This window comes from Parabacteroides sp. PM6-13 (genome assembly GCF_029892605.1).
GTDB lineage: Bacteria > Bacteroidota > Bacteroidia > Bacteroidales > Tannerellaceae > QVMG01.
This window is the reverse complement of sequence record NZ_JARXWF010000001.1, coordinates 403,700-461,370: the sequence shown is the minus strand read 5'-3', so window position 1 is coordinate 461,370 and position 57,671 is coordinate 403,700. Positions and strand designations below refer to the sequence as shown.

General features: G+C 48.8%; 50 protein-coding genes (1 of these 50 cut by a window edge). 18 read left to right on the top strand and 32 right to left on the bottom strand.

The window, feature by feature from the left end; all coding sequences use genetic code 11:
- Nucleotides 1-6: 6 nt before the first annotated feature.
- Both M2134_RS01805 and M2134_RS01800 read right to left on the bottom strand, forming a co-directional pair.
- Nucleotides 7-390: a co-chaperone GroES family protein gene (locus tag M2134_RS01805; protein WP_280749690.1), complete on the bottom strand. Its 384-nt coding sequence runs from the start codon at nt 388-390 to the stop codon at nt 7-9.
- A 79-nt stretch (nt 391-469) separates the two neighbouring features.
- A complete protein-coding gene (locus M2134_RS01800; protein ID WP_280749689.1) occupies nt 470-1,690 on the bottom strand; it encodes a hypothetical protein in 1,221 nt (406 codons plus the stop codon).
- A gap of 149 nt (nt 1,691-1,839) precedes the next feature.
- Between M2134_RS01800 and M2134_RS01795 the strand changes: the two genes are divergently transcribed.
- The 8 genes from M2134_RS01795 to M2134_RS01760 all read left to right on the top strand — a co-directional run bounded on the left by M2134_RS01795 (nt 1,840) and on the right by M2134_RS01760 (nt 9,311).
- On the top strand, nt 1,840-3,201 hold the full coding sequence (locus M2134_RS01795; protein ID WP_280749688.1) for a TrpB-like pyridoxal phosphate-dependent enzyme: 1,362 nt from the start codon (nt 1,840-1,842) through the stop codon (nt 3,199-3,201).
- A gap of 171 nt (nt 3,202-3,372) precedes the next feature.
- Nucleotides 3,373-3,915 carry a DUF5063 domain-containing protein gene (locus tag M2134_RS01790; protein WP_280749687.1) on the top strand — a complete coding sequence of 181 codons (543 nt, stop codon included), beginning with the start codon at nt 3,373-3,375 and terminating at the stop codon, nt 3,913-3,915.
- Complete coding sequence (locus tag M2134_RS01785; RefSeq protein ID WP_280749686.1) at nt 3,912-4,496, top strand: 3'-5' exonuclease; 585 nt, start codon at nt 3,912-3,914, stop codon at nt 4,494-4,496. Before M2134_RS01790 ends, M2134_RS01785 begins: the two co-directional genes overlap by 4 nt.
- Nucleotides 4,493-5,677: a class I SAM-dependent rRNA methyltransferase gene (locus M2134_RS01780; RefSeq protein WP_280749685.1), complete on the top strand. Its 1,185-nt coding sequence runs from the start codon at nt 4,493-4,495 to the stop codon at nt 5,675-5,677. The genes M2134_RS01785 and M2134_RS01780 overlap by 4 nt, the downstream gene beginning before the upstream one ends.
- 198 nt (nt 5,678-5,875) lie before the next feature.
- Nucleotides 5,876-6,487 carry a DUF4254 domain-containing protein gene (locus M2134_RS01775; protein WP_280749731.1) on the top strand — a complete coding sequence of 204 codons (612 nt, stop codon included), beginning with the start codon at nt 5,876-5,878 and terminating at the stop codon, nt 6,485-6,487.
- Nucleotides 6,480-7,508, top strand: a complete 1,029-nt coding sequence (locus tag M2134_RS01770) for a glycosyltransferase family 9 protein (RefSeq protein ID WP_280749684.1) — start codon at nt 6,480-6,482, stop codon at nt 7,506-7,508. The genes M2134_RS01775 and M2134_RS01770 overlap by 8 nt, the downstream gene beginning before the upstream one ends.
- 14 nt (nt 7,509-7,522) lie before the next feature.
- Nucleotides 7,523-8,584, top strand: a complete 1,062-nt coding sequence (locus tag M2134_RS01765; protein WP_280749683.1) for a galactofuranosyltransferase — start codon at nt 7,523-7,525, stop codon at nt 8,582-8,584.
- Nucleotides 8,562-9,311, top strand: coding sequence for a lipopolysaccharide kinase InaA family protein (locus tag M2134_RS01760; RefSeq protein ID WP_280749682.1), 750 nt, complete (start codon nt 8,562-8,564; stop codon nt 9,309-9,311). Before M2134_RS01765 ends, M2134_RS01760 begins: the two co-directional genes overlap by 23 nt.
- Before the next feature lie 30 nt (nt 9,312-9,341).
- On the opposite strand, the gene M2134_RS01755 is transcribed toward M2134_RS01760, so the two are convergent.
- From M2134_RS01755 to truA, 5 genes are all read right to left on the bottom strand, one after another.
- Nucleotides 9,342-10,163, bottom strand: a complete 822-nt coding sequence (locus M2134_RS01755) for a DUF5672 family protein (protein ID WP_280749681.1) — start codon at nt 10,161-10,163, stop codon at nt 9,342-9,344.
- Nucleotides 10,112-10,759: a ribonuclease H family protein gene (locus M2134_RS01750; protein ID WP_280749680.1), complete on the bottom strand. Its 648-nt coding sequence runs from the start codon at nt 10,757-10,759 to the stop codon at nt 10,112-10,114. The genes M2134_RS01755 and M2134_RS01750 overlap by 52 nt, the downstream gene beginning before the upstream one ends.
- Nucleotides 10,760-10,822: 63 nt before the next feature.
- Nucleotides 10,823-11,458 (bottom strand): DUF3256 family protein, encoded by a 636-nt coding sequence (locus tag M2134_RS01745; RefSeq protein WP_280749679.1) that lies wholly within the window; start codon nt 11,456-11,458, stop codon nt 10,823-10,825.
- A gap of 42 nt (nt 11,459-11,500) precedes the next feature.
- Nucleotides 11,501-12,397, bottom strand: coding sequence for a DMT family transporter (locus M2134_RS01740; RefSeq protein WP_280749678.1), 897 nt, complete (start codon nt 12,395-12,397; stop codon nt 11,501-11,503).
- A gap of 99 nt (nt 12,398-12,496) precedes the next feature.
- Nucleotides 12,497-13,252 carry a tRNA pseudouridine(38-40) synthase TruA gene (truA, locus tag M2134_RS01735; protein ID WP_280749677.1) on the bottom strand — a complete coding sequence of 252 codons (756 nt, stop codon included), beginning with the start codon at nt 13,250-13,252 and terminating at the stop codon, nt 12,497-12,499.
- Nucleotides 13,253-13,405: 153 nt separating this feature from the next.
- Between truA and M2134_RS01730 the strand changes: the two genes are divergently transcribed.
- Nucleotides 13,406-13,765, top strand: a complete 360-nt coding sequence (locus tag M2134_RS01730) for a hypothetical protein (protein ID WP_280749676.1) — start codon at nt 13,406-13,408, stop codon at nt 13,763-13,765.
- Here the strand turns inward: M2134_RS01730 and M2134_RS01725 are convergent.
- Complete coding sequence (locus tag M2134_RS01725; protein WP_280749675.1) at nt 13,762-15,495, bottom strand: DNA polymerase III subunit gamma/tau; 1,734 nt, start codon at nt 15,493-15,495, stop codon at nt 13,762-13,764. The genes M2134_RS01730 and M2134_RS01725 overlap by 4 nt on opposite strands.
- A gap of 70 nt (nt 15,496-15,565) precedes the next feature.
- Between M2134_RS01725 and M2134_RS01720 the strand changes: the two genes are divergently transcribed.
- Both M2134_RS01720 and M2134_RS01715 read left to right on the top strand, forming a co-directional pair.
- Nucleotides 15,566-15,871, top strand: a complete 306-nt coding sequence (locus M2134_RS01720; RefSeq protein ID WP_280749674.1) for a septum formation initiator family protein — start codon at nt 15,566-15,568, stop codon at nt 15,869-15,871.
- Nucleotides 15,872-16,207 (top strand): hypothetical protein, encoded by a 336-nt coding sequence (locus M2134_RS01715; RefSeq protein WP_280749673.1) that lies wholly within the window; start codon nt 15,872-15,874, stop codon nt 16,205-16,207.
- 78 nt (nt 16,208-16,285) lie between these two features.
- Here the strand turns inward: M2134_RS01715 and M2134_RS01710 are convergent, their stop codons facing one another.
- Entirely contained in the window at nt 16,286-16,894 is a 609-nt protein-coding gene (locus M2134_RS01710) for an OmpH family outer membrane protein (protein WP_280749672.1), read from the bottom strand.
- Nucleotides 16,895-16,926: 32 nt separating this feature from the next.
- On the bottom strand, nt 16,927-17,142 hold the full coding sequence (locus M2134_RS01705) for a hypothetical protein (protein ID WP_280749671.1): 216 nt from the start codon (nt 17,140-17,142) through the stop codon (nt 16,927-16,929).
- 223 nt (nt 17,143-17,365) lie between these two features.
- On the opposite strand from M2134_RS01705, the gene M2134_RS01700 reads away from it, so the two are divergent.
- The 3 genes from M2134_RS01700 to M2134_RS01690 are packed head-to-tail and all read left to right on the top strand — an operon-like array spanning nt 17,366 to nt 21,441.
- Nucleotides 17,366-18,826 carry an aminoacyl-histidine dipeptidase gene (locus M2134_RS01700; RefSeq protein ID WP_280758114.1) on the top strand — a complete coding sequence of 487 codons (1,461 nt, stop codon included), beginning with the start codon at nt 17,366-17,368 and terminating at the stop codon, nt 18,824-18,826.
- A gap of 57 nt (nt 18,827-18,883) precedes the next feature.
- On the top strand, nt 18,884-20,383 hold the full coding sequence (locus tag M2134_RS01695) for a hypothetical protein (RefSeq protein ID WP_280758113.1): 1,500 nt from the start codon (nt 18,884-18,886) through the stop codon (nt 20,381-20,383).
- Between the two features lie 8 nt (nt 20,384-20,391).
- Nucleotides 20,392-21,441: an endonuclease/exonuclease/phosphatase family protein gene (locus tag M2134_RS01690; protein WP_280749668.1), complete on the top strand. Its 1,050-nt coding sequence runs from the start codon at nt 20,392-20,394 to the stop codon at nt 21,439-21,441.
- A gap of 8 nt (nt 21,442-21,449) precedes the next feature.
- On the opposite strand, the gene M2134_RS01685 is transcribed toward M2134_RS01690, so the two are convergent.
- The 17 genes from M2134_RS01685 to M2134_RS01605 all read right to left on the bottom strand — a co-directional run bounded on the left by M2134_RS01685 (nt 21,450) and on the right by M2134_RS01605 (nt 46,728).
- Complete coding sequence (locus tag M2134_RS01685; protein ID WP_280749667.1) at nt 21,450-22,988, bottom strand: YifB family Mg chelatase-like AAA ATPase; 1,539 nt, start codon at nt 22,986-22,988, stop codon at nt 21,450-21,452.
- A gap of 83 nt (nt 22,989-23,071) precedes the next feature.
- Entirely contained in the window at nt 23,072-24,193 is a 1,122-nt protein-coding gene (locus tag M2134_RS01680; RefSeq protein ID WP_280749666.1) for a TlpA disulfide reductase family protein, read from the bottom strand.
- A gap of 93 nt (nt 24,194-24,286) precedes the next feature.
- Nucleotides 24,287-25,609 (bottom strand): NCS2 family permease, encoded by a 1,323-nt coding sequence (locus M2134_RS01675; protein WP_280749665.1) that lies wholly within the window; start codon nt 25,607-25,609, stop codon nt 24,287-24,289.
- Nucleotides 25,610-25,624: 15 nt separating this feature from the next.
- A complete protein-coding gene (locus tag M2134_RS01670) occupies nt 25,625-26,335 on the bottom strand; it encodes a DUF5020 family protein (RefSeq protein ID WP_280749664.1) in 711 nt (236 codons plus the stop codon).
- Nucleotides 26,336-26,352: 17 nt separating this feature from the next.
- On the bottom strand, nt 26,353-26,952 hold the full coding sequence (locus M2134_RS01665) for a Fic family protein (protein ID WP_280749663.1): 600 nt from the start codon (nt 26,950-26,952) through the stop codon (nt 26,353-26,355).
- Nucleotides 26,945-27,166, bottom strand: a complete 222-nt coding sequence (locus M2134_RS01660) for an antitoxin VbhA family protein (protein WP_280749662.1) — start codon at nt 27,164-27,166, stop codon at nt 26,945-26,947. Before M2134_RS01660 ends, M2134_RS01665 begins: the two co-directional genes overlap by 8 nt.
- Before the next feature lie 103 nt (nt 27,167-27,269).
- Nucleotides 27,270-28,877 carry a phosphoenolpyruvate carboxykinase (ATP) gene (pckA, locus tag M2134_RS01655; RefSeq protein ID WP_280749661.1) on the bottom strand — a complete coding sequence of 536 codons (1,608 nt, stop codon included), beginning with the start codon at nt 28,875-28,877 and terminating at the stop codon, nt 27,270-27,272.
- 341 nt (nt 28,878-29,218) lie between these two features.
- Entirely contained in the window at nt 29,219-36,661 is a 7,443-nt protein-coding gene (sprA, locus tag M2134_RS01650) for a cell surface protein SprA (RefSeq protein ID WP_280758112.1), read from the bottom strand.
- A 36-nt stretch (nt 36,662-36,697) separates the two neighbouring features.
- Nucleotides 36,698-37,285: a Holliday junction branch migration protein RuvA gene (gene ruvA / locus M2134_RS01645; protein ID WP_280749659.1), complete on the bottom strand. Its 588-nt coding sequence runs from the start codon at nt 37,283-37,285 to the stop codon at nt 36,698-36,700.
- A 92-nt stretch (nt 37,286-37,377) separates the two neighbouring features.
- Nucleotides 37,378-38,832 carry a TrkH family potassium uptake protein gene (locus M2134_RS01640; protein ID WP_280758111.1) on the bottom strand — a complete coding sequence of 485 codons (1,455 nt, stop codon included), beginning with the start codon at nt 38,830-38,832 and terminating at the stop codon, nt 37,378-37,380.
- Between the two features lie 133 nt (nt 38,833-38,965).
- Nucleotides 38,966-40,303 (bottom strand): Trk system potassium transporter TrkA, encoded by a 1,338-nt coding sequence (gene trkA, locus M2134_RS01635; RefSeq protein WP_280749657.1) that lies wholly within the window; start codon nt 40,301-40,303, stop codon nt 38,966-38,968.
- Nucleotides 40,304-40,405: 102 nt separating this feature from the next.
- Nucleotides 40,406-42,304, bottom strand: a complete 1,899-nt coding sequence (dxs, locus tag M2134_RS01630; protein ID WP_280749730.1) for a 1-deoxy-D-xylulose-5-phosphate synthase — start codon at nt 42,302-42,304, stop codon at nt 40,406-40,408.
- Nucleotides 42,305-42,417: 113 nt separating this feature from the next.
- Entirely contained in the window at nt 42,418-43,230 is an 813-nt protein-coding gene (locus M2134_RS01625) for a biotin--[acetyl-CoA-carboxylase] ligase (protein ID WP_280749656.1), read from the bottom strand.
- Nucleotides 43,217-43,573 (bottom strand): MmcQ/YjbR family DNA-binding protein, encoded by a 357-nt coding sequence (locus M2134_RS01620; protein ID WP_280749655.1) that lies wholly within the window; start codon nt 43,571-43,573, stop codon nt 43,217-43,219. Before M2134_RS01620 ends, M2134_RS01625 begins: the two co-directional genes overlap by 14 nt.
- An 11-nt stretch (nt 43,574-43,584) precedes the next feature.
- Nucleotides 43,585-43,950: a YraN family protein gene (locus M2134_RS01615; protein WP_280749654.1), complete on the bottom strand. Its 366-nt coding sequence runs from the start codon at nt 43,948-43,950 to the stop codon at nt 43,585-43,587.
- A 23-nt stretch (nt 43,951-43,973) separates the two neighbouring features.
- A complete protein-coding gene (locus M2134_RS01610; RefSeq protein ID WP_280749653.1) occupies nt 43,974-45,356 on the bottom strand; it encodes a DUF1214 domain-containing protein in 1,383 nt (460 codons plus the stop codon).
- A gap of 7 nt (nt 45,357-45,363) precedes the next feature.
- Nucleotides 45,364-46,728 carry a DUF1214 domain-containing protein gene (locus M2134_RS01605; RefSeq protein WP_280749652.1) on the bottom strand — a complete coding sequence of 455 codons (1,365 nt, stop codon included), beginning with the start codon at nt 46,726-46,728 and terminating at the stop codon, nt 45,364-45,366.
- 123 nt (nt 46,729-46,851) lie between these two features.
- Here M2134_RS01605 and M2134_RS01600 point away from each other — a divergent pair, with 123 nt between their 5' ends.
- Together M2134_RS01600 and M2134_RS01595 are read left to right on the top strand one after the other, a co-directional pair.
- Nucleotides 46,852-47,079 (top strand): hypothetical protein, encoded by a 228-nt coding sequence (locus M2134_RS01600; protein ID WP_280749651.1) that lies wholly within the window; start codon nt 46,852-46,854, stop codon nt 47,077-47,079.
- Complete coding sequence (locus tag M2134_RS01595; RefSeq protein ID WP_280749650.1) at nt 47,076-47,516, top strand: nucleoside deaminase; 441 nt, start codon at nt 47,076-47,078, stop codon at nt 47,514-47,516. Before M2134_RS01600 ends, M2134_RS01595 begins: the two co-directional genes overlap by 4 nt.
- Here the strand turns inward: M2134_RS01595 and M2134_RS01590 are convergent, their stop codons facing one another.
- Nucleotides 47,517-48,491, bottom strand: coding sequence for a metallophosphoesterase (locus tag M2134_RS01590; RefSeq protein ID WP_280749649.1), 975 nt, complete (start codon nt 48,489-48,491; stop codon nt 47,517-47,519).
- Nucleotides 48,492-48,515: 24 nt separating this feature from the next.
- Nucleotides 48,516-51,017 carry a beta-galactosidase GalB gene (gene galB, locus M2134_RS01585; RefSeq protein WP_280749648.1) on the bottom strand — a complete coding sequence of 834 codons (2,502 nt, stop codon included), beginning with the start codon at nt 51,015-51,017 and terminating at the stop codon, nt 48,516-48,518.
- An 806-nt stretch (nt 51,018-51,823) separates the two neighbouring features.
- Between galB and M2134_RS01580 the strand changes: the two genes are divergently transcribed.
- On the top strand, nt 51,824-52,246 hold the full coding sequence (locus M2134_RS01580; RefSeq protein ID WP_280749647.1) for a DUF5053 domain-containing protein: 423 nt from the start codon (nt 51,824-51,826) through the stop codon (nt 52,244-52,246).
- Between the two features lie 866 nt (nt 52,247-53,112).
- Complete coding sequence (locus M2134_RS01575) at nt 53,113-54,501, top strand: Gfo/Idh/MocA family oxidoreductase (RefSeq protein ID WP_280749646.1); 1,389 nt, start codon at nt 53,113-53,115, stop codon at nt 54,499-54,501.
- Between the two features lie 90 nt (nt 54,502-54,591).
- On the opposite strand, the gene M2134_RS01570 is transcribed toward M2134_RS01575, so the two are convergent.
- The 3 genes from M2134_RS01570 to glmS all read right to left on the bottom strand — a co-directional run.
- Nucleotides 54,592-55,122, bottom strand: a complete 531-nt coding sequence (locus M2134_RS01570) for an FKBP-type peptidyl-prolyl cis-trans isomerase (RefSeq protein ID WP_280749645.1) — start codon at nt 55,120-55,122, stop codon at nt 54,592-54,594.
- A complete protein-coding gene (locus tag M2134_RS01565) occupies nt 55,119-56,663 on the bottom strand; it encodes a glycine--tRNA ligase (RefSeq protein ID WP_280749644.1) in 1,545 nt (514 codons plus the stop codon). The genes M2134_RS01570 and M2134_RS01565 overlap by 4 nt, the downstream gene beginning before the upstream one ends.
- Nucleotides 56,664-57,241: 578 nt before the next feature.
- Nucleotides 57,242-57,671, bottom strand: partial view of a glutamine--fructose-6-phosphate transaminase (isomerizing) gene (gene glmS, locus M2134_RS01560; RefSeq protein ID WP_280749643.1) — the 3' end only. Its footprint extends 1,415 nt past the window's final position; only the last 430 of its 1,845 coding nucleotides appear in the window; its start codon lies beyond the right edge, outside the window — the gene reads right to left on this strand; it ends in the stop codon at nt 57,242-57,244.

Sequence of the window (57,671 nt, the reverse complement as noted above, 5' to 3'; positions counted from 1 at the left end):
CGGCGTTTATTTGAACAACTCTTCATCCCGGATAAGCATCAAAATAGCGGAATGCGGAACGATCAGATACTTCTCCTCGTTGAAAATTATCTCATAAGCGGCATTCTGCAGATAGACAGCCAGATCACCTTCGTGCGCCTGCAGTGGCAGATAATGCACCTCCTCTTCTTTCTTTTTCCAGACCTCGTGCTCTTCTACCTGTGAGGGTAGGGGATATCCCGGACCTGTCTTGATGATGTAACCTGCCTGAATACGTTCTCCCTCCTGCACCGATGGTGGCAGATAAAGCCCCGACTTGGTGTGCGTTTGTGGGTTTTTAGGCTTAATCAGTACCTTATCTCCAATCATAAGGAACTTGTCAATGTCTTTTTGATCGATTGATAATTGCATTGTTTTGCGTTTTTTATTGTTTTGTGTTTTTATAGTAAAGACCTTAAGGACTTTGAAGTCTTTAAGGTCATTAAGGTCTTCAAAATGAATAAACCAAAAGCCCCAAGAGGCGGTGGTTCGTTACCGAATGGGTATCGCGCACCTTTCCGCTTTTCGCCTCTACGGTTCCGTAATAGGCAGTGGCCAGGCAATATTCCGCGCCTATTCTCCAAGGTCCTGCGTTGTAGGAGATGCTTGGATTGACCATAAACAACTGATCGATATCCAATCCTTTGCCATAGAGGGGCGAAGCGTCAACCAACGACTCGGTGGTTCCCAGATTCTTGGCATATCCGCCAAAGAGACCTGCTTTCCATTTGGTACCATAGGTGAAGTTCACCCAAGAGGTGGAGTGGCGGAAGGGGGTGTACTCCTGCTCTCCGGTCTTGGCGTCAATGGCATGCACGCCGTAGCCTCCCAACATAACGGAGTGGTCAGTCATAGAGCCTACCATCGTTTTTGCGGCAAACGCGACAGGGCCATTCGTATACTTCAGGTGAGCCACTGCCGTGAGGCCTGTAACACGTTCGCTTACCTTATAGATAGACTCCCCATAGGTCGAAGCGGTGCGAGGCGTCAGCGAGATCAGGTGTCCGCCAATCCCGGCCAACCAGTTCCTGGAGGCATAGTCGGCGCCCAGATAAAGCTCCGGCAGACAGCTTTTTTTGATATAATCCTGACTGCTTCCCGCAGGGCCGGCAGAAGTATATTGCAACTGCCAGATGGTGGCAGCCGTCAGTTTTACCTTGTTCATCTTCTGTTGGAAACGAAGCATCGGGCTGCGGTTGAACGGATTAAACGGTGCCCCCGACGATAGATTCAATACATCCGGCATAAGCCCCGAGAGCGGATGCCATGTCTGTCCAACCAATAGCTGGCTCTTTTCCCAATCGAGCGCCACATAGGCCTGACGAATGCGCAGCATGGTCACGCTGGAGGAAAAGCCTCCGAAATCGGTTTCGATTTTAGCCGACGACTTCGCCTTGCCCAACATAGGCCCTGTCATATCGAGCCCTAAGCGGGTCGTGAAGCTGTAGAAGCTACCATTGGGTGTTGCATTCAGATCTTCTCCGTTGGCATCCTCCGCGATATCGAGCGGATATACATAAAAACAGCCATCCACAGGCGCCAGATTCGCCCGACTGTTATAGAAGACATCGCCCCGGACGAATCCGTAAAAACGATAGCTAAAACCCTCTTTTTGTGCCCAGCAAGGAGCCACAATCAACAGGCATAACAAAGAGACAAAAAAACGTTTCATAATAGGGTCATTTATTGTTTTATAAATCAGCGCGTGAAGGTACATATTTTTATGCACTGTATGGCGATTTGAAATATTATTTGTTCCTTTGCTGTCAACTTGTAAGACATTCGGGTGAAATTCGATAAAATAATAAGATATTACGCATTATGAATAGAAAAAAGTTTTTGTTAGAAGAGAAGGATATACCAACTGCCTGGTATAATATTATTCCCGATATGGAGAATAAGCCTCTCCTTCCACTGAGTCCTCAAACCAAACAACCTTTAAAGCCGGAAGATCTCTATCCTATTTTTGCAGAGGAGCTCTCCAAACAGGAATTGAACTATACCGATAGCTGGATTGAGATACCTGAAGAGGTGCGTGATCTATATAAGAATTATCGCCCTACGCCACTGGTGCGTGCCTACGCGTTGGAGAAGGCGCTCGATACACCCGCGCATATCTATTTTAAGAATGAGAGCGTAAGCCCGATCGGGTCGCATAAATTGAACTCTGCCATCGCCCAAGCTTATTACTGTAAAAAGCAGGGAGTCACCAATATCACCACTGAAACAGGTGCCGGACAATGGGGGGCAGCACTCTCTTATGCCGCTAAGGCCTTTGGGCTCGAGCTGGCTGTTTATATGGTGAAGATCAGTTATCACCAAAAGCCCTATCGTCGTTCCATTATGCAGACGTTCGGCGCACAGGTGATTGCTTCGCCCAGTATGAGTACCAAGGCAGGACGTAAGATTATTACCGAGAATCCCAATTATCAGGGAAGCTTGGGAACCGCCATTTCAGAAGCGGTCGAACTGGCTCTGCAGACCCCGAATTGTAAATATACCTTGGGCAGTGTGTTGAATCACGTAATGCTGCATCAGACGGTGATCGGCCTGGAAGCCGAGAAGCAGATGGAGATGGCCGGGGAATACCCCGATGTGGTGATCGGTTGCTTTGGCGGCGGATCGAACTTCTCCGGTATCGCGTTTCCTTTCCTGCGTCATAAGCTGACCGAAGGAAAAGACATCCGTATCGTGGCAGCCGAACCGGCCTCTTGCCCGAAGCTGACGCGCGGTGTGTTCCAATATGACTTTGGTGATGAAGCAGGCTATACCCCGCTCCTGCCGATGTTTACACTGGGACATAACTTCTCGCCTGCCAATATTCATGCCGGAGGACTACGCTACCACGGCGCCGGATCTATCGTGAGCCAAATCATGAAAGACGGACTGATGGAAGCGGTCGATATCAAACAGCTTGATACGTTTGAAGCGGCCAAACTGTTTGCTGCCACAGAAGGTATTATTCCCGCGCCGGAGTCCTCGCACGCGATTGCCGCGACAATCAAGGAGGCGTTGCAAGCCAAAGAAGAGGGCAAGCCACGGACCATCCTTTTCAACCTGTCCGGACATGGCTTGATCGATATGGCGGCCTACGACCAGTTTATCGCCGGCGACCTTACCAATTACGAACTGACCGATGAGGAGTTAAATAAAAGCATCTCCCGCTTGGAGCCGATTATTTAATCGCCCTCTCTCAACCGGATACGATCTGAAAATCCCTCCCAAGATTCTTTGGGAGGGATTTTTTTATGCCTCTCCCTTTTATTGTTTCTTTACTTAGAAGCTGCTTTCTTTCTAAAAAGTTTAGTACTTTTGCGATCGAAACTCGAGAGAATCAGCTAAAGTTAATGTGCAGTGAAGGAAAATAACCCTATTTACGACCGAAATACATTAGAATTTGTGACTGTTGCCCTGGAATACTGCACTTTTGTGGAGACAGCCGGGGAGATGGATCGTTTGGCGTTTGTAGACAAAACGGTTAAGCTATTGCCATTGCTCTACCTCAAAGCCTCTCTGTTGCCGGAGACGACATCGAACGAAGAGATCGATCTGGAACTGACTGTGACGGAAGATATGTATGACTCGGTACGTAGCCGGATAGCCGGTCTGTTGGGCGACAAAGACAGCTACCTGGAGACATTCCATCCGGATATGCAATATAGCGACACGCCCATCGTAGCTTTTATCTCTGAGAACCTCGCTGATGTCTATCAGGATGTGGGAAACTTTGTTTCTCTCTTTCGGCAAGGCATCGAAGAGGTGATGCAGGAGGCTATTGCCTGTTGCAGCGAGAATTTCCGCTCGTATTGGGGACAGCAGACACTGAACGCGCTCAAAGCATTGCACGCTGTACGTTACGACGCGGATGAAAACTTGGAATCGATTGAAGAAGTATGATAGAACCGTATGCACATACCATATCGAAAGATGAAATAGCCGCCCTGGAGATTGAGGAATTTACCGGACGCATTATCTTGATCACCAATGAGAAAGATTGTGATAAGGCCGTGGATTACCTGCAACATTTCGATATGGTCGGGTTCGATACGGAGACGCGTCCCAGCTTTCGCAAGGGACAGCGTTATATGATTTCCCTGATGCAGATATCGACTGAAGATGCCTGCTTCCTGTTTCGTCTGAATACGATCGGTATTCCTAAATCATTAGAGAATTTCCTGAAAAGCGAAGATATCCTGAAGATTGGCTTGTCGCTGCGCGATGACTTCGGAGCGATCCGTAAGCGTACGGCAGTAACCCCGATGCGTTTTCTGGATCTGCAAAACTATGTAGGCCAGTTCGGTATCGAAGAGGCCAGCCTGCAAAAAATATATGCCATCTTATTCGGTAAAAAGATTTCCAAAGGTCAACGGTTGACCAACTGGGACGCGGAGATCCTGACCGAACCACAACAGAAATACGCAGCCCTCGATGCCTGGGCCTGTCTGAAGATCTACAAAAAACTAAATTCCGTACGATGAGTTATAAGAAAGTCTACCTTAAACCCAAAAAGGAGGAGTCGTTATTGCGTTTTCATCCCTGGGTATTTTCCGGAGCTATTCAATCGATCGAAGGCAACCCGGAGGAGGGAGAACTGGTAGAGGTGTATGGTGCCCATAAGCAGTTTCTGGCTGTCGGACACTATCAGATCGGCAGCATCGCGGTACGTATACTCTCTTTTGAGCCGGCCGTGATCGACGACGCGTTCTGGCAACACCGTATTGAGGTGGCTTATACCCTGCGACAGGCGTTGGGCTTGTCGGGTGCGGAAAACAACAATACCTTTCGCCTAATCCACGGCGAGGGCGATAATCTGCCGGGACTTATTGTCGATGTCTATGCTTCAACAGCCGTTGTGCAGGCTCATTCTGTGGGCATGCATTACGCACGCGAGCAGGTGGCAAAGGCCATTCAGGCAGTGATGGGCGATCAGATCCGGAATATTTATTATAAGTCGGAGGCGACCCTGCCTTACAAAGCTAACCTGGGGTCTGAAGACGGCTACTTGATTGGCGGGCACGCCGACGAAACAGCGATGGAGAACGGCCTTTCTTTCCATGTCGACTGGCTGAAAGGACAAAAGACCGGATTCTTTATCGACCAGCGCGAGAACCGTTCGTTGTTGGAGCAATATTCGAAGGGACGTGACGTGTTGAATATGTTCTGCTACACGGGAGGATTTTCTTTCTATGCCATGCGTGGAGAGGCCAACCGGGTACACTCCGTCGACAGTTCGGCCAAGGCGATTGCCATGACCAATAAGAACGTGGAACTGAACTTCCCGGGCGATCCGCGCCATCAGGCTTTTGCGGAAGATGCCTTCAAATTCCTGGATAAGATAGACAATCAATACGATCTGATTATACTCGACCCCCCGGCATTCGCCAAGCATAAGAACGTATTGCGCAATGCCCTGCAGGGCTACCGCAAGCTCAACGCCATTGCTTTCGAGAAGATCAAACCGGGCGGTATCCTGTTTACTTTCTCCTGCTCACAAGTGGTGACGAAAGAAAATTTCCGCCTCGCCGTATTCAGCGCCGCCGCCCAATCGGGTCGCAACGTGCGCATCCTCCATCAACTCACCCAACCCGCCGACCATCCGGTGAACATCTACCATCCCGAAGGCGAGTACCTCAAGGGCTTGGTGTTGTATGTAGAGTAAGAGATTAACACCCCTGTTTTTTTATTCTCACCCGCATGAGAATTTTTTCTCACGCGGGTGAGAATTTTTTCTCAGCTTCAAAAAAGCCGTGAGAATAAATTCTCAAGATGTAAAAAAAGGTGAGACATTTTTCCGAAAAGGGTGTGATCCGGTTTCTTATCATTATATTTGCATACATCTTAAAAAAATAAAGCTATGATGAAATGGAGTGAAAAGTGCCTTCGTCTGTTCGAGCAAGCTACAGACACGTATCACTTGACAGACAATGTAGATACAATAGTAACCAATCCTTATCCGGAGCAATCCCTTGAGTTTTTTCTTTATCAGAAGCATTGGATCGATGCCGTGCAATGGCATCTGGAAGATATTATCCGCAATCCCTCCATTCATCCGGATGAAGCCTTAAAGATCAAACGCAGAATAGATAAATCCAATCAGGATCGTACGGATCTGGTGGAATGGATCGATAGTTTCCTGATGGAAACCTATAAGGAGGTAACCCCTCTGCCCGGTGCTACCCTGAATACGGAAACACCAGCCTGGGCTGTCGACCGCCTCTCTATCCTCGTATTGAAAATATATCATATGCAACAGGAGGCGATTCGGCCGGATGCTTCGGAAGAGCATAAGGCGCTTTGCCAACGGAAACTGAACGTCTTGTTGGAACAACGGGAAGATCTATCGACTGCGCTCGATCAGCTGATCGACGATATTGAAAACGGGCGAAAACAGATGAAGATGTACAAACAGATGAAAATGTATAACGACCCATCTCTGAATCCGGTATTATACGGAAAAAAGAATGGCTAAGATACTGATCATACGGCTCTCTTCTATTGGGGATGTGGCCATGACCATTCCTGTAGTCTATTCGGTGGCTAAGGCCTATCCGGATGACACCTTTACGATTCTGACGCAAACATTTCTCCTACCCGTCTTCATCAATAAGCCGGCCAATGTGCAGGTACTGGGCATCAACACCAAAGCATCGGAAAAGAGCATCCCGGGACTGATTCGCTTCACCTCGGCATTGGTTAAATATAACTACGACAAGGTGATCGACCTGCACAATGTGTTCCGCTCGCAGGTGATACGCGCCTTTTTTAGAGTACGAGGGGTGCCGGTGGTTGTTTACAACCGCAATAGCAGAAGCCGCCGAAAACTGACGCGTCACAAATACAAGGAAATGGTTCCCCTGCGACCGGTCCTGGAAGACTATGCGGAAGCGTTTCAAAAAGCAGGCTTTTCCTTCCGTGATACATTTACTTCCTTATACGAAGGAAAAGAGATCGATCATAACCGGATAAGGGATTTTGCTGGAGAGAAGAAAGGCTATTGGATCGGCATTGCCCCTTTTGCCAAGCACCGGGGGAAGATCTATCCGATTGAATCGATGGAGAAGGTGGTGCAGTCCTTGTCTGAACGAGAAGATATCACTCTTTTTCTGTTTGGAGGAAGGGGCTATGAAGAGGCCGTTTTGGGCGAATGGGCCTATCAATACCCACGGGTGAAAAGTGTGGTAGGGAAATATTCGCTGGATAGCGAGTTGGCCTTGATCAGCCAGTTAGACCTGTTGCTCTGTATGGATTCGGCCAATATGCACTTCGCCTCGTTGGTGGGAACGAAGGTCGTCTCTATCTGGGGAGCAACGCATCCCTATGCCGGATTCTATGGCTACAGGCAGAATCCCGATTATGCGATTCAGGTCGACCTGCCTTGTCGTCCCTGTTCCGTTTACGGACAGAAGAATTGCCACCGCGGAGACTGGGCCTGCATGACGCAGCTATTGCCGGAAATGATCGTTGAAAAGGTATATAAAGCATTGAAGTAAGATAAAGATAAAAGATGAGAAGGTGTTACCTGTCTAAAAACTATAAAGAAATTCATAGTGCCGGGAATAAGGCGAAGACAGATATAGAGAAGATCATGCAGACGCATGGTTTCGTGAATGTCGGTTTGCCCGCATCCTATTCTTCGAACGAAGTATGGGGATTTGTCTACACGTTTTGCAGTGTGATGAAATCCTTCTTCTCGCTTCGCCGGGGGGATGTGTTGGTATTGCAATATCCGCTCAAGAAATACTATTCGCTCGTCTGTCGTTTTGCCCAATGGAGGGGGGCGAAAACCGTTACCCTGATTCATGACCTGGGATGCTTCCGACGAAAAAAACTGACCATCGAGCAAGAGAAACGGCGGCTTTCCCGCACAAACGGGATTATTGCCCTGAATGAAACCGAGAAGAACTGGCTGATAACACACGGCTATACCCAACCGATCGAGGTGACGGGATTATGGGATTATCTCTCGGATGCCCAGCCGATGGAGAAGCCTTTGCCCGATCGATTTGACAAAGTAATGCATGCCGGTTCGTTAACCCCCAAGAGACATAGCTTCCTGTATGCCTACGACAAGGCCGTGGAGGAGGTTCCCGTGCAGTTTGTGCTCTACGGCAATGACTTTGAAGCGGAGATGGTGAGGCCTTCCGACCGGTATATAAAGAAAGGATTCGTTCGTCCAGACGAGTTGATCGCGACGGCGGAGGGTGACTTTTCCCTGATTTGGTACGGACATTCCTACCAAGAGGTCGACGGGGTGTACGGTGAATATATGCAGATCACGACGCCACATAAGCCTTCTCTCTATATCCGTTGCCACGTACCCATGATTGTCTGGAAAAAGCTGGCCATTTATCCGTTGATCGAAAAGGAACATATTGGCATAGGCATCGACAGCCTGGAGGAACTGGAGTCAGTAATCCGCTCCGTAACCCGGGAGGACTACCAGCTAATGAAAGAGAATATCCAACGAATAAGCCAATTGGTTGCCGAAGGGCACTTCTTCTTGACTGCTTACGCGGCTATCGAACATAAATTGTTAAGCGAAGATGAGAACAGAAATAGTCATTAATCCCAAGTATCAGTATCTTAGTCCGTTTGTCCATTCCGTGCGTGAACGCTTTGAAAAGGAAGGAGAAACGATTTATAAGGCGCGCAATGAAATCAAGGTATTTGATGTGGATGGCGAACTGATTAACGTCAAGCGTTTCCAGGTTCCTCACCTGATTAACCGGATTGCCTATACCTGTATTCGCCCCTCGAAGGCAAAGCGTTCCTATCAATATGGTTTTGTCTTACACGAGAAGGGGGTGTACACCCCGGAACCCATCGCTACGATCACCATCTATCGGCGGGGCGTCCTTTATTACAGCTATTTTATCAGCAAGCAACTGGCCAGCTACCAAGCCATGTATGATATTTTGCAAAGACCGGCCATGGAGATTCAGCCCTTTATAAAGGATCTGGCTCAATTTGCCGTCTATCTGCATGAACAGGGTATCTTCCACAAAGACTTTTCTCCGGGAAACATTCTGTATGAAAAGTCGGGCGACGGCTACCGCTTTTGCCTGGTCGATATCAACCGGATGGAGTTTGGCTCTCCGATCTCTGTTCAGAAAGGGTGTGGTAATTTCGCCCGCCTATGGGGCAAAGAGGATGTTTTTATTTTATTGGCAAAGGAATACGCCAAAGGGCGCGGAGCCGATGAAGAGACCTGCGTGCAGTGGGTATTAAAGCAACGCAAGCTCTTCTGGAAACAATTCGCATTGAAGCATGAGATACCGTTTGAATTTGAATAACCCTCTATCGGTTTACCATCCGGACGCCAATTAGAAGCCGATAATCGGTTGCCAGAATTTCTTCATTTTGCGCTTATACCAGCCATGGCAACCGAAAGGCAGTTGTCTTTTCGTTAATTTGTAGCTATACCGGGGGTATTTATCAAAAGAAAAGCGTAATGCTTCCGATACATTCGGGTAGGTGAATTCCGGTACCTGGGTCGCCCAAAACACATCTTCATTGTAAAGATGCATCCGATGCGATAAGAAATCCTCCATAACGTCACGATAGCGAACGGTGGCATCGTAATGGCTTTTCACCTTACGCAAAGAAAAGCCGCCATTGCCCACCTTGTTATGCAAGCTGTATTTGGAGGGCACACCTGTTCGTTTTTCTTTTTTACATTGATAATCAACCCACCAAGAGAAGGGCGGTTGTTGGTAGATCTTTTTCTTCAACCAGGGAGCACCCACATAATCATACCCTTTCTGGCACCATTGCAATAATTCGTCCCGGAACACATACGCGTCTAATTGATAGATCAACAGGTAGTCCATATCCAGAAAATGCCCGTAAAATTCGGAGGACATCATCAAGCGATTGTATCCCGCGATGCCGGCAAAATAATGATCCGGGAAAGAGATGATTTCTACCTGCGGGTATTCATCGGTGATCGCTTTCAGATCGAGGGAAGCGGGCTTGATCACAGCCAGGGAATGATTCCCTAATATGTAATAGGCCTGACTGAATGATGCCCGATCATAATCGGACAACGTAGGTTTGTAGACAGGAATAAGTATTTTGACCCGGGGAATAGAGTCTATTTCCTCCCGAAGTCTGCCGGGATCTCTCCCCATTCCGCTGTGTTCCATTTAAGTATTTGAGTTTTATACGTGTGGGTCTTAAGCCAGTTCTCGGCACGTTCAATCAATTCGAACAGTGGCACATTCTCCGGAACTCGCTCGAGTAGAGTTTTTGCTTTTTTATTTTTCACCCATTTCATAGCATTCACGCTATCGGTATAAATGGGTAAATCACTGTTTTTTTGCTGCAAAAGAGCCAAACCATGCACCAACGCCAGAAATTCACCCACATTGTTTGTCCCTTTTTTCATTGGACCGATGTGGAAAAGCTCCTGCTTTGTTGCCGTATAGACACCACGGTATTCCATATTTCCCGGATTACCGCTACAGGCGGCATCGACCGAAAGGCTGTTCCATACGATCTCCTTATTGTCCAAGTCGGGTTCCGAACCCTGGCGGATCTTCTTGACCGCACGGGGTGATGCCTTTTGGTTCAGGTAGTCGAAATAGCCGTTTTGATAAGCCTCCTCCGCCTCTTCACGGGTGGGGAATGACTTATATTTCGCTCCGGCGAATCCTTCTATCTGCAATTTCGTGGTAGTCCAGTTATCATAGATCCCTGGTGTCACTCCATTCCAAACGACATAGAACTTCGATTTTGACATTTTCCGGTACAAAAATAATGAAATTAAGTAATAATTATAGTAAGTAGAGTTGTTTGTCGAAACTTATTGCAGGTGGAACTTCTTCCAGGCATACACCTTCGGTTCTTCTTTGATGAAAGGCATGACCTTTTCTCTTTCCTCCTGACTTAGGTATAACGGAGTCGCGTAGGTCGCCGTCAGCGTCAGCGAGTCCGGATGCAACTGATAGTGAATAAGCTCTATATCTAATAGCGACAAGGCTTCGTTATAAGCAAACTGATCCGCTTCTGCGATCTCTTCCTTCAGAAACCAGGCAGCCGGCGTAGGGGTAAACAATTCGTTGGCATCCAACGGGCTCCAGTCGGGCGAGTAAAAGTCTACCCGGCTATCGGGAGCAGGTCCGTAAACCGTTGTAACCAAACAGATAATAGGGGTATTGTTTACCAAAGGGAAGAGTTTGATCTCCACCGTACTCCGCTCCGAAACCTGTAACAACATATAGTCGGAGGTCAGCGCTTTCAATACCGTAAACCCTCCCATCAGGTTTTGTACCCGCGCCTCTTTCTCTGTCTGATAGAGATTTACCAGGTCTTTCCGCCAGGCTGTTTCCAGCTGCGGGATATAGGAATCGGGCATATCCGTGAAGAGCGTTGCCATGTTCTGGGCATACACTCCCATGGAAGATAAAAAGAGTAAAAGGGAAACAATATATAATCGCATACTACTTATTATGAATTGTGATACAAAGGTAATAAATAACCTTTATCGGGTTCCTAAATAGATGAATATCATTCCTAATAAGACTAAAAAGAGATCGATGGCTTTGTTTTTGAGATTCTTCTCATGGAAGAAGAGGGCGCCGGCGATAAAGGTGACTAATACGTTGCTACGACGGATCATAGAGACGATAGAGATCATTGAATCGGGAAAACTCAACGCGTAGAAATAGATCCAGTCGGCTAACAACAGGAAGATCGAAACCAAAGGGATATGCCATGTCCAGCGGAAGGGGGTGGTTTTCTGTCGACGCGGATACCAGAGAAAAAGCATAATGAAGACCATCATCAGACATTGGTAGGCATTAAACCAGACCTGTACGGTCATCACATCCAAAGTCTTCATCAGGTGTTTATCGTACAAGCCGCTCATCGATCCGGTAATGACCGACATCACCGTGAAGAAGATCCATTTATTATGGGCAAAACGGATTCCCTCTTTCTTTCCGGCGGTGGAGAGCAGGTAGAAAGAGGCGATGGCCAACAATACCCCGACCCACTGATACATATTGAGCCGCTCCTGGAAGATCAGCATGGCGCATATCAGGGTCAAGACCGGCTGGGTCGCTTTGATCGGACCGGTAATGGTAAGCGGCAGATGCTTGATACCGAAGTAGCCGAATAGCCAGGACGAGAGCACGATCACCGCTTTCAGGAAGACCGCCAGATGTGTCTCCAGAGATACGCGCGGAAGGTAGAACATGGTTCCATCCAACCAGTTGGTCGTGTAGGAGACAACAATGAACGGAAGCAATATCAGGTTGCTAATAAGTATGTTCAGAAACAAGACCGGAATAACTGCGTTATCCGTCAGTGATGCCTTCTTGTTAACATCGTAACAACCCAACAGGAAAGCGGAAAGGAAAGCAAGGGCGAGCCACATAATTTAATTGATAATTGATAATTGATAATTGATTAAGCAACGTACGCTTAGCTGATAGCTGAAGGCGCAGAGCAATTGGGAATACCTATCCATTATCAATTATCCATTATCAATTAATTCCGATGGGTAGGTGATGTCTTCCAGGAAAAGGGCGTGTCCGGGAGCGGAGGTGCCGGCGGCTCCCCGGTCTTTGGCTTCGATCACCTGGCGGAAACCATCCAGGGTGAGTTTGCCTCGTCCCACTTCAAGCAGGGTGCCTACAATCGCACGTACCATATTGCGCAGGAAGCGGTCGGCAGTGATGGTGAAGACCCAAAAGCCCTCCTTTTGTTCCCAACCGGCATGGGTGATGCGACAATTATTTGTCTTTACATCGGTATGCAATTTGCTGAAACTGGTAAAGTCGGTATAGGTATAAAGCAATTCGCAGGCTTTGTTCATCGCCTCAAAATCGAGTGTGCCATAGATGCGGCAAAGCCAATCGAAGCGAAACGGATCCTTCTCGAAAGTGACATAATAACGGTAGGTGCGCGAGGTAGCATCGAAACGGGCATGTGCTTCGGGCGTAACAGGCACGATACGATACACCCCGATATCTTTGGGCAACAGGCGGTTGAGCTTATCGGCCAGCTGAACGAGGTCGTCAAACGACTCCTCCCAATCGAAGTGAGCCACCATCCGACGAGCATGTACGCCTGTATCGGTACGCCCGGCTCCTGTGACCGGAACCGGCTTGCGCAGGTAGGTAGCCAGCGCCTCCTCCAGCGATTCCTGTACGGTCACCCCGTTGGGTTGCTTTTGCCAACCGCAGTAATTTTTTCCGTTATAGCCCAGGTATATAAAGTAGCGATTCATCTTTTTTATAACGCATTTTATGCTGAAACGACTGCAAAGGTACGAAAACTATCAGAAGAATCTTCACCGTCTTTTAAACCAAACGAAGCGCCGTTCGTCCATGATATATCAATGTGGGAAAATCCTTATTGTTTAATTAAAAAAATGAATCACATGAAGAAGGTTTTATTTATTTGTTTGCTGATGGTGATGGGCACCGTAGGCATGGTAGCACAACAGGACATGCAGGCGCGCATGAAAGAAAGAGTAGAGAACCACGTGAAAGAGTTGAAGTTGGAGGGTGAGAAAGCTGAAAAATTCAAAGCAATCCAAAATGAATTCATGGGAAAAATGCGGACTGAAATGGAAGCCATGCGTGATGGTGGCAATTTCGATCGCGACGCGATGATGGAGAAGATGACGAAGATGAACGAAGAACGCGACGCAGCCATCAAGAAGATTCTTACCGCAGAGGAATTCAAAAAGTACCAGGAGATCCTGGCCAAAGAACCTCGCGGACCACGCCGCAATTAATCGATCCGCAAATCAAACTCGTCTCTTAGCTTGCCTAAAAGCGGGTTCGCATCTAATAAATGCTGGTATTTCTCCGTTGAGGTGTATGCCAGCTTTTTTTCGTTTGTCTCGCTGATACTAACACGCATCTGGATATGCGTATTCCGAAGCATCTGGCGGAGGTAAGAGAGGATGGGCAGTGCCGCGTTCAATAACTCATCCTGTTGCAGTTGATTATGCACCTTTACCTCAAACTGATGATTCGCCTCCAATACCGGCTTACAGTTAATCATGGCATTTTTCAGATATACCTTCTCCTGCAGCTGATTAGCATACTCCATCCAGTGTTTCAACAACTCCTCTTCGTTGAAAGGATTCGACTGCTCAACAACAGCGGCTTCCGTCTGTGAATGGTTTTCTTCGGATTTTTCTCCGCCCAATCCTTTGATCGAAGTGCTCTTGGGGCGAGATAGTTTTTCCGCAGGAGCCTGCGTAGGCGTTACCGACGGAACAGCAATAACCGGCGGCGCGTCTGTCGCCACCTGTGTAGTCACCGCTTTCGTTTCCGGAGAAGACGCCGGTTCGGACGCCGGTTTGGCAACAACCTCAATGGGTTTAATTAGTGTTTTTTTTTTATCCTCCGCATCCGGTGCGGCAGGAGTCATCAACTGGCAGAGTTGAATCAGCGTAAGTTCCAAGAGAAGCCGTTTGTTGCGGCTTGTCCGGTAGTTCAGATCGCATTGGTTCGCCAACTCGATTGCTTTGAAAAGGAACTGATCCGGGCATCGGCGAGCCATCTCGATATAACGCTGCCGGATCGAGGCTCCCACCTCAAACAACACCAGGGTGGCCTCATCTTTACACACTAACAGATCGCGGAAATGGTTCGCCATCCCGCTGATGATGTTTTGTCCTTCAAAGCCCTTTCCTAATATCTCATTCAGAAGCAGGATAGCGCTACGCACATCACCCGTCAGGATAGAATCGGTCAGGCGGAAATAATACTCATAATCCAATACGTTCAGGTTGTCGATCACTGCCTGGTAAGTGATATTGCCATTGGTGAAGCTCAACACCTGGTCGAAGATCGACAGGGCATCACGCAGTCCACCATCGGCTTTTTGCGCTATCACATTCAAGGCTTCCGGCTCAGCTGTCGCCCCCTCGCTCGTGGTCACATACTGCAGATGCTCCACGATATCAGCTATCGTGATACGGGAAAAGTCATACACCTGGCAGCGGGAAAGGATCGTAGGCAACACCTTATGCTTTTCGGTAGTCGCCAAGATAAACAACGCATGATGGGGCGGTTCTTCCAAGGTCTTCAGGAAAGCATTGAAAGCGGCCGAGCTCAACATATGCACCTCATCGATGATAAACACTTTGTAGCGCCCGATCGCCGGCGGGATACGCACCTGTTCGATCAACGAGCGGATGTCGTCCACCGAGTTGTTGGAGGCTGCGTCGAGCTCATGAATATTATAAGAGCGCTGTTCGTTAAACGCCAGACAGGATTCGCAGGCATTGCAGGATTCCCCCTCGGCCGTAGGAGTCAAACAGTTGATTGTCTTAGCAAAGATACGGGCGCAAGAGGTCTTTCCGACCCCACGCGGTCCACAAAACAGGTAGGCATGAGCCAGTTTATTATTCTGAATGGCATTCTTCAGCGTAACCGTGAGTGTTTTCTGCCCTACTACGCTTTGAAAGGTCGAGGGGCGGTATTTCCTTGCCGAAACAATATAGTTATCCATATAATAGCGCTTTTATAGAATAGGCAAAGATAATGAAAAATATTTATTGCTATCTTTGTCGGAAAACAACATGAGCCGCCTCAAAGATTTTTATCAGAAGTATCTCTCGTGGATCAATGCCTACTGGCTGGTCGCGATCGTATTCCTGGCGTTGACCCTAACGGCCGGGGACAGTAGCCTCTATATGCGCTATCAGTACGACGAAAAGATACGCAGCCTGGAGAAAGAGATAAAGGGATACCAAGAAGAGATAAAAGAAAACCGGGAAAAGCTCAACGCATTGCAAACCGACAGGGAGGGGCTGGAGCGTTTCGCCCGTGAAGAATACTTCATGAAAAAGCCCAACGAAGACGTTTTTATCATCAAAGAAAAATAAATGAAATCACCTATCCGCAACATACTTTATATGCTATCGGCTCTTTTGCTTTTAGCCGGAGCCACACTGCACTTCACCCAATGGGCATTTGCCCCCTATCTGTTTGCGTTCGGTGCCGCCGGGCTGACGGTCTATCACCTGACCATGTCTCCCAAAGGCATGGATTTCCGCCACAAGCGCTTGCACAACTTCAATATGATTGCCGGATTACTGATGATCGTAGCCTCAGGCATGATGTTTTCCCAACGCAAAGAATGGGTCATACTCCTGCTTATTGCCGCTATATTACAGGGATATGTAGCCTTTGTTTGGAAAGAAGAGAAGAAAGAGGAATAAACAACAACAATAGATATCGTTATACAAAAAAGGCAATCACCCGAAGATGATTGCCTTTTTTGTATGTTGTTATCTTACTTATTTCCCCGGAGAATAGTTCTTATTCATCTGCTCAATCACTTCCGCTGTGATATCATACACATCGTCAGCCAACAGGATGTTGTCACCACCGGTATTGCTTAAGATCACTTTATAGCGCTTGTCCATATTGAATATCTTCAACTGAGCCACCAAGGTGTCACGCAATGTCTCGCTCATACGCAGACGTTCGCTTTCCAGTTCCATCGCTGTACGCTGTTCTTGCTCCTGAAGATCCTGGTTCTTCTTTTGAATACGCTGGTATTCCTGCTCGGCACGGTCACGGGTCAGAAACGCGTTATTATCCACCTTACGTTGGAATTCAGCAGCTTCCTTTTCCAATTCACGCATCTTGGAAGTCAGATTCAAGCGAGCGTTTTCATGACTCTTCATCTGCAACTCCGTCAGATCCTTCGCGTAGTTGTAGTTGAGCAGCAATGAATCGACATTGATGTAAGCGATAGGCAGATCACCTGTAAGGGATTCACCAGATTCACCGGAGCGAGCTCCCGATTCTGCAACACCATTACCCCCTGCGAAGTGCAGGATAAACAAAATAATCACGGCTACCGCCAACACTCCGTTAATAATATAGTTAACGTTCTTCATAGAGTTCAATTTATATTACTTTAATCATTCTATTATTTCATTCTTTTCATACGTTCTTCGAGGTTACGCGGGTTCATCGCCTGACGATGTTGTGTCTTAGCGCAAGAAATCCCCTTCTCCCCTAATGCTTTGTTACCTTCCACGTGTGTATTAGGGAACTCGCCCCCCTTTTTCACTATCACTTTGACAGCTAATAGTGCCACACAAATAACAATTATTAAAACCGTAAACAATAAGGTTGTAAGCATTTTCCGTATATTTGCATAGGTAAGATGCGATAGCATAGTTCCACTAAGTTTAGCTCTGCACTCGGCACCCACTCTATTTGTGGACGCAAATATAAGAGTTTAACTGATTGGAAAGTATCTTTTTGACAATTTATTGTAGTTTTTTTCGTTGTCAAGGCCTTATCGTCGAGCATTATTAACAATAGTATGCACGCTTTTGTGCAGATTAACACATTTATATAACATGAAAATTACAGACTTAAAGCCCGAAATCGTTTGGAAGTTTTTCCACGAAGTAACACAAGTACCGCGTCCTTCAAAGAAAGAAGAGAAAATCATCAAATACCTGGAAGGGTTTGCCGAACAGTACAATGTACTGATCAAAAAAGATGAGGCCGGCAATATCCTGATGTTCAAACCCGCCACGCCCGGCTACGAGAAGCTGCCGACCGTGATCCTCCAATCGCATATGGATATGGTTTGTGAAAAGAACAGCGATAAAGAATTCGATTTCGATAACGACCCGATCGAGACAGTTGTCGACGGTGACTGGTTGCGTGCCAACGGAACCACCCTCGGTGCCGACAACGGCATTGGTATGGCGGCCGAACTGGCTATCCTGGCTTCCGACGATATCGAGCATGGCCCGATCGAATGCCTCTTTACGGTAGACGAAGAAACCGGCCTTACCGGAGCCAAAGCCCTGGAAAAAGGCTTTATGAATGGCGAGATCCTGTTGAACTTAGACAGCGAAGACGAAGGCGAACTCTTTATCGGTTGCGCCGGTGGCAAAGACACACAGGCTTCCTTCACCTACGAACCGGTGGCAGCTCCCGAGGAGATGCTGTATTTCAAAATAACCGTCAGCGGATTGAACGGCGGACACTCCGGCGGCGACATCCACAAAGGGCTGGGCAATGCCAACAAACTATTGGTACGCTACCTCTACCTGTTGATGGACGAAGATATGCCTTTCGCACTGGCTACGATCGACGGAGGTAACCTGCGCAATGCCATCGCCCGCGAAGCAAACGCGGTCATAGGCCTCCAGCCTTCCGACAAAGAAAAGGCGCGTGTGTTGTTGAATACCTTTGCGGCTGATGTAGAAAACGAATTGAAACATGCCGATCCCAACGTGAAACTGACCATGGAGTCTGCCGACCGGCCGGCAACCGCGATCGATGCCGTGACCACCCTGAAGGTGATTCTCTCCATGCATGCCTGCCCGCATGGCGTTATCGCGATGAGCCATGATATCGAAGGATTGGTTGAAACATCTACTAACCTCGCCTCTGTGAAAATGAAAGAGGGAAACACCATCGTGATTGGCACCAGCCAACGCAGCTCGATCAACTCCAGCAAGCTCGCCATCGCCAACACTGTGAAGGCTTGTTTTGAAATGGCAGGAGCCGATGTGACCCAGGGCGACGGCTATCCGGGATGGACACCCAACCCGAACTCACAAATCCTGAAAGTAGCAGAGGCCTCTTACGAACGCCTGTTCGGCAAAAAGGCCAAGATCATGGCTATCCATGCCGGTCTGGAGTGCGGGCTTTTCTTAGAGAAATATCCTTACCTCGATATGATCTCTTTCGGCCCGACGCTGCAGGATGTACATTCTCCGGCGGAGAAAATCCTGATACCGACGGTTGAACTCTGGTGGCAACACCTGCTCGAAACATTAAAGAGCATTCCCGCAAAATAAATCATTGCCATATACGTTATTAAAGAAGCCCCTCCTCAAAAAGGGGCTTCTTTTAGTATGCAGAAACTTCCTATCTATAGTCTTTTGGCATTGCTCCTGATGATGGTGGCCCTGCCTGCCTGCGAAGAGTTCGACGAGAACTATTCCACCAACCCCAACCTGAAGCTCCGCTTTTCCGTAGACACGCTTGCCTTCGATACCCTCTTCACCGAAACGGGATCGACTACCCGGCAATTCATGATCTACAATCGCAACAAAGAGGCGCTTAACATCGAACAAATCCGCCTCGCCGGAGCCGAAAGAAGTGGTTTTCGCATCAATGTGGATGGCCGTAAGGGCAGTGAGTTCGAACATATAGATATCCCGGCCGGCGACAGCCTGTATGTATTCGTGGAGGTAACCATCCGCCCGCACGACCAGGATCAACCGTTTGTCATGCAAGACTCCGTCCTTTTCAGCTACAACGGCAACAACGAATTCGTATTGCTCCATGCCTACGGACAGGATGTCTACCTCTATAAAAATGGCGGCGAGATCACAACCGATACCACCTTCACCGCCACCCGCCCCTTCCTGATCTACGGCGATCTGGTCGTTGCGCCCGGCGCGACGCTCCGCATCGAAGAGGGAGCGACCTTCTATATGCACGACAAAGCTAATATTATCGTACACGGTAGTCTGTTAGCAGAAGGATCCGAGGAGCTGCCAATCACCATCCGCGGCGACCGAACGGACTATATCATTCCCAGTCTGCCTTATGACCATTCGCCTGCGCAATGGGGTGGCATCCGGTTTATGCCGGAGAGCTACGGCAACAAGCTCGATTATGTCTACATCCGCAACGGCAACAGCGGTCTCGATTGCCTGCCTGCTACGCCCGACGAGCGGAAAATCAGCATCACCAACTCCCGTATTTCCAATATGGGGGGCAATCTGTTGAAGGCGGTCAACTGTGACATTGAAGTGATCAACACCGAACTCAGCAATGCCCGCGACACACTCGTGGCCATCCGGGGCGGAAAGGCCGACTTTATCCATTGCACCTTGGCCAACTATATGTCGGTGGCCGGGCGGCGCGATACCACCTTCACCCTATACCTGTCGAACAACCTGTCGAAAGAGCAAACCGCTCCGCTGACGGTCCGCTTCGACAACTCCTTGATCGATGGCAACCGCAATGCCGGAAAGAGCCACACCGAAATGGGGGGTGAAATCTTTTTCGATAGAAACGAAAACGAAACATTCGCGTATCATTTCAACCATTGCTTGATCAAGACAGCGATCGAAGAGGATCCCAACTATACCAACGTATTGACCATTCCCGCCTCAACCGGTTCTTCTTACACATTATTCTTCAAGACCGGTAGCAAAAAGAATGAATATAGCTATGACTTCCGCATCGCAAAGAATGATGTAGTGGCTGTCCGAAATGCCGACCCGGAAGTAGCCGCCCGCTACCCCATCGACCGGTATGGTGTAAGCCGGACGGAAGGTGCCTTCGCTCCGACCATAGGAGCCTATGAATTTATCCATCTGGAGGAAGAAGAAACGGAATAACACCCCGCATGAAAAGAATTGTCTTTCTTATTTTTGTAGGACTTTTACCACTCCTTGGCTACTCACAGGTGCCCGATGATTTCCGGATCATGTGGTACAATGTGGAGAATCTGTTCGACACCACAGACGATCCGCAAATCAACGACAACGAATTTCTGCCCGGTGGCAGTCGTCGCTGGACTCCGAAACGCTATAATCACAAACTACGGCAGATCGCCCGGGTTGTCAATGCCGTTGGCGAATGGAGCACGCCGGCGATTATCGGGCTTTGCGAAGTAGAGAATGATACGGTCGTGACCCATCTACTCACACGCACCCCACTACGCAATCAGGCCTATCAATATGTCATAACCACCGGCTCCGACACCCGCGGAATCAACGTCGCCCTCCTCTATCAGCGCGATAAATTCGCCCGTATCGGTCATCGTTCTATCCCTGTGGTCTTCCGGGAAGGACGAAAGAAGCCGACACGCGACATCCTGCATCTATGGGGAAGAGTTATTACCGGCGACACGCTCGATATCTTCGCCTGCCATCTCCCCTCGCGTTCGGGAGGTGAAAAGGAGACCGAGGCTTACCGGATGGATGCCACCCGTCAGATGCGCCACCTCTGTGACTCCCTCCAGCGCGTTCGTTCTGCTGCCCATATCATTTTGATGGGCGACTTTAACGATACGCCTACCGATAAAAGCCTGCGCGAAGGATTACGAGCTATAGTTTACGATCCGGAGAAAACCCGCCCCTCCACCAAAAAGTCGCTTTCGCTCTATAATCTATTTGCCGACCCCAAACGGTTGAGCCATCCCGGAAGCCATAAGTATCAAGGTGAGTGGAATCAGTTGGATCATATCATCGTCAGCGGCAACCTGCTCAAACCGCAAAACCGATTACATATCCTTTCCGAAAGCATCCGCCTTTTTGCCCCCGATTTCCTGTTCACCGAAGATCAAACTCACCGAGGCCGGCGTCCCCTCCGAAGCTTCTACGGCTACCAATACGAAGCCGGCTTCAGCGACCACCTCCCACTAATCGTGGATTTGGAAATAATAAAGCCTTAATAAAAGACTCACATCCCCCAACTTTCACGGTCGAGATTGCGGTAGTTGATGGCTTCGGCCAGGTGGGTGGCCAGGATGTTTTCCTCTCCTTCGAGGTCGGCGATGGTGCGTGATACTTTCAGGATGCGGTCGTAGGCGCGGGCGGAAAGGTTCAGGCGCTCCATGGCGTTTTTCAATCGCTCGAGTCCTTTGGCGTCGGGAACGGCATATTGATGTAATAATTTTGTGGTCATTTGGGCATTGCTGTAAATGCCGGGATGATCGGCAAAACGTTTTTCCTGGATCTGCCGGGCGCGGATCACTCTTTCGCGAATGGCCTGGCTCGTTTCCGATGGTTGACGGTCGGAGATCTTTTCGAAGGGAACCGGCACAATTTCAATTTGTATATCGATCCGGTCGAGTAGAGGACCGGAGATGCGGTTCATATACTTCTGCACCGCGCCGGAGCTACAGAAGCAGGGGCGTTCCGGGTGATTATAGTAACCACAGGGGCAGGGATTCATAGAGGCCACCAGCATAAAACCGGCCGGATAATCCACTGTAAACCGGGCCCGTGACACATTGATCATGCGATCTTCCAGTGGTTGTCGCATGACTTCGAGCACGGATCGGTTGAATTCCGGAAGCTCATCGAGGTAGAGCACTCCATTGTGCGCCAGGCTGATCTCGCCGGGCTGCGGATAGGCGCCTCCGCCCACCATGGCGACATCGGATATGGTATGGTGGGGCGACCGGAAGGGGCGTTGTGGCATCAACGAGGTATTGCCATTGATCTTGCCGGCTACGGAATGTATTTTGGTTGTTTCCAATGATTCTTCCAGGGTAAAGGGTGGGAGGATAGAGGGTAATCGCTTTGCCATCATGGATTTACCACTGCCTGGGGGACCCACGAGAAGCACGTTGTGGCTGCCAGCTGCGGCTACTTCGAGGGCTCGCTTGACGTTTTCCTGCCCCTTCACCTCCGAGAAATCCATCTCGAAGGCCTGTTGTTTGCCGTAAAATTCTTTTTCTGTATCGATGGTCAGGGGAGTGAGTTGCTTTTTGCCATCGAAGAAAAGGATGACATCCAGGAGATTTTCTACGCCATAAACCTCCAGACCATGTACGATAGCCGCCTCTTTAGCGTTTTGCCAGGGCAGAATAAATCCCTTGAAGCCATCCGCTTTGGCCTGCAAGGCGATAGGCAAAACCCCTTTGACCGGTTTCAGGCTGCCGTCGAGCGATAGCTCGCCCATTAAGACATATTGATCCAAGCGCGAGGCATCGACCTGTTCCGTGGCGGCTAATATGCCAATCGAAAGCGGAAGATCATAGGCTGAGCCCTCCTTGCGGATATCCGCAGGGGCCATGTTGATCACGATACGGTTACGGGGTATCTTATAGCCGCAGACCTGCAGGGCGGAAATGATACGTTCGTGGCTCTCCCGCACAGCAGCATCGGCCAAGCCGACCAAAAAGAATTGTATCCCTTTGGAGGTGTTTACCTCTATCGAAACAGGAATGGCGGAAATGCCTTGAACCGCCGCGGCGTAGGTTTTGACTAACATGGCAAGATAATGGTTAATTATATAATTATGAATGAAGAATGAAAAATGAGGAATGAAGAATCAAATATGTAATTCTTCATTCCTCATTCTTCATTCTCTTCCTCCTCCTCTTCGTCGAGCAGCTTTTCCAGTGTCTGCTTAATCTCGATTCCATTATCTGTTTTCAGCAGAATTTTTCCCTCTTCGTCGATTAGGAAGCAGCGTGGAATAGCACTTACATTATACAGATCGATCATCATGGTTGCCTGTCCGGCAGAGTCGGTCACCAGGTTCCATGAGATACTATCCTTTTCCAGGTAGGCACGTACCTCTTCCGGGTTTGAATCCAGGCTGACCAATAAAACATCGACCTTATCCTGTGGGTATTTGCTTACTACCTGATCTAAAAACAGATCTTCCGTCTGGCACATATCGCACCAAGGGGCGGTAAAGGCAAGCAAGAGATATTTGTCAGGGAAATAATCCAGGCTGACCTTATCGCCATAGACATTTCTTAAAAGGAAATCGGGTGCTTCGGCTCCCAATTCCGTACGTTTTGCACGGATGCTGAACTGCTCCAGGTCGCGTGCCAGGTAGAACTCTTTCAGTTGAGGATCGAGCAGCGCCAGTAACTCATCCATGCGTCGGGTGTCGTCCGGCTCGGCAAAAAACATCTCAATCAATACCACCGAAGACTCTTCGTCGGGGAACTCCTTGATATGATTAATAACCTCTTCCTGCAGTTGAATATTAATATTCGAAAGACGAGCGATCATTTCGGTCTCTTCCTGCGAATTGTTGTTACCGTTATTCAGTTGGTTCGTAAGGTCTGTGTATTCTTTTAGAAGTGGTGTCAGTTGTTTTCGAACCATGCTCAGTTGGTCATTGATGCGTCCTCCCTTCATTTGCAACAATAGCGGATAGCGCGCATCGCCCGACAGGGTGACTTTGTCGCCCGGTTTGAGGTAGGCCGTCACCCAACGACTGCGATTCTCAAAATAGATCGTCACGCTGTTGAAGCCTTCTGTTTGCTGAAGTATTTTGAATTGCCCTGATTTGGTGCATTCTATGGTATCGACTTGTCGGTAGTCCTCGTTTTCGAAAACAGCATAGATGATCGGATTTTCCAGGTTGGTAAGTTTCCCGTCAACCCGGTAGACATAGTCCTTGCCACAAGATGACAAGCACAGTATGAGCCCTATGAATACTGCTATTTTACTTTTCATTGTTATACAATTTCCCACTATAACTAAAAGATGTGGTAAAGATAATAAAATAATTTAAAAATGCTTTATTTTTCTATTAAAATTATAAAAAACTCACCCGGTTATATGGAGTGCATCCAGGACTAATTTCAATAAAAACAGGACAGCCAACACATATACTGTTGTCGAAACCTCTTTCGATTTTCCGGCGCAGAGCTTGATCAAGGCATAGCTTAACATCCCAAATACGATACCATTGGCAATGCTGTAGGTGAACGGCATAAAGATAATGGTCAGAAAGGCGGGGAGCCCGTCGCTTATATCGTTGAAGTTGATTTTAGCCACTGAGGAGATCATAAACAAACCGACAACAATAAGCGCCGGAGAGGTGGCTGCCGCCGGAACCATCAGAAACAGAGGCGCCAGAAACAGAGCCAGGGCAAAAAACAGCGCCGTGCTTACCGACGTCAGTCCTGTACGTCCTCCCGCTGCTACGCCCGAAGCGCTTTCTACATACGAGGTCACCGTACTGGTACCCAAGATCCCTCCGATGGTCGATCCAATTGCGTCTGAAAGCAAGGCTTTCTTCATTTGCGGGAAATCACCATTCTCATCGGCCAATCCCGCCTTGGAAACCACGCCGAGCAGGGTGCCTGCCGTATCGAACAGATTCACAAACAAGAGGGTAAACACCACGATCAGCATATCGAGTGAAAAGGCATGTTCCCATTCAAACTGGGCAAAAACAGGAGCAATAGAAGGGGGAGCACTGATAACGCTTGAACCAGGGAATGTCACATCTCCCAATAATACGCCGAAGAGGGTGGCCACCACGATGCCGATCAGGATAGCTCCATTCACATTCCTCGACAACAAGATACCCGAAACAAGCAACCCCACCATGGCAATCCAGACACTATGCTGCGAGAAATCACCCAGGGTAACAAGCGTATCGGGATGCAACACCACGATGCCGGCATTCTTCAGTCCGATCAGGGTGATGAATAGTCCGATCCCGACCGGTATAGCATCTTTCAGTACTTTCGGAATGCTCTTGACGATGATCTCCCGTATCTTAAAAAAGGAGATAATAATAAACAGGATCCCTTCCAACAGTACAGCAGTCAACCCGAATCGCCATGAATAGCCCATCACTCCGCAGATCGTAAACGCGAAGAAAGCATTCAAGCCCATGCTCGGTGCCAAAGCAATCGGTAGTTTGGCATAGAAGGCCATCACCAGCGTTGCCAATACCGTCGAGAGGACCGTTGCCGTAAACAACGCTTCCCGGTCCATCCCAGTGGTTGAGAGAATGCTTGGGTTGACAATCAGTATATACGACATGGTCAGGAAGGTGGTCAGCCCCGCTATTACCTCCCGGCGAATGGTTGTTTTATTCTCTGTCAGACGAAATGTCTTCTCGATGAAGTGTTTCATGATAGGATGTTGTTTTTAAAAGTTCCACTTAGCCCCGATTGTTGGGTTGATATAGGCTTTGTCTTTTCGCAGTAAGAAATTGTTGCTGATTTCGATTTCGGTACCAAAAGAGAGATGATCGGTCACGTTATACCATAATTGCGGTTCGGTCAGCAATACGATCTCTTTGCCGCTTTTGCCTGGCGCGTGTGTTTTGTTTTTGTTCTGTGTCCAGATATCGAGGAATCCGGCAAAGGTCAGTTTGTCGTTTAGGAAATTGATGCCCCAGGTAGCTGTCCACTGTATGTCATTGCTCACCTTTTCAAAGGCGTTGTATTTGTAGGCAAGATAGGTGCTGAGGTTTGCTCCTTTCAGGTTTGTGGCATACGATACACCCACCAGGTAAGCATTCTCAATGCTGAATCCGAAGCTATTCGCATTGCCCACCCCACCGTTGAACTCGATATGCGCCATGATCGGACATTTACCAAAGCTGAAATCGCGGGCAATCTCCAGATAGGCGGTTCCGATATTCCCCCGGCTCTGGTTGAAGTCGAGGTCGACAAACATAAACGTAGAGCCCCATTTGTCGGGTTTGAACATCTCGAAGGTAGCCGTAAAGAAATTGGTGTCGGAGATCTTGTCACCATGAATACCATGCCGCGGATCGAAATGTAATTGCAAATTCTGGGCATACATCCCAAAAGAGATGAGAAACAGCGAACAGGCAATAAAGAATCTTTTCATATTGTTATTTATTCTAATTATTTTGTAATAATCTCCAGTATCAATCTCTCCAATTGCTCCAGATCTCCGTTAATAGTTCCAGACATATAACGCTCGTAAATATCAGCATTGTCCGGTGGATTGAGATTGAGTTTCACTCCTTTTTCCAATGCAAGCAAATGCAAAAACTCACGTTGGGTGCGTCCGTTGCCTTCACGAAACGGATGTAGAAAATTGATATGATCAAGGATTTCAGCGAGTTTATGAGCCAACTGCGGTTTATCGTTCCGGGCGATTTTCAGGAATTCAGAGATAAGCGTGTCGATAAAAGGTAATGCCCTGTGAAAATGACTAAGCGGGAAGAAAGGCTTTCCTCCCTTACTAATCTCTACCGTTCGCATTTCTCCGGCCCATGAATAAATATCCTGAAACAGATACCTATGGATAACAAATAAGGCTGTCGAATCTTTGATTTTGAACGGTTTGGATTCTAATTCACTTATCCGTTTTGCTACTGCGCCACTTTCTACGAGTACCAATGTATCGTAATCCGTAACATTCGCCAGATTTCTTAATATACCGGTCTTGGGGTCGGTATAGGTATAGTCGGGGTCTATATAACGATATGGCTCAGACATGAGCTACATCCTTTGCGGCTTCGATGAATTGCGAGAAAGTGATTTTGTTCATCAGGTACTCCCGGATGAGGAGGATCTTGCTTTCTGTCGGATGGAAGCCCTCGTACATATTCGAACCAATGGCGTTTGCTGCGCGTTCAAGCATTTCCAGGTCAGGGAATGGAACCCCCATGATCGTAAGGTTCTTTCTGTCTATTTGGATGGGTTTGAACATGATGAATCGTTTATTATTAAATAAAACAGTAATACAAAGATACAAAAAAAAGAGGCACTTCGAAGGAGGTACCTCTTTTTTAGTCATATAATATTGTAAAAGATTACAATTTCGGTCCGGCAGCAACCAATGATTTACCCAGGTCGTTTCCGGTGAACTTAGAGAAGTTCTTGATGAAACGGTTAGCCAGGTCTTCTGCTTTAGTTGTCCACTGTGCAGCATCTGCGTAAGTGTCACGCGGATCCAGAATGTTAGGATCAACGCCCGGCAATGCAGTCGGAACAACGAAATCGAAGTAAGGAATAGTCTTAGTCGGAGCCTTGTCGATAGAACCGTCCAGGATAGCATCGATGATACCGCGTGTATCTTTGATAGAGATACGTTTGCCGGTTCCGTTCCAACCTGTGTTCACCAAGTAAGCCTTAGCGCCTGATTTCTGCATTTTCTTCACCAATTCTTCACCATATTTTGTTGGGTGCAATGACAAGAAAGCAGCACCGAAACAAGCAGAGAAAGTAGGAGTCGGTTCAGTGATACCACGCTCTGTACCTGCCAATTTTGCAGTAAATCCAGAAAGGAAGTAGTACTGAGTCTGTTCCGGGCTCAGGATAGATACCGGAGGCAATACGCCGAACGCGTCAGCCGACAGGAAGATAACTTTTTCAGCAGGACCTGCCTTAGACACCGGTTTCACGATGTTGGTGATATGATCGATCGGATAAGAAACACGGGTGTTTTCAGTTACCGATTTATCGTTGAAGTCGATTTTACCGTTGGCATCAACCGTAACGTTTTCCAACAAAGCATCTTTGCGGATAGCGTTGAAGATGTCTGGTTCGCTGTCTTTATCCAGGTTGATAACCTTTGCATAGCAACCACCTTCGAAGTTGAATACGCCTTCGTCATCCCATCCGTGTTCGTCGTCACCAATCAACAGACGTTTCGGGTCGGTTGACAAGGTAGTTTTACCTGTTCCTGACAGACCGAAGAATACAGCTGTGTTCTTACCTTCCATATCTGTGTTAGCAGAGCAGTGCATAGAAGCCATACCTTGCAGTGGCAACAGATAGTTCATGTAAGAGAACATACCTTTCTTCATTTCACCACCGTACCATGTGTTCAGGATTACCTGGATCTTTTCAGTCAGGTTGAATACAACAGCCGTTTCTGAGTTCAAGCCCAGTTCTTTGTAGTTTTCAACTTTCGCTTTTGAAGCGTTCATGATCACGAAATCAGGTTCGCCGAAGTTAGCCAGTTCAGCTTCTGTCGGACGGATGAACATGTTTTTCACGAAATGTGCCTGCCATGCTACTTCCATGATGAAGCGCAGTTTCAAGCGGCTGTTTTCGTTAGCACCGCAGAATGCGTCAACCACGAACAGACGTTTGCCTGAAAGTTGTTTAGTTGCTAAATCTTTTACAGCAGCCCAGCATTTTGCATCTACCGGTTTGTTGTCATTTTTATATTCTTCAGAAGTCCACCATACGGTATCCTTGCTAGTTTCGTCCATTACGAAGAATTTGTCTTTAGGAGAACGGCCGGTGTACACACCTGTCATCACGTTCACAGCACCTAATTCGGTAGCCTGACCTTTTTCAAAACCTTCCAAACCCGGTTTTGTTTCTTCTTCGAACAATTGATCATAAGACGGATTGTAAACGATGTCAGTAACACCCGTAATTCCGTACTTGCTTAAGTCTAAATTAGCCATTTTGTTAATAATTTAATTGTTTGGTTTATATTACTTTTATCTCACTTCCATGCAAAAAAACAGGAGGGAGTAACCCTGTTTGAGTTTACGCTTGAAAACAGCCTTGTAAACCGGATACAAAAGTAATATAAATTTCGAATGAAAAACCGGCATTAAGGAAATTTTTCAGTATTCCTGTCACTTTTCCATGCTATTAACATTTTGAGTGTACAAATTGCTCACTGGAGTTGGCAATTAGCCTCTTTTTATCATTCTAGATGACAGGTAAAAAAAATTCTCACCCGCATGAGAATTTTTTCTCACGCGGGTGAGAATTTTTTTTGAAGCTTAGTTGATGGTGTTTACTGCGTCAGGGAGAAGCGGATGCTGATGCCGAAATTAGAGTTGGAAGTGGGGAAAGAGGCACTCGAGATAAGCGGCTTATTGATCTGAAGATCATAGAAGGCACGCAGGGAGAGCGCGCGGCTGAGGGCGTAGTCGAGGGAGAACATCAGGGTCTGTGTCACGTTTCCGCTGGTGGCCTGTGTCAGGTTCTCTTCGATCTTACGTATCAACGACTGTGTCTTCCGGTACGAATAATCGAAACGGATATCCAGGTCGTTGCTGAAGTTCTGCGATGCTTTACGTTTCAGTACTTTATTAAACTCAGTGATCTTATAGCCGATACCTACGATCAATTCATCGTTCAACGACTCCACGATCTGGTACGAGGAGACATTGAGGCTGAGGGTGCTACTGGTGTTATACGCCATACGGCCGGTCATATTGCTTACCAGCGTGGCATCGGCACCAAACAGCGGATTAAAGCTCTCCGAAATAGAGACCGACGACATCTCGTACGGAGAAGAGGGGATCGGGTTATCGGACTGCGTACTGCTGATGAATCCGAGGTCGCCACCCGCACTAACCCAGTTGAGGGAAGAGGTGTAGGAGCCGATCGAATAGATGCTTCTATAGCGGTGGCTCAACACAAAGCTCTTGAAATGCTTTTTGAAGAATGGGATCTGAACAAGCCCGTCGTAGGTGATCGACCAGTTGGGCAGCAGGTTAGACAGCGATGGGAAAGGGGAGAGGCTCACCTTTTTCGCATCTTTTCCGGTATAGGCAGCGATAAAGGCAGGAATCAATACATCCGCCGAATTGCGGTAGACGCCTCCTTCGAGATCGGGTTGGAAGTCGGTGCCCGCATAGGGTGTGCCTTCCAGGAAGCCGGTCGTTGGATATTTCTTTCCTATATACTGTTGTTGCACGCGATTGCGGATAATATCCCGGTTGTTCAGGAAGTCATTAAACGCTTCCGATTTATAGTTGTCGGACGCGCTTCCACCTCGCTTGAAGGTAGAACGCAGCGAGATCGTGGTCATCGTGAAATTACCGCCGCGTATCTCGGGCATACCGTCGTACATATATTGCACCTGCGTGTTTTCCGACGTGGTGCGGTTGGCATTCAAATCGATCTTCAATCCGGCGATCGGTTCCAGATTGGCACGCAGATCGAGCGAGGTCGTTAGATTGATGATGGCAGGATTCACATTGTTCTCGGTCACCAGCCATCCCCGGTTGTAGGCATCGTCGATAAAGCTACGACGCACATCGCCAAAGGCAAAGCCAAGACCGGGCGCCATGGCACCGCCGCGTCTTTGTCCGAAAATATTGCCGATCTCCGGCCGGAAACCGGTGATGGTCATTCCGTCGGTCTGGGTATAGGATATATTCATGCGGCGAAGCATCATCAGGAAGCGGGCGGAGTATTGCGCCACATCGGTCATCACGCCGGAGAAGTCTTTGGCAGCCGGTTGGATAACGATTTTAAGCTTCACCGTATCTTTCGTATGGATAATCGCTTCGGCGAAATTCAATCCTTTGGCTTTGATCGGATAGGACTTGCCATCGAGCGTACGGGCAGTGATGCGCACGCGGTTCTCCATCATATTGTGCTTTACGATCGTACCGCTATCCGGATTCAGTGTCACTTCCATCTCTACCCGTGGCTTTTTCTTGGGTGCCTGTTGTTGCTGGCGTCCGCGGGAGGAGGTGGAGGCTGTTCGCGGCGTAAACCGTTGGTTGACCTTCTTCAGGTAGGCACTCTTATTGTAGAGCGACTGGAAATTAAGGTTTGCCTGCCCATTGATCTGTCGTTGGTTACGGATGGTATTCCCGATCTCCACCGAATCGATTTCGAGCGTGGCGCCTCGATCCCAGTTGTAGGTAGCCGAATAGGAGGCATTGGCGGAAATCCAATCCAGAATAGGAATGCTTTGCAGAGGCAGCGTCCAGCTGGCCTGGAAGCTCTGGTCGTATTTCAGAGGCGTTCCCCAGTCGCGGATGCTCTGGGCTACCGAGTCTTTCCACATCTGGTAATCGTCGTAATTCAATTTCTTATTTACCTGCACATAAGGCTCTTCAATGCGGGCGTTCGTGCCGGAGTTGAAAGAGAAATTCAGGCTATTTGTCAGGTTCCAGCGGATGCTGAAAGCTCTGTCCCAAAGGAAATTCTGGCTGAACGACGGATCCATCTTCATGCCGGTATTGCCCACGTCGCGCAATTGGATCTCATAGTAATTGCGCATCATAGCGGTCTGGAAGCTGATATTCGACGGTAGATAATTGATCGCCAACTGCTTCAGGTAGCGGGTATATCCGTTATCTTTCTTGATCATCTTATCGAACGGTTTCAACGGCGGAAGATACGGGGTGTAGTTGTAAGCAAAGGTACCCCGGTAGTCCTTTGTTGTTTCATATTCTGTTTCCGGATTGCGCTTGTTTTGTTCGCTGAAAGAATAACCGAAAGAGAAGTTCGCCGGGTCGTAAGGCATAGGCGTTTTGCTGCGGATATCTACCTTCACATTGTTCAGGGCAATGCTGCGCGTGGTGACCTTGTCTTGTGCAAAGCGGCGGATAGAATCTTTCTCCGCTTTGGTATCTACGATAGCCAGTGCCTCCTTTAATTCAATGTCCTGATCCAACGGATTGTATTTCGGGTCGATCGTCTCGTTCGAGATCGCGTAATAGAGCGGGATATTCACCTTCGCCTTCTCCGGGAAGAATTTGCCCAACTGGATATTAGCAGCCACGCTATACTGCATATAGTCATCCATACGGCGTTCCATCAGCGATTGATCGAGGGAACCGAAGCCGGCGGTTTCGATTCGTCCACTGGCGCTCACCGTTCCGAGGTCGGAAATAGCCACGTTGAGGTTGGCATTGGCAGCCCATCCACCCTCTTCGTTGAACTCGGTCAGACGCAATTCATTGACCCATACCTCACCACTCTTGATCTCGTTGGTGTTATTGCGCACCCCGATCATAATGGTTTTCACCTCCGAAAGGGTAGGGTTCCCGATGATGCTGATCGTATTGCGTGTGTTGTTCGGGTCGTATTCCGAATAGAGCAGATGGTAATCAACCCCCTCTTTGCCCTCTCTACGGGCTTTGTTTCGGTTGAGTTTCAGATCGGTGAACACATCCAGTGCGATATCGATCATATTCTCCTGGGGCCAAACCGTCAATTGGTCGCTGTTGTTTTCATAATAACGTCCCGGAGGCGTGATCGTTTGAGGCACTTCGTATTCGTAGTAATTGTTCTTATAGTCGGATCCCAAACGGATAAACACGGTGAAGTCTCCACTTCGAAGTTCGGAAGAGAGCTCCGGTATCTCCTTGAAGTTTTCCGCATGGGCAAACAGTTGGAGGCGCTTGTACTGGCGCAGGTCGAAATTGGTTGTTTTATAGATAGCCCGCGCATCCAACGGTGCCAGGTTAGTCACCTGCAGAGAAAGGGCCTGTTCGTTTTCCTGACGCAGTTGCGGCTGACCGGGGTCGAGCATACGGGTCACGCCCGGAGGCAATACATAGTTTACCGGCTGACGGTCGCCATTCTCTTCGATGTTGATAGAGGATACATCCAGGGAGCCTTGTACGGAAGGCGGCAGGCTCGGATTGGCCAATGTCTGTTCATAGGTGCGCCAATCGCTTCTGACCAGTTCGAACGTACCGAATCGCAATACGGTTGGTTGCTTAAAGCCAGTCATATACATACGCATGAAGCGGATCGACTTAAAGTCGCGGATCGAGCCAACGGCGCGGTTGTATTTCTTCACCGGAATCTTAAAGAGATACCATTTGACCCTGTCTTTGGTATTGTTGGGCAGATTCACCAGCGTATCGCGCATATCCACGATATAGTTCGTGCCGACTACCAGGTCTTCTTTGCGGAGTGAAACGCGGTATTCGTAATATTTCTCGTTTTCATTCAGGTTATTATCCTGGTTGAGGTCTTCTACATCAGGTAGGGTCTTAGATGCCTGGTTGCGTGTGCCGGTCGCCTCTTTGGAGTTACCTTCCGTTCCGTTGAAACGTTTATAGCGTTCCAGGATGCCTGCCTCCTTGCCTTCGTAAAAATCGTCACGGAAATACATATAGTTATCACCGGCCGGGTCATTATAGGGAGAGAAAGGATCGGATTGCATCTGGTTGATCACCTCCGGCGACAAGACCATCGGCAGTTTATCGAGATACTCTTTATAGGCACCGAATGATTTTTCGTCATTGCTGGAAAGACCGTTCAATCCGACATCTTGCTTCTCACGCGCACCGGCTGTGTTATCAAAGGCATATCCGGTACTTTGGTATTTAGGAACACGCCCCCAGACGGTCTCTTCTACTTTCGACATATCGTCGTCGATCGGCAAACCGTTTTCAAAGAATTTCTTTTCGTCTTTCAGGATATCTTCCGACACATCGCCCAGGTTGAAATAGAGATCTCCTCCCTCTTTCATCTCGTTCTCGCCCAGGAAAGGATCCATCAACCAGAACTCGATAAACTCGAAATTGGCCGTTTCAAAATCACTTTGTTCGATGCGCCGCATCATCCCGCCCCAACGTTTCTCGGGGTTCATGAGTGTTCCGTCGGGATTCAGGTTGTCGGCATCCAGGTTGTAGGGACCGCGCTCGTTCGGGTAATAGGCCACGTTAAGCACCGAAAGGATAGACGATTCACTGTAGGTCTGCTCCCGGTTCGGGAACAGTTCGGCCACCGGGATAGCACGCACGTCATGTTTCGACAATTCGTCTTTATCGCGGATGATCGTTGAGTTCGAACGATTCATTATACCATCGATATAATACCACGCAAGTAAAGCGCGGTTCATACCGTAGGTGATATCATTCACCCGGCTGGCTTCCGGGAAGAGCGGGTTTTCACCATCCTGATAAGGGGTGCTCGATAGCTGCCAGGAGTAAGGATTCTGCAGGTTCGCACCGCTTTGTGTCGATTCGAAGTCGTCCAGGTAGGTATATCCCCCTGAGTATTTATTCTTATAATGACCGGCAATCAAGTGGGCAAACTCCGCGTTGAAGGAGATCTGACTGGGCTTGCTCAATTCGAGCAACGGCAGTTTGTCGAACATATTGGTCAACCATTGGCTCTCTTTCTTGAAGGAGGTGTTCAATCCCCAGAGGGTATTCTTCACCGACTCGTTGCCCATGGTGGTCTTCACGGTCAGCGGCATCTCCGACATATGCATAATGGTTGCCCCGAGCATAAAGTCGCGGCTGAACTGATAGTTGAGGTCTAAGCCAAGCATCGTCTTTCGCTGCATACTAAAGGCCGACTGATCTTCCAGGCGGACACTCACCGGGGTGTTACTGGATAGGATGCTCTCATTTAGGATGGTCACGATACCGGAGGTATAATCCACCGTGTAATCGACATTCTCTGACAGGGTAATGCCCCCGGCGGTCACCACGACAGACCCTCTGGCTACGTTGGTGGCTCCCAGTTGGATCTCTGCTCCGGAAGAGGCTCTGTACTCCCCACTCAATAGGTATTTATTCTTTTCGGCGATCTGCCGGGCAACGGTCAGGGTCGAGTCATACAGCTCTTCATAGACATATTTATCGGCAATCATATCATTGCCGATCTTCTTCCTGAGGTAGCTGCCGAAAGGCTCTACCGAAGGGAAGAAAATACGTCCCGTTTCGGAGTCGACCGTATACCCGTCCAAAAAGTCGAAGAAGCCGTCCGGGCGCGGATTGTCTTGCGAATCCAGGCGATCCAGGTTCATGACCCGAAGCAGTATTTCGTCCCGGATATTGCCGTCGGAGATATAGTTGAGGTAGGTACCTGTCGTATCGCTTTGATACAGGATATCCATCTTGAACTTATCTTTCTGAATAGAATAGGCGCCCAGGTAATAGACGTTTTTCATCATCAGCTTCCAGAAAGGCATGCCCGGTGAAAGACTTGTTCCTTTCAATAGCTTCACGAAAAGGGTAGAGGAGGTGTTGCTCGCATTTTCTTCGCTTCCGCCTACATTGTCGGTAGAGAATTCTCCTACCTGGTAGGTCTTCCCTTCGTATATATATTCAAAAGCCACTGCCAGTACCTCGTCGGACTGCAACGGGGTGCGCAGGGAGATATATCCTAATTGCTTGTTTAGTATGTATTCCGATTCTTCCAACTTACGGGCGCTCTCGATTTTCTCATACTCGATACCGCCTTCCAATAGCCCATTCAATACTTGGTTCACGCTGTTTATATTACGCAAACCGTCGATCGTATTCACCTGATCGTACAGGTTGTTGGTCTTGTTGTAGGGAAGGTTGGATGCCCCTGTGGGTTGCACATAGGTGTTGTTATAGATATGATCGGCATTATGTTCCGCCAAGTCAGAGAAGGCGACGATATTACGTGCCTGATTGAAATTGCTTCGTTTATTGGTTACCCATACCTCTACCCGGTTGATATTGATCATGGAAGAGATATGCGGCAGCGAAGACATCGCCTGGTCGTATTTGTCATAGAAATAATGCGAAAGGAAAAAGTGGCGGTTCTCATCATATTGATCGACGGTCAGTTCAAAAGGTTTTGTTTGTACCCCACCTTTGGTACTGACCGTTTTGGATTCCGACTCCTGCTGTGCAAACAGGGTATTCACACGCAATTTTCCAAACTGAAGATCCGCCTTGATACCAAACAGGGATGCGCCCCCACGGATCAGGGAGTTGCTGGTGGTCATGCTGACATTTCCTGCTTCGATATTCTTGATGATCTCGTCCTCTTCGCCCCGGTAGGCCAGTTTTAGCTTCTTGGAGTCATAGTCGAAAGAGGTCTCGGTGTTATAGTTCATATTGAAATTTACCTTACTCCCCACCGATGCCTGCACGTTCAACTGCACATTCTCATCGAAATTAAAAAAGGTACGACTACGGGAGCGTTCGGGTAGAGAGGGGTTGTTGGTCGTATTGTTTTTCAACCCCATTGTGATGTCGGCAGAACCCTGCGTACGCACACGCACGCCTCCCGGTCCGAAGATCTTTTCCGCGGCGCCCAGGTCGAACTGCATGTCGGTCAGGTTAAACTCTTTCTCTGCCTGTTTTTGAAACTCTTCTTCGTTTTTCTGGCGGTAATAGGAACGTATGGACTCCCGGAGGCTATGATCCTGATACTCTTCCGGTGTCAGGCTGATAGGCGTGGTGATATCCATATCGCCAATCTTTGTGCGGATCAGGTAATAGCCTGTGCGGATATCATATTCTATCGTTGTTTTCAGGTTGTCGGGATCGCGCAGGTCGGCAGGGGATTGTTTCAAGACATCTTCATATGCTTCGGGAGCTGTTTTGGCCACCGGATACTTGACCACCGTATCGGGTGGCAATTCGCTGGGCAGATCTGTCGGAACGATAAGCTCTGTATTCCGGAACCCGAAATTCATAGCATATATCCCCATTCCAAACAGCAATAGGCCTATCCAAAGTATATATTTCAGTATCTTTTTCTTCATCCTTTTCAATTGTCAACCTCCCTTGGGAGGCCACTATCACAGCATCCGCAAAGCCGATTTTACCACCTGCTCCACCGGCAGCGCTGGGGAGGTTTTTACGATAGAAAGCACTGTTTTCTGGGATGCCGCCTTCGGGAAACCAAGCATAACAAGCGCGGCAACCGCCTCTTCTACCACATCGGCATTGCCCATCAGGGCGCCCGGAGTAGCCGGTGCCTCACCCAAAAGTTTTACTTTGTTCTTGAGGTCGACCAAAATACGCTGTGCCGTCTTCAGTCCAATGCCTTTTACAGCGGTCAGGGCGGCTTCGTTCTTGGAGACAATCACCTGTACCAGCTCTTCCGGCGGTAGGGAGGAGAGAATCATGCGTGCGGTATTGGGACCAACGCCTGATACGGAGGTTAGTTGCGTAAACAGCTCCCGCTCCTGTTTGTCGGCAAAGCCAAATAATATGTGGGCATCTTCGCGGATCACCTCCAATACATAGATTTTTCCGGTCTGCCGGCCATTGAATGCACTGTAGGTGGTGAGTGAGATATTGAGTTCATAGCCGATTCCGGCACACTCCATTACCATACGGGCAGGGGTCAATTCTACGATTTCCCCTTTAATATATTCGATCATTTTCGCGCGCTCTTATGTTAGTCGTACCTATTATAACGCAAATTATGCCAAAAGCGTATATCCGGAAGGAAGAAAATCTTGACGGGGAGCGATCATTGCTTCCAGAATCCCGGCACCAGAATCGTCAAAACAGTAAATATCTCCAGACGTCCGGTCATCATCAAAAAGGAGAGGAACCATTTGGAAACCACCGGTACCTCTGCATAGCTGCCGATAGGTCCTAACGAACCCAATCCCGGCCCTACGTTGCTGATCGCCGAAATAGCCGCACTCAGCGATTCTTCAAAGGACATTCCGTCCAAGGCCAACACCATGCTGCTGACCAATACCAGTGAGATATAAGCAAAGACAAACGCTAATACCCGTTGCACGATCTCGGTCGATACCACATGTCCGTTCATTCGCACCGGAATAATCGCATGCGGATGTGTTTGTTTCTTAAATTCATTGGAAAGATTTTTCGTGAGAATCACAAAGCGCCCCATCTTCAAACCACCACTGGTAGAACCCGCACAGCCGCAGATAATCATCAATAACAAGACGATCACCCAATAGAATCCGCCCCAGGTGATATAATCTTCGACAGCAAAGCCGCAGGTGCTTATGATCGATATCACCTCGAAAGCCGATTTGCGGAAGGCGATCTCTATATCCGACTCAAAGCCGTTATACAACAGCCAGGTCACCGTCAGGGCTATCGCGCCTAAAACAAAAAAGGCAAACCAGCGGAACTCTTCATCTTTGAAAAGCTTCGAAGGTTGTCGGTTCAGGCAGAAATAGATCAAGGTGATATTGGTGGCGCCGATAAACATAAAGACTATGATAACGTAATGGATATAGGCGGAATCCCAAAAGGCGACAGAGCTGTTCTTCGTGGAATAGCCACCGGTCGAGATCGTTGTCAGCCCATGATTCAGGGCATCATAGAAGTCCATAGGACCGATCCAGAGCAAAGCGATGACCAAAGCCGTCAATAAAAGGTAAACGCCCGACAATCGCTTGGCCACCTGGGCGATGCGCGGTCGGAAACGCTCGTGCGTGATTCCCGGTGTCTCCGCGTCGAAAAGCTGGGAGGCTCCTCCCCCGAATATCGGGAGCAGCGCCACCGTAAACACGATCATGCCGATCCCACCCTGCCATTGCGTCAAGCTGCGCCAAAACAGGATTCCTTTCGGCAACGCCTCTATATCGGTCAGGATAGAAGAGCCTGTTGTCGTAAAGCCCGACATGGTTTCGAAGAAGGCATCCGTTACATTATCGATATATCCTCCCAAGAGGAAAGGCATCATGCCAAAGAAGGAGAGAAACAGCCAGGTGAAGGTCACGGTCAGCATCCCCTCCCGGCGTCCGGCATTAAACTCGTCGGCATTCCTTCCGATCAGAAAAAACAATATCCCCGCCCCGAAAAGGATCGCACAAGAATAGAGTAATGGTAGTAGGTCCTCCCCCCCATAGAGAAAAGCAACCAGGGCAGCCAAGAGCATAAAGACTGTTTCAAAAAGAAACATCAGCCCAAGCATTTTTATGATGAAACGAAGGTTTAGCAATTGATAATTGATATTTGATAATTGATAAATTACAATGGAAAGTTGAAAATTGAAAGTTGAAAATGATTGGCTAATACGCCTTGATTGCCTATTGTTAGTTCTTCATTTTCAATTTTCAACTTTCAATTTTCAATTAATTAAAGTAGTCCTCCAACTTACGCATCGCCGTATCCAAACAGAACACCACCACATGGTCGTAGGCCTGTATCTGGGTACTCCCGTTGATCAGCATCGGTTCGCCATTGCGGATAAGTCCGCCCAACGTCATGTCGGAGGGCAGCTTCAGGTCGCGCACCTTTTTTCGCGTGATCTTTGAGTCCGGACGGGCGACCAGTTCCGCTACGTCGGCATTGGCAAACGTCAGGCATTTCACATTAGTCACATCGGCATCCAACAAGAATTGGTAGATATAGCTCGCCGCTATCTGCTTCTTATTGATCACCGCGCCGATATCCATACTCTCCGCCATCGACACATATTCCATATTCTCCACCCCGGCAATGGTTTTGAATACACCATACCGTTTCGCCGCCAGGCAGGCCAGGATATTGGTGCTCGCGTTCTCCGTCAGAGCAATAAACGCTTGAGAGTCTTTGATCCCCTCCTGTTTCAATAGATCCGGATCACGCCCGTCGCCATTAATCACCAACACATTGCCCGGTACCACCTCCGCTATGCGGTGGCTCTTCTCTTTGTCGAGCTCAATCAGCCGGATACGGATATGATTCGGCAGGTACTGACAAGCGCGAATGGCGATACGGCTTCCGCCCATGATGATGATCTTTTTCACTTCAGGATCCTCTTTCCCGGCCTGTTTGCGCACCTCTTCCACACCCGCTTTGGTGGTGGTGAAGAAGAGCAGGTCGCCGGAGCGTATCACATCGCTTCCGCGTGGAATGATTGTTTCATGCTGTCGCTTGATCGCTACAACGTGATAGTGCTTATCCTCGCTTGGTAATTCGCTTATTTGCTTATCTACCAGCTGTGAGTTGTCGCGTACCTTGGCGCCGATCAGGATCAGTGCTCCTCCGAAAAGTTCCCAATACTGGCGCGTCCAGGGACGGCGTATATCGGAGACAATCTCCTTCGCAGCAAGCATCTCCGGGTAGATCAAGGTGTTGACCCCCAGGTTTTCAAAGAATTCTTTATTCTTAGGTAACAGATATTCGTAGTTGTTGATGCGGGCAATCGTGCGTTTGGCACCCAGGTTGTGCGCCAGCATACAGGCCATCACATTGGTGGTCTCTTCGGGCGTGACGCTCACGAAGAGATCCGTTCCGTTTATGCCTGCCTCCTCCAGATTACGCAGCGAGGTCGGATTACCCACTACGGGCAATATCTCCATATTAGAATTGGGGAAAACCAGGCGATCTTCGTCTTCGTCCATCAGAATGATATCCAACTTCTCCTGGGATAACATCTTGGCTAAATGGGTTCCTACCGCGCCGGCTCCGGCAATAATTATCTTCACTTTCTTTAATGGTTAATTATAATGGTTAATTATGAGATGTGCCTCAATGGCATTCTTCATTGCTTTACGCCTTTGGCTAAGCGATCTTCGATTCATCATTAATCATTCAACATTCATCATTTTCTTTCTTATGCTTTCCGCATCCATCCCGCACAATTTGTACAGTTCCGGGACAGATCCTTGTTCTACAAACGAATCGTCTACGCCTATCCGTTCCACTTTGGCGGGATAGCCATGGCTGTTCATAAACTCCATCACGACAGAGCCAAGACCTCCCTGTATCACGCCGTTCTCGACAGTGATGATGCGTTTGTATGTTTGTCCTACTTTGTGCAGGATCTCTTCGTCGATTGGTTTGAGGTAGATCATGTCGTAATGCGCCACCGACGCACCCTCTTTCTCGGCCATGTCGATCGCTTTGATCACCTCGTTGCCTATCGGACCGATTGACAACACCGCCAGGTCGCTTCCTTCGCGCAAGAGGCGTCCTTTGCCAACAGGCAGGATCTCCATCTGGTTGCGCCAGTCTTTCTTCTCTCCTTTACCTCGTGGATAACGGATCACGAATGGCGAGTCCACTGCCGCATATCCTGTGTACATCAGGTTACGCAGATCGATCTCATTGAGCGGAGAGGCAATGATCAGGTTGGGGATCGGACGCATAAAGGCGAGGTCGAACACGCCATGATGCGTCGGCCCGTCTTCGCCAACCAGTCCGGCACGATCCAGGCAGAACACCACATGCAGGTTCTGCAAAGCCACGTCGTGGATCACCATATCATACGCCCGCTGCATAAAAGAGGAGTAGATATTGCAGAAAGGTATCATGCCCTCCTTGGCCAGTCCGGCCGAGAAGGTGACAGCATGCCCTTCGGCAATCCCCACATCAAACGCACGGTCGGGAAAGGCTTTCATCATCATACACATGGAACTTCCGGTCGGCATGGCGGGGGTGATCCCGACAATACGCTCGTCCTTCTCCGCCAATTCCACCAAGGTATGCCCGAAAACATCCTGATAGAGTTGCGGTTCGTCCAGATTCTTTGGCAACAGACGCTTCCCGGTCTCTTTGTTGAATTTGCCCGGTGCGTGCCATTCGGTGGCCGAGAGTTCGGCCGGCTTGAAGCCTTTTCCTTTTGTTGTTTTTATATGTAACAGGGTTGGTCCCTGCAGGTCTTTGATATCGTTCAGTATTTTGATCAGATACTTTACATTATGTCCGTCCACCGGGCCAAAATAGCGGATGCTGAATCCTTCAAACAGGTTATGCTGTTTGGTCAATAAGGCCTTCAGGCTGTTGTTGAAGCGTAGGATATTGCCTTTGCGGTCGTCGGAGATCAATTTCAACCGTTTCATGGTGAGGAAGGTATCGTAGCGCAATTTGTTGTACGCCTTGCTGCTTGTGATATCCACCAGGTACTGGCTCATACCACCCACGCTCTGGTCGATCGCCATATCATTGTCGTTGAGAATGATCAAGAGGTTGTTCGGATTGCTCGAGGCATTGTTCAGTCCCTCGAAAGCCAACCCGCCGGTCATGGCGCCATCGCCGATCACCGCCACCACCTTGCGTGCGTCGTTCTCCTGCAACTTGGCCGCGACCGACATGCCCAGTGCTGCCGATATAGAGGTAGAGGCATGGCCGGCGACAAAGGCATCGTAAGCGCTCTCGTTCGGATTCGGAAATCCGCTGATCCCTTTCAGGGTGCGCAACGTACGAAAAGCCTCTCTTCGGCCTGTCAATATCTTATGGCCGTAGGCCTGGTGTCCCACGTCCCACACGATACGGTCATCCGGTGTGTTGAACACATAATGGAGCGCCACCGTCAGCTCCACCGTTCCCAGGCTGGCGCCCAGGTGTCCGGGATGCTCCGATAATACATCTATAATATAATCGCGCAACTCGTCGCATACCTGCGGAAGCTCATCTGGCTTCAAGCGTCGAAGATCCTTTGGGTCATCGATCGCCTCCAGTAAACGCTCGTTTTTGCCATCTGTCATATGCATACAAATTTGCTGCAAAAGTACGTAATAAACCCCATATATAAGAATAAAACGAGTGCAATCGGAGGATATTGCCTGTTGTGGCTTTTATGCTATTTAGGATCGTAGAACTAATCCAGCTCATGGGTGACCGCAGGAAAGCCTGGGTTAACATGATCTCCTAACATGGAGTTCTGCAGGAACGACACCTCTTTGAAGGCATATTGGCGGGTGGTGCCGTCGTGTAGTTGCAATATGAGGTGGCCGGTTGGTTCGATGGAGGCGATCATTGCCTCAAAACGGCCGGTGGCATCTTCGTAGGGGTGGAAGCCCTCTCGGCGGTAAAGCGCGTGGGCATAGAGGCGGCGTATCTCCGCCTCCTCTTCCTGTAAAAGGAGTAGGTAGTAGTGATAGAAGCGCGATAGAAACTGATCCAGGATTTCCTCCCGGTCGTAGTCCTGGCCGGTGATCTGCTTGAGGGAGATTGGGTTGGGGGCGTTCCCGATAAAGACTTCCTGATTCAGGTTGATGCCCACGCCAATGATCGAGCAATAGATATCTCTTCCGGCAATATCATTTTCGATCAGCATGCCACATATCTTTTTATCCTGCCAGTAGATGTCGTTGGGCCATTTCACGGTGATTTCATCGGTATGTTGCAATAGGGTCTCCTGCACGCTGAGAGCCGTGATCTGCGAGATCAGAAATTGTTTGTTGGCCGGCAATATATGGGGATATAACACCGTGCTGAAGGTTAGGTTCTTGCCCCATTCCGATTCCCAGCTGTTGCCCATTTGTCCGCGACCGGCCGTTTGCACATCGGCCCAGACAACGCTACCCTCAGGCAATTCGCGCTGCCCCACCCGCTCGCGCAGGCTGGTATTGGTGGAGACCACCTCTCGGAGGTGTATGATCTGCGGCGATTCGGTGTTATTCGTCGGCATATTGTTCGCGAATTCGTTTGGGTAACTTAGCGATCACCTCCCGGTAGGCATGATGGATCCAGTGACAGATCTCCTTCGCCGGCATATCGCGCTCCAGGTAGATATTGTTCCAGTATTTTTTATTGAAATGATAGGCCGGAGCGACCGCCCCGTAATGCTCACGCAATCGCTCTGCCTCGTCGGGATCACATTTGACAGCAATCACCGGCTCCTCCGCGTCGAGCGAGAGGAGCAGAAACATCTTATTCTCGACTTTGAATACCAGCGACACATCATCGAAAGGAAAACACTCGGTCGTGTTCTTTAATGAGAGGCAATAGTCGCGTACTTCTTCACAATTCATACACACATTTTTTATCGTACCGGAGGCAAAAACGCATCCTCATAATGTTCAATCTCATACCCTTGCGGACCGGGAACCACTGTGACGATATCGAACCGCACCGGCAATTCAATGCTGAAATAACGGGCATAGGCATCCGCCGCCAATACCGTGCGGCGAATCTTCTTCCGATCGACCGCATCTTCCGGCGAAAGCAAATGATCCATCGCGCGCGTCTTTACCTCCACCACCACCAGCCATTCACCATCGATTGCCACCATATCCAATTCGAAATGGTGCCAGTGCCAGTTGTTGTCGAGAATCGTATATCCTTTTTTCTGAAGGAATTCGCGAGCGATCTCCTCGCCTTTACGTCCTATTTCGCTGCGATTCACCATGCGAGTTCGTTTTTACAAAGATACTATTTTTGATAAACACTCAAAGGAGGCAGTTGGTAGGTGCCGTTCAGTACCGATTCACCAGGGCCATACACCCGCATGATGATAAAAGGTTCACCGTTGGGTGCGGGAAGCCAATTGCTTTCGAGCGCCGCTCCCGGGGAATCTTTTGAGATATAGACATCAATGCTTCCATCAGGATTGGTTTGCAGTTGTTGGCTGCGGCTGCCAATGGAGTAGCGATCTATGGGGTTAGCCACCAATAGACGGTCGGGCAGACTATACATGGTGATCGACCAAAAATATTCCGCGGGAGGAATCTGCTCCGGTCGGAAGGTCAACCGATAGCTTGAAGTAGCTGTATTTATCGGGTTGCCATTGGCATCTTTATTGATAGACAGGTAGACCGCTTGGGTGGCATAATTCCCGAAAATACCGACCTGTACGCCCAACGCTCTGAAGATATAGTTCGTTTTCAACACCTCGCGTGTGTTGAACAGGTCGCCCGATCTGGCCTGTGTCGTGTTTAATGTGTGGATGGCATCGGCAATACCTGCCGCCATGGCCTCTTTCGCTTCTTTTGTGAACTTCGAGGTATCCCACGGCATACCGGCTTTTATTCCGAGCTTGGCCATATTGTCAAGCGCCGCTTTGTCGAGTTCGTTCGGAAGTATGTATTGCAGCATGAAATTCACATACCGAAAGGCTTCAATGCTGTTCTCTTCACCGACGACAAAAGGGATCCAATCGATGGAGGCAGCCTCCTTGGGTGCCGCCTTTCCCTGGTAGGCATGCAACGGCATTAATTGGTAGCCAGCCTGGATCTTCTGCACATTCTCCAGGTCTTCAGGACCTTCTGCTCCTGTGCGGGTGAGTACGCCGATGAAATAGGATTCGCCAAGGATAGCACGCTTGATGCCTGTTGGCAAGGCATCGTTCCATTCGGTGGTCGCAAGCAGGTAGGCGCCGCCTTGTTGTCCGTCGATCACGGAGCCGGGACTATCGAGTACAAAGCCCCACATATCATCGCATTGGGAGGTATAATAGCGGTTTCCGTCGACCTCCGGCATAACGAGCACCCACGGCTCACTGCGTAGATCGACCCATCCCCAGGTATAGGGCGTATCGTTGTTGGGCGAAACAATATCTTTGTTATCAGGCGTATAGAAACCGTAGTGGCGAAGCTCACCGAATCCACCGGTATATTCGGAGGAGTGTGGATTGGCTACCTGGCGGTATAGGGTGGCATAGTTCATCACCAACGGGTAGCTCATGATATAAGCCTCGGCTGTTAGTTGCCGTATTTCTTCCGAAGAGAGTTTATTAATATCGGGATCCGACTCTGATTTATCACAGGCCGACAACAATCCTGCCAGGAGCATAAGGGATAAATAAATCTTTTTCATAGCTGTTTTAGTTTATTTTCATTATGGCAGGAAAGACCACCTCTCCTTTGATGGCCTCTTCCGCCGGGCCATACATGCGTAGGATCATATAAAATGATCCCTCCGGCGCAGGTAGCCAGTTGGTTGTAGGAGACGCTTCCGGCTCTCCGTGTTGAATAGACAGCGTCAGTGAGCCATCGTCCCCATACTTCAGTGTATCATCGCCGCCTTTGATATTATAGCGTCCGATGGGGTTCTCCGCCAAGAAGCCTTTGTCGTTATAGAGCGTAAGCGACCAGAAAAATTTCACTTGGGGGATCTGCTCTTTGGCAAAGGTGATACGATAGGTATTCGTGCCATTCAACGGCTCTCCCTGACTGTCGGTATCGACTGTGAGGTAGACCGCCTCTTCGGGGGTGTTGACATAGATATATTTCCACGCGGCCGCCGCCCGGGTCATATAATCGGTGCCCCAGTTGCCCGAATTGGCCGGCGCGTAATGCCAGGTATTGGCCTCTTTGCCGATAAGCAGTGTTTGTTCCTCGATCTCTTGTTTAGCTTCGCCTGCTCCGGCCTGTATGGCTGCCCACACGTCGGCATCGAATTGGGAGATATCGAACGGTTTGCCGGCTTCCAGTCCGATGGATTTAAATTTCTCCATCAATGCCTTATCCTCCGCATTCAATAATTGATAGGCTACCATATCGTTGAATAGCTGGAAAAAGCCCTCCACCGTTCCGTTCTTGGCATCGTAAAAGCCGTACGACCAGGTGAGGGGATCACCCGACGGGGGTGTTGTTCCGGCGAACTCGCTTAGTGGCGTTGCCTTATAGCCTCTTGCAATAAGGGCTGCCTCGTCCTGATCGTCCGGGCCAAAAACCTGTGTACGTCCAAGAATAAGCACTATGGTAGACGGTATCTTAATCACTTTATCTATGCCGGCAGGGGTGTCGCCTTCCCAGTCGGAGCGGGCAAGCAGATAGTTGCCCGGGCCTTCGCCAGTGGCCAGCGTACTGATATAATCCGGGCAGTTGGTGAATATATCGCATAGCTGCAGGCAGAAATAGCGGTTTTCTATCCGGGGCACGTTGATCACCACAGGTTCGTGGCGCAGGTCGCATACGGCATACGAGTAAAAGGTGTCGTTATTGGGTGATACCACCGCTGTATTCTCATGCGTAAACAGTTTGGTATCGGCGATAAAGGTGTTTATCGGCGCATGGCTATTCACTAAAACCGACCATACCGCTTTGTTGTGTTCTACTGCCGGAAAAGCATAGATATAGGCCTCTTTGGCTAAGACACGCGCTTTTTCTGCATCGACTTCTTTTTCTTTGTTGTTGTCACAGGAGACCAAGGCAAGGGCTGTGAGAAGGATTAGGATAAAATTCATAGTTTTTATATTATATATTAATGATAGGCAAAGATACAATAAAATGAATTTATGGCTCTATGAATCAAAAACAAATGGGATTTCCTTTTTTAATTCATTGGATCAATGTACTTTTGCGGCTATATGAAGAAAGTGCGACCCAAGAATAGTCCCAAGTCACCCTCACCCCGTTCCCACAAAGTGACTTTTATGCTCAACGACGAAGAGCAGAAGGCCGTCACGCGCTATCTCGAACGCTACAAGATATCGAATAAATCGCGCTGGTACCGGGAGACCATCATGACACATATCCTGAAAATCATGGAGGAAGACTATCCAACCCTCTTCAATGAAAATGAAATGAGGCGATGAATCCTTTCGACGATACCTATTTTATGAAGCAAGCCCTGACAGAAGCACGCGCCGCTGCCGCCGAAGGGGAGGTGCCTGTTGGTGCGGTCATCGTATGCCAGGGACGGATCATTGCCCGGGCGCACAACCAGACCGAACGCCTCAACGACACCACGGCTCATGCCGAGATGCTGGCTATCACCGCGGCTACCGGTGTGTTGGGTGCCAAATACCTGACCGATTGCACCTTGTATGTTACGGTCGAGCCCTGCGTGATGTGTGCCGGAGCGATCGGATGGTCGCAAATCAGCCAGGTGGTCTTTGGCGCTTCCGACGAGAAAAGGGGTTTTCTACAATTTGCCCCACGCGCGCTTCATCCCAAGACCACTGTTACAAAAGGTGTGTTGGAGGAGGAATGTGCCGCCGAGATGAAGCAGTTTTTTCAACAAAAACGTTGATCAGTAGGTCAATTCCCTGTCTTTGATCGAAGAGGAGATCGGAAAAGGGTATCGTTTCCGGAGTTGTTCCAGGTCGGTATCCGGATCCGCGAATTCACCTTGCATTCCTTTTATCGTAATCGTTCCCTGACTGTTTATCTCAACAAGGGCGTACAGGGTCGTGTCATAACTGATCTGGTTCGGTAGTTCCGGATCGTTGTTGTCGCTGTTCTGGTAACGTTTGTTGTTTATAAAATCATTGCCTGTCCAGAAATAGCTGGCGGAATTGAGCTGATAGTAGTTGATCCGGTCGATCACCTGGTAGTTGTCGCTATGATTATAACCCGCCATCACCGCCGCGATACGTGTTCCTGAATTCATAGCCTCTTTAATGATCTGATGCAGGTCGCGGTTCTTGTTGGGGGTCGATATCCGGTCATTGATGGGGGCATGCGACAGGATCACATAGATAGGCTTCTTGTTTTTCAATAGTTCCGTCAGCCATTCCTGTTGTTCGCTGCTGAAACGCCCGTGACGGATCTCGGCCACATCAAAGTTGCCGTGATCATACGTCTGTTCGTTCCCCTCTGCATCCAGGAAGAAATTGGAATCCAACACCACAAAGCGGAAAGGTCCTTTGTCGAAATAATAATGAGAGGCCGGCAGCCCATAGAATGCCGCGAACTCCTTTTTGTCGGCCTTGGTCAGATCTTGGCTGCCTATCGCATGATAGACCGGAGCAGAGGCTTGAGCGATCATCTCCCTGAGCGGTTCGTTGGCCGATGAGGGTTGCGCAAAATCCCCCAGATCGACAAAGAAGTCAACCTGTTGATCCGCGCCTGCCTGAAGGATGGTTTGCAACCGCTCCCTCCCGTCAGCGATCGAGTCGGCATGTAGGTCGCTAAACAAAAGAAAGCGAACCGTTTGCTCCTTGGGGGTGCACCCGAACAAGAAGCAAACGGTAAGGATAAGGGTTGTGTTGAGAAATGGTTTCATAGCTATTTTATTATGTCAATGATTTTATTCACTGATCAACTCGATGCTGGCTCCGCGAACGCCTGAAGCGGAAGCCTCCAAGACAATGGGTCCCGCCTTTTCGGTCGTTTGCACAATGGCGGTCATCTGTCCACTGAAAAGCTTCATCTGCGGCAGATGGAAAAGTTCCAGGCTGGTGGTGTTGCCACTGGCTCCGGCGCGGTAGAATCCTTCGCCACGCACCTTGAATTTCACCTGATTGGTGGCGTCGGGACAAAGGTTACCATTCCGGTCGACCACCCGTACGGTGATGAAAGACATATCTTTGCCATCGGCCGAGAGACGCGAGCGGTCTGCTTTCAGTTCCAGGCGATGAGGCTTGCCTGCTGTATGGATCTCTTTTTCTTCCACGGCATTACCCTCCTTATCGTAGGCCACCACCTTCACCGTACCCGGCTCATAACGCGTATCCATCCACATCAGGCGATAGCGTTTCTGACGTTCCAGCGAAGCCAATGCTTCGGGTGTACCACTGGCATCCAGTTCAACCGAGAGGTCTTTCGTGCGAACGCCCTGGCTTTTGCCGTTGATAAACAGCTCTGCCGAAGGATGGTTGGTGTATACGAACACCGGCGTCACTTCGCCTTCACGTCCCGGCCATGTCCAGTGAGGCAGGATATGCAAGGTATTCTCCCCTTTGTTCCAATGGCTGCGATACAGGTAGTAGCGGTCTTTGGGTATGCCCGCCAGGTCGATGATACCGAACAGGGAGCTGTGGCTGGGCCAGTCGGTATAATAGGGCGTAGGTTCGCCCAGGTAATCGAAACCGGTCCATACGAATTCCCCAATCGTATAAGGCAAATCTTCCTGATGGATAAAGTCATCTTCAGGCAGGTTCGACCAATTGCAATGTTCCAGGTCGTACCCGCTGCTTTGGTGGTCGTCGTACTTGGCATCCGAACGGCGCTCTACCGGGAATTTATATACCCCGCGGGTGCTGACGGTCGAAGCAGTTTCGCTACCCAACACAATGGCCTGCGGCAGTTTCTTGTAGGCATCCTGGTAGACAAAGAGGCGGTAGTTGAATCCCACCACATCCATCGTGGCGGCAAAATTATTGTTGATAACATTGACGCCATGATCCATGCCATTGGTAACCGGACGGGTAGGATCTTCGCGGTGGCAGATATCTTGCAGGAAGCGAGCCAATTTGCCTCCTCCCGGTCTGCTCTGGTCGGGTACCTCGTTGCCGATACACCACATCACCACACTCGGATTGTTGCGGTATTGGCGAAGCAGGTTTACCAGGTCTTTCTCCGCCCATTCGTCGAAGAACAGGTTATATCCGTTTTTCACCTTCGGCGTTTTCCATTCATCAAACGTTTCGGGCATCACCATAAAGCCCATCTCGTCGCAGGCGCGGATCAATTCGGGTGCAGGCATATTGTGTGAGGTGCGGATCGCGTTACATCCCATGTCTTTCAGGATACGCAACTGACGGCGGATCGCGGCGTCATTGACGGCAGCGCCCAACGGTCCCAGGTCGTGGTGGTTACACACCCCCTTGAACATCGTCTTTTCGCCATTCAGGAAAAAGCCCTCTTCGGGAATGATCTCGATCGAACGGACACCGAACGTCGTGGTGTACTCATCTTTCAAGGTCTGCCCGTCGTACAGGCGAGACACCGCTTTGTAAAGCTCAGGTACCTCCGGCGACCACAAACGGGGATTCTGCAAAATGATTTCTTGTGAGAAACAGTCATTATCGAAAGCAGTCAAGGCCGATTTGGTCTCGATCAGGCGGTTGCCATACTGGTTCCATATCTCTGTCACCAGGCTATAGCGGGAAGCCTCCGTGCCCTGCGGGCGAGCGATCTCTGTTTTCAGATGCACGCGGGCAAATTCTTTACTTACCTGTGGCGTCGTGATCTGCGTTCCCCAAAGCGGGATATGCGCTTCTTCCGTCACGATCACATGCACATTGCGGTAGATACCGGCGCCCGGATACCAGCGCGATGACTCCGGCAGGTTCTCTAAACGAACAGCCAGGGTGTTCGTACCTTCAGCACGCAGGAAGTCTGTAATATCAAAATAGAAAGAGTTATATCCGTATGGCCAATTGCCCACCTTTTGTCCGTTCACATAAACATTCGCCTGGCTCATCGCCCCGTCGAACAAGAGGGTGACCCGCTTGCCCGGGGTATAAGAGGGAATGGAGAGGTCGTAGCGATACCAGCCCACCCCGACAAAAGGAAGCCCGCCCGTACGTCCGGCATGAGGCATCGCCTCTTTCTGTCCATCCTGGGTAATAGCCACCTGTTGCAGGTCATTATAAGCATCGAAAGGGCCATAGATCGCCCAGTCGTGAGGCACGGTAACCGATTGCCACTTGCTATCATCATAGTCCGAACGGATAAAATCAGCCTGATCCTCGCGGGTGAATTTCCATCCCTTCTCGAGCAGAAACTCCGTCCGTACCTGTGCCGCCAACCATTGGGGCAAAAATAAACTCCATGCAAAAACAAACAAAATGAGAAGTCGTTTCATATGATTATTTAATTTGATTTACAGAAGGACAAATATAGTAAAAAACATTTTTGGAATATCATTTTGTTTTTGGATCATCTGGTAAATGGGAGGGAGAAATGGGAGGTTCTTTAAATATTGTAAGAATGGAAGGTGGGGATCGCGCTGCCAGCGCGAGATTATGCATAACCGTATGCAAGCATAGCGCAGCTTACGGTATAGCGACTACCTGTCAAACAAGCGCCGCAGGTGCGAGATCTGCCATAATCCCGCCCCATGCGGGGCTTTTTATATAGAGGATTCACTACCGTAAGCTGCGCTACGCTTGCATACGGTTATGCATAATCTCACGCCTGCGGCGTGCTTTCCCACAAACCTTCCCATCTCCTCCGATTTGAAGAAAAAGCCCGATACCATCTGTGCCAACCTTTCCTATTTCCTTTCTCCTTTCTCCTTTCTCCTTCAAATTTTCTCCTATTTGAAAACCAGCAGCCTGAGGCAACTGGCTACAGAACGAAGCAATCTATGATTGCTTGCCTTTAACTTCCCCTGTCAGACAAAAAAGCCTAAAAGCTTGCGCAATAAACAAATGTTTATTATATTTACATAACCAAACCAAAAACTATCTAAAACCTTGAATGCAAGAGAAAGAAAAGAGTTAAAGGCTCTCGTAGATCACGAAAAGAGAAACCTTCTGTTCTACGCCCTGTTTTACGACCGTCTTAATAGCGAGATGTCGATTAGGGAACTCGAAAGGGCAATCGACTACCACTTAGACCGATTGATTGCTTTATTCGAAAAGTTGAAACAATAAACAGTAAGATAGTATGCAAGAGAAAAATAACATTGAAAAACTGAAAGAGCAGTTTGTAGCTCTTGATTCCGAAGCGGATCGGAACGCTTTCATGGACAAGATGAAAGCGGAGTATGACCAAAAAAGTCTGGAAGAAAAAACGGTCTTTATCGCCGCTTTTGAGCAAAGCGCCCGAGAAGCCTGCGAGAAAGCGGATGCCGTCATTCATTATGTTGATATCCGACTTAAGCTGGCCGACATCCTGGAATTTGTATCTATGTCATACATCGCCCGGCACTATTTTAACAAAACGAAAGCCTGGTTTTCCCAGCGGCTGAATGGTCATTTGGTAAACGGGATCCCGGCGACCTTTACCCCCGGCGAATTAAAGACATTATCCGATGCCCTCAGCGATATCAGCAGACGGATAAAAGACACAGCCCGTTCAATCGCTTGACGGTTTGTATGGGGGGCTGGTGTGGTAAGATTTGAAGGGGAAGGGAGAAAGCGGGGGCTTCAGATTTGGGAATATTGGAGGAGAAAGGAAATAGGAGAAAGGAGAAGGGAGTGTCTTCAAATTTGGTAAGAATTGAAGGTGGGGATCGCGCTGCCAGCGCGAGATTATGCATAACCGTATGCAAGCATAGCGCAGCTTACGGTATAGCGACTACCTGTCAAACAAGCGCCGCAGGTGCGAGATCTGCCATAATCCCGCCCCATGCGGGGCTTTTTATATAGAGGATTCACTACCGTAAGCTGCGCTACGCTTGCATACGGTTATGCATAATCTCACGCCTGCGGCGTGCTTTCCCACAAACCTTCCCGTCTTCTCCCTTTCTCCCTTCTCCTTCCTCCTTCCCATCTTCTCCTTTCTCCCTTCTCCTTCCAATCTTCTCCTATTTGAAGACCCGCATCCATCAGAATAATCATATTAAATCAAACCAATCACATCCGAGAAATCAAAAAATCAGCATAATCAAGGTTCAGACAAATTTACAAATTGTCAAAATCGACCGAGTATTTTTCCGAAAACGTAGGGGTATTTTAAATTACCCGCAGGAGTAACACTTTTTAACGTATCATATTGTAAGGAAAAAAGGTGGTTTTGCTTACGTTTTGTCAAAATGAAAAAGCGGGCAAAAGAGGGGTGGAGAAATCGAAAAGAGACAAAAATACCCCTAAATGAGATGTTTTTTTCTTCCCTGTCTGAGGATAAAAGGTATATTTGTGAGTTGATCGGGTTAATCGATCTATTTTGATACAAGGCAAAACGACAAGATCGAACACATATAAGTATTATAATATTATCTAATTAAATGACGTATGAAAACTAAATTTCTTGCCTTAGCTCTTCTCTTGATTGGCTTTGTGGCTTGTCAGCAAGCTCCGGGGCCGCAAATGATTAAAACTCAAACCCCTCCTCGTCCGGCCGGGCAGGAAGATGTTCTTAGACTGACGGCCGATCCGATCCCAGTTGTGCGCGTAGCCTTTATCGGGCTGGGGATGCGCGGACCGGGTGCCGTAAGCCGTATGGCACAAATCGACGGTGTGGAGATCGTTGCTTTGTGTGATATCCGCCAGGAGCAGGTGGAAAAGGTAAACAAAACCTTGGTGGAACGATTTGGCAAGCCTGCCGCGAAAGAATTCTACGGTGATCCGGAGATCTGGCGTGAGGTGACGGCCTTGCCCGATGTCGATCTGATTTACATCGCCACCGATTGGAAAAACCATGTCCCCATGGGTGTGCAGGCAATGAAAGATGGCAAACATGTGGCGATCGAAGTACCGGCAGCCATGAGTATGGAGGAGATCTGGGAGCTTATCAACACCTCCGAGCAAACCCGCAAGCATTGTATACAATTGGAGAACTGTGTGTATGACTTCTTTGAACTGACCTGTCTGAATATGGCGCAACAAGGCATCTTTGGCGAGGTGCTTCACGGCGAAGGAGCCTACATCCACGGTCTGCAGGCGTTCTGGGATTCTTACTGGGACAACTGGCGTATGGATTTCAACCGTCACCACCGTGGCGACGTCTATCCGACTCACGGATTGCTTCCTGTTATGCTGGCGATGAATATCCACCGCGGCGATAAGATGAATTTCTTGACTGCCGTTGATACGAAAGCGGTAGGTAACCCGGCCTATATCAAGGAAAAAACAGGTGAAGAGGTGACCGATTTCCGCAATGGCGATCACACGATGACCATGATACGCACGGAAAAGGGCAAATCGATCCTGATCCAGCACGACGTAACCTCGCCGCGTCCTTACAGCCGTGAGTTTCAATTGTCGGGCACCAAAGGTTTTGCTAACAAATATCCGGTGCAGGGCTTTGCGCTGGACGGCAAAGAACTGTCGGCTCAAAGCGGCACGCCCGACCTGGAAGACCTGAATGCCCACCGCTTTGTGTCTGACTCGGTTCGCCGGGTGATTATGGAGAAATACAAACACCCGATCGCTGTCGATATCGAAGAGAAGGCACGCCAGGTAGGTGGCCACGGAGGGATGGACTTTATCATGGACTATCGCCTGATCTACTGCTTGCAGAACGGATTGCCATTGGATATGGACGTGTATGACCTGGCTGAATCCTGCTGTTTGATACCGCTGACCGAAATCTCGTTGGACAACGGCTCTATGCCGGTGGAGATTCCTGATTTCACGCGGGGTGGCTGGAATAAACTGAACAAAGTGGAGTTCGCTAAATAAAAAAGGGAAGATCCCTTTCGCATAAAAAAAACTCCCGGATTGAGGTGACTCGATCCGGGAGTTTTTTTATGTTTATAATCGTATTACCGGTTAAGGTGTTACGATGCTGTGAACTTCTACTTCAAACTTCAGGGTGGTGTATCCGGGGATATCTTTAAGGCCGGAAACGCCGTAAGCCAACTGATAAGGGATCCAGATCTCCCAACGATCGCCCACATGCATATACTGCAATGCGGTGGTAAAACCGGCGACAAAGCTACCGGCTGATGAAACATAGGGATCTTGCTCCGGGTCTTCCTGCTTATCGAAAACCACCCACTCGGAGTAATCGCTGGGGTTGATCATCGTTCCCGTATAATAGATTCCCACTTTGGTATTGTAGTAGATCGGTTCTGTGCCCTCTCCCTCTTTCAATACTTTGTAATAGATAGAGCCACCGTTGTTTAGCGCCTTGAGCTCTTTATAATTCGTCTTATCCGCCGTGATATCATAAAATGCCTGGCGATTCACCTCTTTCCACTCTTTGCTCACCGTTTCCTCATCATCGTCGCTACACGAGGTGGCGATCATCAGGGTGCAAAGCATCATACATGCTATAAACCAACTCTTTTTCATCTTCATTCCATTATTTGTTTCAACATATTCTTCATACTTACCTTTTCAGCAATAATCGCATGCAATTGATCGATGGCTACGCGCTCCTGTTCCATCGTGTCGCGGAAACGGATGGTTACGCAGTTGTCTTTCAACGTTTCGTGGTCGACTGTGATACAATAGGGCGTACCGATGGCATCCTGACGGCGATAGCGTTTGCCGATCGAGTCTTTCTCGTCGTACTGGCAACGGAAGTCGAAACGCAACATATCGACAATCTCTTCCGCCTTTTCGGGCAGCCCGTCTTTCTTTACCAGTGGCAATACCGCCAGTTTGATCGGCGCCAACGCGGGTGGCAACTTCAGTACCACGCGTGATTCGCCGTTGGCCAATTCCTCCTCCTGGTAGGATCCCGCCAATACGCTGAGGAAACAGCGGTCGACGCCAATCGAGGTTTCCACCACATAGGGCGTATAGCTCTTATTTAGTTCCGGATCGAAATACTGCATCTTCTTACCGGAGAATTTCTCGTGCTGGCTCAGGTCAAAGTCGGTACGGCTGTGGATTCCTTCCACCTCCTTGAAGCCGAAAGGCATATTAAACTCGATATCCGTCGCGGCATTGGCGTAGTGAGCCAGTTTTTCATGGTCGTGGTAGCGGTATTTCGCATCGCCGAATCCCATCGCTTTATGCCATTTCATGCGGAACTCTCTCCAGCTGTTAAACCATTCCATCTCTTCGCCCGGACGCACAAAGAACTGCATCTCCATCTGTTCGAACTCACGCATACGGAAGATAAACTGACGAGCCACGATCTCATTGCGGAAAGCCTTACCGATCTGCGCGATACCAAACGGGATCTTCATACGACCGGTCTTCTGCACGTTCAGGAAATTCACAAAAATACCCTGAGCCGTTTCCGGACGCAGGTAGATTTTGGTGGCTCCGTCGGCTGTCGCTCCCATCTCGGTGGAGAACATCAGGTTGAACTGACGCACCTCCGTCCAGTTGCGGGTGCCCGAGATCGGACAAGCTATTTCGTTATCGATAATGATCTGGCGCAGCTCTTCCAGGTTGGAATCGTTCAATGCCTTAGCAAAACGCTCGTGCAGCGCGTCCCATTTCTGCTGGTATTCCAACACACGGCCATTCGTAGCACGGAACTGTGCCTCGTCGAAAGCCTCGCCAAAACGTTTGGCAGCCTTCGCCACCTCTTTATTCATTTTGTCTTCGATCTTGGCCAGTTGCTCTTCGATCAATACATCAGCCCGATAGCGCTTCTTGGAATCTTTGTTGTCGATCAATGGATCATTGAACGCATCTACGTGGCCCGAAGCCTTCCAGATGGTCGGATGCATAAAGATAGCCGAATCGATCCCCACCACGTTTTCATGCAACAGCGTCATGCTGTCCCACCAATATTTCTTTATATTGTTTTTCAACTCTACACCGTATTGCCCATAGTCGTAAACAGCTCCCAGCCCGTCGTAAATTTCTGAGGAGGGAAAAACGAATCCATATTCTTTACAGTGTGAAATCAGCTTCTTAAATACATCTTCCTGTGCCATAGGTTTTTTAAAATTAGAATACAATATTATTATGCGCCTGCAAAGTAACGAAAAAATATTCAGATTAAGGTGCTATTTGGCTATCGCTTTGTTCTTTAGAAGAGATCATTCGTTTTCTTTGTTTGTGGTCGGGAGTGCTTCCAAATCGTGTGGCATCGGCCTCTCTTTGAGTCCATAGATGAGTGCAAAATTCAAGGAATTGCTCAGCCTTTGCTTTTTAACCGATTTTGTAACGTTTTGCTTATAAAATGTAATCTCGACACTTAAAAACGCCCGAAAATATAGCTAACAAACGTTAAAACGGTAGGCAAAAGTGTCATTTTGTTACTCGATTTTTTGCATACTACAGAAATGTTGACGTTCTTTGCACTGTCTAAAACACAAAAAACTCAGTTACACGTATCACACGTAACCAAGCAAATCGAAAAAAGAACCTTAACTTAAACGCTGAAACTATGGTCAAAATTCCCCTAATTTTTTGAACCATAAATTCAAAAGGAATCCCTGCCACATTGTTGTGGTAGGGATTTTACTTGTGTGCAAATTATTCCTAAGTCACGGATTGGGGATCATGGATCCTATTCCACCGTCACCGATTTTGCCAGGTTGCGGGGCATATCTACATCCCGTCCCTTTTTGACGGCAATATGATAGGAGAGTAGTTGCAGCGGGATGATGGACAATAATGGGCTCAGGCACTCCTCGGTCTCCGGTATTTCGAGTACGAAATTGGCGATCTGTTTCACCTTGTCGTCCGAGTTGTTGACAATAGCCAGGATTCTTCCGTTGCGTGCTTTTATCTCTTGGATGTTGCTGATCATTTTTTCGTAGGTGCCGTCGTGTGTGGCTATCACCACCACCGGCATATCCTGGTCGATTAGGGCGATCGGCCCATGTTTCATTTCAGCGGCCGGATACCCTTCGGCATGGATGTAAGAGATCTCTTTCAGTTTCAGGGCTCCCTCCATCGCAATGGGGTAGGAGTATCCTCGTCCCATGTAAATGAAG

Coding starts and splice junctions, on each gene's coding strand:
- M2134_RS01805 (WP_280749690.1), bottom strand. CDS start 390: ATGCAATTATCAATCGATCAAAAAGACATTGACAAGTTCCTTATGATT.
- M2134_RS01800 (WP_280749689.1), bottom strand. CDS start 1,690: ATGAAACGTTTTTTTGTCTCTTTGTTATGCCTGTTGATTGTGGCTCCT.
- M2134_RS01795 (WP_280749688.1), top strand. CDS start 1,840: ATGAATAGAAAAAAGTTTTTGTTAGAAGAGAAGGATATACCAACTGCC.
- M2134_RS01785 (WP_280749686.1), top strand. CDS start 3,912: ATGATAGAACCGTATGCACATACCATATCGAAAGATGAAATAGCCGCC.
- M2134_RS01780 (WP_280749685.1), top strand. CDS start 4,493: ATGAGTTATAAGAAAGTCTACCTTAAACCCAAAAAGGAGGAGTCGTTA.
- M2134_RS01775 (WP_280749731.1), top strand. CDS start 5,876: ATGAAATGGAGTGAAAAGTGCCTTCGTCTGTTCGAGCAAGCTACAGAC.
- M2134_RS01770 (WP_280749684.1), top strand. CDS start 6,480: ATGGCTAAGATACTGATCATACGGCTCTCTTCTATTGGGGATGTGGCC.
- M2134_RS01765 (WP_280749683.1), top strand. CDS start 7,523: ATGAGAAGGTGTTACCTGTCTAAAAACTATAAAGAAATTCATAGTGCC.
- M2134_RS01760 (WP_280749682.1), top strand. CDS start 8,562: ATGAGAACAGAAATAGTCATTAATCCCAAGTATCAGTATCTTAGTCCG.
- M2134_RS01755 (WP_280749681.1), bottom strand. CDS start 10,163: ATGGAACACAGCGGAATGGGGAGAGATCCCGGCAGACTTCGGGAGGAA.
- M2134_RS01750 (WP_280749680.1), bottom strand. CDS start 10,759: ATGTCAAAATCGAAGTTCTATGTCGTTTGGAATGGAGTGACACCAGGG.
- M2134_RS01745 (WP_280749679.1), bottom strand. CDS start 11,458: ATGCGATTATATATTGTTTCCCTTTTACTCTTTTTATCTTCCATGGGA.
- M2134_RS01740 (WP_280749678.1), bottom strand. CDS start 12,397: ATGTGGCTCGCCCTTGCTTTCCTTTCCGCTTTCCTGTTGGGTTGTTAC.
- truA (WP_280749677.1), bottom strand. CDS start 13,252: ATGAATCGCTACTTTATATACCTGGGCTATAACGGAAAAAATTACTGC.
- M2134_RS01730 (WP_280749676.1), top strand. CDS start 13,406: ATGAAGAAGGTTTTATTTATTTGTTTGCTGATGGTGATGGGCACCGTA.
- M2134_RS01725 (WP_280749675.1), bottom strand. CDS start 15,495: ATGGATAACTATATTGTTTCGGCAAGGAAATACCGCCCCTCGACCTTT.
- M2134_RS01720 (WP_280749674.1), top strand. CDS start 15,566: ATGAGCCGCCTCAAAGATTTTTATCAGAAGTATCTCTCGTGGATCAAT.
- M2134_RS01715 (WP_280749673.1), top strand. CDS start 15,872: ATGAAATCACCTATCCGCAACATACTTTATATGCTATCGGCTCTTTTG.
- M2134_RS01710 (WP_280749672.1), bottom strand. CDS start 16,894: ATGAAGAACGTTAACTATATTATTAACGGAGTGTTGGCGGTAGCCGTG.
- M2134_RS01705 (WP_280749671.1), bottom strand. CDS start 17,142: ATGCTTACAACCTTATTGTTTACGGTTTTAATAATTGTTATTTGTGTG.
- M2134_RS01700 (WP_280758114.1), top strand. CDS start 17,366: ATGAAAATTACAGACTTAAAGCCCGAAATCGTTTGGAAGTTTTTCCAC.
- M2134_RS01695 (WP_280758113.1), top strand. CDS start 18,884: ATGCAGAAACTTCCTATCTATAGTCTTTTGGCATTGCTCCTGATGATG.
- M2134_RS01690 (WP_280749668.1), top strand. CDS start 20,392: ATGAAAAGAATTGTCTTTCTTATTTTTGTAGGACTTTTACCACTCCTT.
- M2134_RS01685 (WP_280749667.1), bottom strand. CDS start 22,988: ATGTTAGTCAAAACCTACGCCGCGGCGGTTCAAGGCATTTCCGCCATT.
- M2134_RS01680 (WP_280749666.1), bottom strand. CDS start 24,193: ATGAAAAGTAAAATAGCAGTATTCATAGGGCTCATACTGTGCTTGTCA.
- M2134_RS01675 (WP_280749665.1), bottom strand. CDS start 25,609: ATGAAACACTTCATCGAGAAGACATTTCGTCTGACAGAGAATAAAACA.
- M2134_RS01670 (WP_280749664.1), bottom strand. CDS start 26,335: ATGAAAAGATTCTTTATTGCCTGTTCGCTGTTTCTCATCTCTTTTGGG.
- M2134_RS01665 (WP_280749663.1), bottom strand. CDS start 26,952: ATGTCTGAGCCATATCGTTATATAGACCCCGACTATACCTATACCGAC.
- M2134_RS01660 (WP_280749662.1), bottom strand. CDS start 27,166: ATGTTCAAACCCATCCAAATAGACAGAAAGAACCTTACGATCATGGGG.
- pckA (WP_280749661.1), bottom strand. CDS start 28,877: ATGGCTAATTTAGACTTAAGCAAGTACGGAATTACGGGTGTTACTGAC.
- sprA (WP_280758112.1), bottom strand. CDS start 36,661: ATGAAGAAAAAGATACTGAAATATATACTTTGGATAGGCCTATTGCTG.
- ruvA (WP_280749659.1), bottom strand. CDS start 37,285: ATGATCGAATATATTAAAGGGGAAATCGTAGAATTGACCCCTGCCCGT.
- dxs (WP_280749730.1), bottom strand. CDS start 42,304: ATGACAGATGGCAAAAACGAGCGTTTACTGGAGGCGATCGATGACCCA.
- M2134_RS01625 (WP_280749656.1), bottom strand. CDS start 43,230: ATGCCGACGAATAACACCGAATCGCCGCAGATCATACACCTCCGAGAG.
- M2134_RS01620 (WP_280749655.1), bottom strand. CDS start 43,573: ATGAATTGTGAAGAAGTACGCGACTATTGCCTCTCATTAAAGAACACG.
- M2134_RS01615 (WP_280749654.1), bottom strand. CDS start 43,950: ATGGTGAATCGCAGCGAAATAGGACGTAAAGGCGAGGAGATCGCTCGC.
- M2134_RS01610 (WP_280749653.1), bottom strand. CDS start 45,356: ATGAAAAAGATTTATTTATCCCTTATGCTCCTGGCAGGATTGTTGTCG.
- M2134_RS01605 (WP_280749652.1), bottom strand. CDS start 46,728: ATGAATTTTATCCTAATCCTTCTCACAGCCCTTGCCTTGGTCTCCTGT.
- M2134_RS01600 (WP_280749651.1), top strand. CDS start 46,852: ATGAAGAAAGTGCGACCCAAGAATAGTCCCAAGTCACCCTCACCCCGT.
- M2134_RS01595 (WP_280749650.1), top strand. CDS start 47,076: ATGAATCCTTTCGACGATACCTATTTTATGAAGCAAGCCCTGACAGAA.
- M2134_RS01590 (WP_280749649.1), bottom strand. CDS start 48,491: ATGAAACCATTTCTCAACACAACCCTTATCCTTACCGTTTGCTTCTTG.
- galB (WP_280749648.1), bottom strand. CDS start 51,017: ATGAAACGACTTCTCATTTTGTTTGTTTTTGCATGGAGTTTATTTTTG.
- M2134_RS01580 (WP_280749647.1), top strand. CDS start 51,824: ATGCAAGAGAAAAATAACATTGAAAAACTGAAAGAGCAGTTTGTAGCT.
- M2134_RS01575 (WP_280749646.1), top strand. CDS start 53,113: ATGAAAACTAAATTTCTTGCCTTAGCTCTTCTCTTGATTGGCTTTGTG.
- M2134_RS01570 (WP_280749645.1), bottom strand. CDS start 55,122: ATGAAGATGAAAAAGAGTTGGTTTATAGCATGTATGATGCTTTGCACC.
- M2134_RS01565 (WP_280749644.1), bottom strand. CDS start 56,663: ATGGCACAGGAAGATGTATTTAAGAAGCTGATTTCACACTGTAAAGAA.